Annotated in this window: 38 protein-coding genes (1 of these 38 cut by a window edge); 21 read left to right on the top strand and 17 right to left on the bottom strand. The window is 62.1% G+C overall.

The annotated features are described in order from the left end of the window. Nucleotides 1–344 (top strand): L-serine ammonia-lyase, iron-sulfur-dependent, subunit alpha (locus JHD64_RS09070; protein ID WP_199053030.1); only part of this gene is annotated, 344 nt, incomplete at its 5' end. A 108-nt stretch (nt 345–452) separates the two neighbouring features. Here the strand turns inward: JHD64_RS09070 and JHD64_RS09065 are convergent. Next, nucleotides 453–1,646 (bottom strand): GGDEF domain-containing protein, encoded by a 1,194-nt coding sequence (locus JHD64_RS09065; RefSeq protein ID WP_199053029.1) that lies wholly within the window; start codon nt 1,644–1,646, stop codon nt 453–455. Nucleotides 1,647–1,839: 193 nt separating this feature from the next. Here JHD64_RS09065 and JHD64_RS09060 point away from each other — a divergent pair, with 193 nt between their 5' ends. The 3 genes from JHD64_RS09060 to JHD64_RS09050 all read left to right on the top strand — a co-directional run bounded on the left by JHD64_RS09060 (nt 1,840) and on the right by JHD64_RS09050 (nt 3,429). Further along, entirely contained in the window at nt 1,840–2,040 is a 201-nt protein-coding gene (locus tag JHD64_RS09060; RefSeq protein ID WP_059287414.1) for a hypothetical protein, read from the top strand. Between the two features lie 253 nt (nt 2,041–2,293). Continuing rightward, nucleotides 2,294–3,001 (top strand): GTP cyclohydrolase I, encoded by a 708-nt coding sequence (folE, locus tag JHD64_RS09055; RefSeq protein ID WP_110313298.1) that lies wholly within the window; start codon nt 2,294–2,296, stop codon nt 2,999–3,001. 2 nt (nt 3,002–3,003) lie between these two features. Further along, nucleotides 3,004–3,429: a BLUF domain-containing protein gene (locus JHD64_RS09050; RefSeq protein WP_059286168.1), complete on the top strand. Its 426-nt coding sequence runs from the start codon at nt 3,004–3,006 to the stop codon at nt 3,427–3,429. Between the two features lie 7 nt (nt 3,430–3,436). Here the strand turns inward: JHD64_RS09050 and JHD64_RS09045 are convergent, their stop codons facing one another. Continuing rightward, nucleotides 3,437–4,744 carry an ATP-binding protein gene (locus tag JHD64_RS09045; RefSeq protein ID WP_199053028.1) on the bottom strand — a complete coding sequence of 436 codons (1,308 nt, stop codon included), beginning with the start codon at nt 4,742–4,744 and terminating at the stop codon, nt 3,437–3,439. A gap of 2 nt (nt 4,745–4,746) precedes the next feature. Then, complete coding sequence (locus tag JHD64_RS09040; protein ID WP_059286023.1) at nt 4,747–5,433, bottom strand: response regulator transcription factor; 687 nt, start codon at nt 5,431–5,433, stop codon at nt 4,747–4,749. A gap of 560 nt (nt 5,434–5,993) precedes the next feature. Between JHD64_RS09040 and JHD64_RS09035 the strand changes: the two genes are divergently transcribed. Then, on the top strand, nt 5,994–6,734 hold the full coding sequence (locus tag JHD64_RS09035) for a hypothetical protein (protein ID WP_199053027.1): 741 nt from the start codon (nt 5,994–5,996) through the stop codon (nt 6,732–6,734). 6 nt (nt 6,735–6,740) lie between these two features. On the opposite strand, the gene JHD64_RS09030 is transcribed toward JHD64_RS09035, so the two are convergent. The 5 genes from JHD64_RS09030 to JHD64_RS09010 form a co-directional block, all read right to left on the bottom strand. Further along, nucleotides 6,741–7,676 carry a LysR family transcriptional regulator gene (locus JHD64_RS09030; protein WP_199053026.1) on the bottom strand — a complete coding sequence of 312 codons (936 nt, stop codon included), beginning with the start codon at nt 7,674–7,676 and terminating at the stop codon, nt 6,741–6,743. 208 nt (nt 7,677–7,884) lie between these two features. Further along, the gene (locus JHD64_RS09025; protein ID WP_199053025.1) at nt 7,885–8,649 is read right to left on the bottom strand and encodes an ABC transporter substrate-binding protein; all 765 of its coding nucleotides are present in this window, start codon (nt 8,647–8,649) and stop codon (nt 7,885–7,887) included. A 52-nt stretch (nt 8,650–8,701) separates the two neighbouring features. After that, nucleotides 8,702–10,144: a metalloprotease TldD gene (gene tldD / locus JHD64_RS09020; RefSeq protein WP_059286027.1), complete on the bottom strand. Its 1,443-nt coding sequence runs from the start codon at nt 10,142–10,144 to the stop codon at nt 8,702–8,704. Between the two features lie 15 nt (nt 10,145–10,159). After that, nucleotides 10,160–10,966: a carbon-nitrogen hydrolase family protein gene (locus JHD64_RS09015; protein WP_199053024.1), complete on the bottom strand. Its 807-nt coding sequence runs from the start codon at nt 10,964–10,966 to the stop codon at nt 10,160–10,162. Then, nucleotides 10,963–14,796 (bottom strand): YhdP family protein, encoded by a 3,834-nt coding sequence (locus JHD64_RS09010; RefSeq protein WP_199053023.1) that lies wholly within the window; start codon nt 14,794–14,796, stop codon nt 10,963–10,965. The genes JHD64_RS09015 and JHD64_RS09010 overlap by 4 nt, the downstream gene beginning before the upstream one ends. 68 nt (nt 14,797–14,864) lie before the next feature. Here JHD64_RS09010 and glnE point away from each other — a divergent pair, with 68 nt between their 5' ends. The 6 genes from glnE (at nt 14,865) to JHD64_RS08980 (ending at nt 21,319) form a co-directional block, all read left to right on the top strand. Further along, on the top strand, nt 14,865–17,579 hold the full coding sequence (glnE, locus tag JHD64_RS09005) for a bifunctional [glutamate--ammonia ligase]-adenylyl-L-tyrosine phosphorylase/[glutamate--ammonia-ligase] adenylyltransferase (RefSeq protein WP_370540945.1): 2,715 nt from the start codon (nt 14,865–14,867) through the stop codon (nt 17,577–17,579). An 87-nt stretch (nt 17,580–17,666) separates the two neighbouring features. Further along, the gene (locus JHD64_RS09000; RefSeq protein WP_199053033.1) at nt 17,667–18,590 is read left to right on the top strand and encodes a branched-chain amino acid transaminase; all 924 of its coding nucleotides are present in this window, start codon (nt 17,667–17,669) and stop codon (nt 18,588–18,590) included. Between the two features lie 50 nt (nt 18,591–18,640). Next, a complete protein-coding gene (locus JHD64_RS08995) occupies nt 18,641–18,841 on the top strand; it encodes a zinc-finger domain-containing protein (protein ID WP_059286029.1) in 201 nt (66 codons plus the stop codon). Nucleotides 18,842–18,974: 133 nt separating this feature from the next. After that, complete coding sequence (gene waaF / locus JHD64_RS08990) at nt 18,975–20,027, top strand: lipopolysaccharide heptosyltransferase II (RefSeq protein ID WP_199053021.1); 1,053 nt, start codon at nt 18,975–18,977, stop codon at nt 20,025–20,027. An 8-nt stretch (nt 20,028–20,035) separates the two neighbouring features. Further along, nucleotides 20,036–20,626, top strand: coding sequence for a TetR/AcrR family transcriptional regulator (locus JHD64_RS08985; protein ID WP_059286030.1), 591 nt, complete (start codon nt 20,036–20,038; stop codon nt 20,624–20,626). 99 nt (nt 20,627–20,725) lie between these two features. Then, the gene (locus JHD64_RS08980; RefSeq protein WP_199053020.1) at nt 20,726–21,319 is read left to right on the top strand and encodes a hypothetical protein; all 594 of its coding nucleotides are present in this window, start codon (nt 20,726–20,728) and stop codon (nt 21,317–21,319) included. A gap of 69 nt (nt 21,320–21,388) precedes the next feature. Here JHD64_RS08980 and JHD64_RS08975 read toward each other — a convergent pair whose 3' ends face one another. Both JHD64_RS08975 and JHD64_RS08970 read right to left on the bottom strand, forming a co-directional pair. Beyond that, nucleotides 21,389–22,030 carry a tetratricopeptide repeat protein gene (locus JHD64_RS08975; protein ID WP_199053019.1) on the bottom strand — a complete coding sequence of 214 codons (642 nt, stop codon included), beginning with the start codon at nt 22,028–22,030 and terminating at the stop codon, nt 21,389–21,391. 89 nt (nt 22,031–22,119) lie between these two features. After that, complete coding sequence (locus JHD64_RS08970) at nt 22,120–22,314, bottom strand: hypothetical protein (protein ID WP_146215954.1); 195 nt, start codon at nt 22,312–22,314, stop codon at nt 22,120–22,122. A gap of 116 nt (nt 22,315–22,430) precedes the next feature. Here JHD64_RS08970 and trxB point away from each other — a divergent pair, with 116 nt between their 5' ends. The 5 genes from trxB to JHD64_RS08945 all read left to right on the top strand — a co-directional run bounded on the left by trxB (nt 22,431) and on the right by JHD64_RS08945 (nt 26,849). Then, nucleotides 22,431–23,384 carry a thioredoxin-disulfide reductase gene (gene trxB, locus JHD64_RS08965; protein WP_059286033.1) on the top strand — a complete coding sequence of 318 codons (954 nt, stop codon included), beginning with the start codon at nt 22,431–22,433 and terminating at the stop codon, nt 23,382–23,384. Nucleotides 23,385–23,388: 4 nt separating this feature from the next. Further along, the gene (locus JHD64_RS08960) at nt 23,389–24,027 is read left to right on the top strand and encodes a Smr/MutS family protein (protein WP_059286034.1); all 639 of its coding nucleotides are present in this window, start codon (nt 23,389–23,391) and stop codon (nt 24,025–24,027) included. A gap of 76 nt (nt 24,028–24,103) precedes the next feature. After that, entirely contained in the window at nt 24,104–24,556 is a 453-nt protein-coding gene (locus JHD64_RS08955; RefSeq protein ID WP_059286035.1) for a peroxiredoxin, read from the top strand. Nucleotides 24,557–24,607: 51 nt separating this feature from the next. Continuing rightward, entirely contained in the window at nt 24,608–26,011 is a 1,404-nt protein-coding gene (locus JHD64_RS08950; RefSeq protein WP_059286036.1) for a PhoH family protein, read from the top strand. Between the two features lie 4 nt (nt 26,012–26,015). Beyond that, the gene (locus tag JHD64_RS08945; RefSeq protein WP_199053018.1) at nt 26,016–26,849 is read left to right on the top strand and encodes an alpha/beta hydrolase; all 834 of its coding nucleotides are present in this window, start codon (nt 26,016–26,018) and stop codon (nt 26,847–26,849) included. 62 nt (nt 26,850–26,911) lie between these two features. Here JHD64_RS08945 and JHD64_RS08940 read toward each other — a convergent pair whose 3' ends face one another. Genes JHD64_RS08940 through JHD64_RS08925 form a run of 4 tightly spaced genes read right to left on the bottom strand, consistent with a single transcriptional unit; the run spans nt 26,912 to nt 31,440 of the window. Next, entirely contained in the window at nt 26,912–27,463 is a 552-nt protein-coding gene (locus JHD64_RS08940) for a cob(I)yrinic acid a,c-diamide adenosyltransferase (protein ID WP_199053017.1), read from the bottom strand. Then, nucleotides 27,463–29,463 (bottom strand): hypothetical protein, encoded by a 2,001-nt coding sequence (locus JHD64_RS08935; protein WP_199053016.1) that lies wholly within the window; start codon nt 29,461–29,463, stop codon nt 27,463–27,465. Before JHD64_RS08935 ends, JHD64_RS08940 begins: the two co-directional genes overlap by 1 nt. Nucleotides 29,464–29,465: 2 nt before the next feature. Further along, nucleotides 29,466–29,888: a DNA polymerase III subunit chi gene (locus JHD64_RS08930; RefSeq protein ID WP_059284946.1), complete on the bottom strand. Its 423-nt coding sequence runs from the start codon at nt 29,886–29,888 to the stop codon at nt 29,466–29,468. Next, a complete protein-coding gene (locus JHD64_RS08925; RefSeq protein WP_199053015.1) occupies nt 29,875–31,440 on the bottom strand; it encodes a leucyl aminopeptidase in 1,566 nt (521 codons plus the stop codon). The genes JHD64_RS08930 and JHD64_RS08925 overlap by 14 nt, the downstream gene beginning before the upstream one ends. A 203-nt stretch (nt 31,441–31,643) precedes the next feature. On the opposite strand from JHD64_RS08925, the gene lptF reads away from it, so the two are divergent. The 4 genes from lptF (at nt 31,644) to JHD64_RS08905 (ending at nt 36,943) form a co-directional block, all read left to right on the top strand. Beyond that, a complete protein-coding gene (gene lptF, locus JHD64_RS08920) occupies nt 31,644–32,744 on the top strand; it encodes an LPS export ABC transporter permease LptF (RefSeq protein ID WP_199053014.1) in 1,101 nt (366 codons plus the stop codon). A gap of 5 nt (nt 32,745–32,749) precedes the next feature. Beyond that, complete coding sequence (gene lptG, locus JHD64_RS08915) at nt 32,750–33,826, top strand: LPS export ABC transporter permease LptG (RefSeq protein ID WP_059284948.1); 1,077 nt, start codon at nt 32,750–32,752, stop codon at nt 33,824–33,826. Between the two features lies 1 nt (nt 33,827). After that, nucleotides 33,828–36,398, top strand: coding sequence for a [protein-PII] uridylyltransferase (locus tag JHD64_RS08910; protein WP_199053013.1), 2,571 nt, complete (start codon nt 33,828–33,830; stop codon nt 36,396–36,398). Between the two features lie 95 nt (nt 36,399–36,493). Next, nucleotides 36,494–36,943, top strand: coding sequence for a MaoC family dehydratase (locus JHD64_RS08905; RefSeq protein ID WP_059284949.1), 450 nt, complete (start codon nt 36,494–36,496; stop codon nt 36,941–36,943). A gap of 83 nt (nt 36,944–37,026) precedes the next feature. Here JHD64_RS08905 and JHD64_RS08900 read toward each other — a convergent pair whose 3' ends face one another. The 3 genes from JHD64_RS08900 to JHD64_RS08890 form a co-directional block, all read right to left on the bottom strand. Continuing rightward, entirely contained in the window at nt 37,027–38,634 is a 1,608-nt protein-coding gene (locus JHD64_RS08900; protein ID WP_059284950.1) for a PAS domain-containing methyl-accepting chemotaxis protein, read from the bottom strand. Between the two features lie 283 nt (nt 38,635–38,917). After that, nucleotides 38,918–39,868: a GMP reductase gene (locus JHD64_RS08895; RefSeq protein WP_199053012.1), complete on the bottom strand. Its 951-nt coding sequence runs from the start codon at nt 39,866–39,868 to the stop codon at nt 38,918–38,920. 181 nt (nt 39,869–40,049) lie between these two features. Further along, complete coding sequence (locus JHD64_RS08890; protein ID WP_239688532.1) at nt 40,050–40,691, bottom strand: AAA family ATPase; 642 nt, start codon at nt 40,689–40,691, stop codon at nt 40,050–40,052. Nucleotides 40,692–40,804: 113 nt separating this feature from the next. Between JHD64_RS08890 and JHD64_RS08885 the strand changes: the two genes are divergently transcribed. Further along, nucleotides 40,805–40,813: the 5' portion of an HAD family phosphatase gene (locus tag JHD64_RS08885; RefSeq protein WP_199053011.1), read on the top strand. The gene runs 651 nt beyond the window's last position; only the first 9 of its 660 coding nucleotides appear in the window; the start codon lies at nt 40,805–40,807; its stop codon lies beyond the right edge, outside the window.

The raw sequence follows: 40,813 nt of genomic DNA, 5'->3' as shown, positions 1-40,813 counted from the left end.
CCATGGCCGCCGGCGCGCTGGCCGAGGTGATGGGCGGCACGCCGGAACAAGTGGAAAATGCGGCGGAAATCGGCATGGAACACAATCTGGGACTGACCTGCGACCCGGTGGGCGGCCTGGTGCAAGTGCCGTGCATCGAGCGCAATGCCATGGCCTCGATCAAGGCCATCAACGCCGCGCGCATGGCGCTGCGCGGCGATGGCCAGCATTGCGTGTCGCTGGACCGCGTGATCAAGACCATGCGCGACACCGGCCGCGACATGAGCACCAAGTACAAGGAAACCGCGCGTGGCGGCCTGGCCATCAATGTGATCGAAGTACCCGTCAACGTGGTGGAATGCTGAGTCACCCCCGCCCGTAACAAAACAGGCCGTGGACTACCGTCCACGGCCTGTTTGTATTCGGCTTCCGCCATCGTCCATCACGACCCGGCCAGCACACCATGCCACCACTCAGGCAGACTGCGCCTGCAATTCCGGCGCCAGCTGACTGGTATGCACCCGGTTGCGCCCACCATTCTTGGCCTGATACAGGGCCTGATCCGCGCGCTGACACAGCTGATCGAAGTTCTCCCCGCCCTGCCAGCCGGCCACACCGATGCTGATACTGTAGCGGCACTCGCCAAAACTGCTGACCACCCGATGTTGCTGCGCCCGCAAACGCAGCCGCTCGGCCACCAGCTGCGCCGCGGCGACGCCGGCATCCGGCAGCAAGACCGCAAATTCCTCGCCACCCAGCCGCCCCAGCGCATCGCGGCCACGCAAATGCTCGCCCACCATGTCGGCAAAGGCTCGCAGCACTTCATCACCCGCCGCATGGCCATAGGTATCATTGATGGCCTTGAAGTGGTCCAGATCGATCAGCAACAGTGTCAGCGGCCGACGCGTGGCGGCCGCCTGCAGGATGAACTGCTGGCCGGTGGCAAACAGGTGCTTGCGTGACAAGGCGCCGGTCATGAAGTCGCGGTTGGCGGCTTCTTCCGCTTCGGTCTGCAGGGCCTCGTGCAGCATCAGCACCGCCGCCATGGACAGTGCCGGCATGATGGCGGCACCGATGCACAACAGCAGCACATTCCAGCCGCTGGCCAGCATGATGTTGGTGGGCGCGGGATGCAGCATGCCGAAATACAGGCTGCGTGCGATCTGCGCCACGGCAAACAGGCAGGACAGACCGGTCAGCAGCCGGTAGTGCACGCTGTTGCGGCGGCCGGTGTAATGGCGCAGCATCAGCCAGGCGGTGGCGCTGCAGACCGCCGCGCCATAGGCGGAAATCGCCATCACCCGCAAAGGCAGGCTGTCGACTCCGTAACGCCAGTAGGCCACGGCCAGCACTTGCAGCACCGCACCGCCCAGCAGATATTTCCAGCGGGACGGCTGGCCGAGAAAATGTGCGCAGCCGGCATAATAGCAAGCCGCCGACAGCGCCACGACGCCATTGGCCAGCACAATGGAAATGACATCGGGTATGATGCCGCGCAAACCCAGCAGGGGCAGGTAAACCACCACCGCCACATTGGCCAGCAGCCAGTGGCGCACACCGGGCAGCCCGCTGCTGCGCAGCGAAGCCAGCACCAGGCACAGTGCCAGACTCAGCAATTCGGTGGTGAGGAAGATGGGTGCCAGCACCAATACGGGGTTGATATTCATGATGATGTATGTCGGCTGTGTTGAACCGCCGGGGAAGCCAGGCCCACCTTCCGCCAGAGGAGTCGGGCGAAAACAGCAGGGCGCAATCCAGCTTTATATCAAAAATGACAGCCGCCATCATCATTTAAAACAAATATTCACATTCGGCGCCACTCACGGCACAATCCGCTGACACTCATCAGCAGGCCAGCCCATGCCCAATACCAGCCATACCGCTGCTGCCCGTCTGCGCTGCCAGGGCTGCCGCCACTACTACATCAGCCACGACGCCCGCTTTCCTTATGCCTGTCATGCCTTGCAGATCAAGAGCAAGCGCCAGCCCTGCCAGGATGTGCTGGAAGCCTCGGGCCAGCACTGTCTGTACCGGCAGCAGAAAACCGCCTCTTCCTCTTGAAAGCAGCGGTGGAGGCACCATCTGATGCGGCAGGGTCGGATTTTTCCTTTCCCCTGCCGGGCAAGCGCATTACCATTCAGGACAGGGTTGCCGGCTGTCGCAGCAGCGAGCGGCAGCCCGGAAAACCGGACAAGAATCAGGCACACATCACGGCTAAGAGCGGTTGGCATTCAGGCCTGGCACCACCGCTGTCGCCACTTGCAAGGCCCCTTACCCAGAACAAGCCAGCCATCCAGATAGGGTCTGCCCCACCATGAGTAAACCGGAAGACAAGGCCATGACCACGGCCAGCGTTTCATCCCGCATACGCTACCGCCTGCAACAGGCTGGCGTACGCTTCCACGCCAATGACAATATTGCCGACTTCATTCAGGACGATGAGCTGGACCTGTTGCAACAGGAAGTGGCAGAAAAAATGCAGGGCGTGCTGGAAAGCCTGGTCATCGACACGGTCAACGACCACAACACCCAGGACACGGCCCGCCGCGTGGCGAAGATGTTTGTGCGCGAGGTGTTCCGTGGCCGTTATGTGGCCAGCCCGCCCAATACCGAGTTTCCCAATATCGAACAGCTCAACGAGCTGATGATTGTCGGCCCGATCACGGTACGCAGTGCCTGCTCCCACCATCTATGCCCCATCATGGGCCGGGTCTGGGTCGGGGTGATGCCGAACGAACATTCCAGCCTGATCGGCCTGTCCAAATACGCGCGACTGATCGACTGGATCATGACCCGCCCGCAAATCCAGGAAGAAGCGGTGATGCAGATCGCCGACCTGCTGATGGACAAGCTGCAACCGGACGGGCTGGCCATCGTCATGGAGGCGGATCATTTCTGCATGCACTGGCGCGGGGTGAAGGACAATAATTCGAAAATGACCAATAGCGTGATGCGCGGTTCTTTCCTGCGCGACGCCAATCTGCGCCGGGAATTCCTGTCGCTGATGCACAGAGGAAACTGACCATGCTCGTCCGACTCATTTACGCCAGCCGCAGCTGCAGCCCGATCACCAGCGAACTGGTAAAACAGATCCTGGACGCCGCCCACCAGCACAATCCGCAAAGCGGCATTACCGGCGTGCTGTGCTATGGCGATGATGTGTTCGTGCAGGCGCTGGAAGGCGGCCGTGCCGAAGTGAATGCGCTGTACCAGCATATCTGCCGCGACAGCCGTCATCGCGACGTCACCCTGCTGGCCTACCAGGAAATCGATCAGCGCGAATTCGCCTGCTGGTCAATGGCGCAGGCGCCCATCGACAAGAAAAATGCCGCGCTGTTGCTGCGGCACTCTTCCAGCCCGGTCCTCGACCCCTTCCGTCTGAGCGGCAGCACCACCACCCGCCTGCTCTGCGAACTGGGCAGCTCGGGCGGCCTGCGCTCGCGCGGCTGAGCCCAGCTCAGGCCAGCGGCAGGGTGATGCTGACTTGCAAACCGCCCTGCGGCAGATTGGCCGCCTGTATCCGGCCATGGTGCGCCTCGACAATGCGCTGCGCCATGGCCAGTCCCAGGCCGTAACCGCCAGGCTGGGCATTCTGCTCGCTGCGGAAGAAGGGCTCGAAAATGGTTTTCAGCTCCTGCTCCGGCACCCCCGGTCCGCAATCACTCACGCTAATCGTCACCTCACCGCTGCCACGCACCACGGCCAGTGAAACCGGGCCACCCTTGCGGGTATGGTGAATGGCATTGCGCACCACGTTTTCCAAGGCGCGCGACAGCAGCTCGGGCTGCGCCATCACCTCCGCCCTATCCTCTTGCAGCAACACGATGCGGGTGCCATTGGCCTCCGCCTCGAACTGGGCATCGGTAATCAGCTCCTCCAGCAAGGCATCCACGGGCAGGCATTCGGGCGGGTGCTGTGATGCTTCGGCATCCAGCCGCGCCAACGCCAGGATTTCCCCCACCAGCGCATCCATGCGCCCGGATTCACGCTCGATGCGATCCAGCCATTCCTCCAGCTTTTCCGGTTGCTGCCGCGCCAGATCCACTGCGGCATTCAGCCTGGCCAGTGGTGAGCGCAGCTCGTGCGACACATCGTGAAACAAGCGGCGCTGGCCGGTGATCAACTGCTTGAGGCGCTGTGCCAGGCCATCGAAATCACGCCCGAGATCGGCCAGCTCATCGCGCCGGCTACCCAGATCACTGGCCAGATGCACATCCATCTCTCCCCTGGCCACCGACTGGAAGGCCTCGCTCATCAAGCGGATCGGCTTGGACAGATGACGGGCGAGGATGGCACCGAACAGCAGGCTGGCCAGCAGCGCACCCAGGATGGGCAGCATGGGAAAGGGGCTGGGTTCCCCCGGGCCGTGCTCAGGCCCGCCACCCGGCGGGCCGGGCGGCAACAGCAGCAGGCGGTAATGCGCAGTACCGCCCAGCGTCACTTCGCGCATGGGCCGCGGCCCCAGCCGCTCTGGCACGGGCAGCGCCCGGCCCAGCAGCTCGTGCTGCTGATCGTTCAGCACCAGCAGATGCCGGCGCGCACCGGGGCTCATGTCTTGCAGATGGGCCCGCAAACCGGCCACACCTTCGCGCCGCAGTACCGCCGCCGCCATATCCAGCACCACCGTATCCATAGGATGCTGCTGCTCGACGACTGCCGCACTTTCCATGCGATGCCTGAGCCAGAATACCGTGCCCACCCCGAACACCGTGCTGATCTGCGCCAGCCACAGAATGAGAAACAGCTTCCAGAACAGGCGTCCCATGCTCAGGCCTTGATGAACTGATAACCGCGGCGGACCACGGTCTGGATACAGATGCGGCCGGGAGCCACCCGTGACAGCTTCTGCCGGATACTGCTCATGTGCACATCCACGCTGCGGTCAAAGCGCGCCAGAGGCCGTCCCAATGCCTGCTTGGACAGCACATCCTTGCCCACCGGCTGGCCGGCATGGCGTACCAGCAATTCCAGCAGGCTGTATTCGGTGCTGGTCAATTCCAGCGTTTCCTCGCCCCACTGGGCACGGCGCTCGCCGGGCCACATGGTGAGCGGCCCTTCACGCAACACATCGTTTTCCTGGGCCGGCAGCACCTGGTTGCCGGTACGGCGCAGAATGGCACGGATGCGTGCCAGCAACTCGCGCGGGGTGCAGGGCTTGGGCACATAGTCATCGGCACCCAGCTCCAGGCCCAGCACACGGTCGGTATCATCTCCCCGCGCGGTCAGCATGACCACCGGCAACATGCTGTGCTCGCGCACCCGCCGCAGTACTTCCACCCCACTCAGGCCAGGCATCATCACATCCAGCACCATCAGATCAAACTGGCCGGACAAGGCCTGCACCACGGCGCTGGTGCCATCACTCACTTTCTGGACCAGGCAGGATTCCCGCTCCAGGTAGCTGCCCAGCATGTCGGCCAACTCGATATCATCATCTACCAGCAGTATTCGCATTTTCCATCCTGATTATTCTGTGCAGGCCCCGCTCTCCCGGAGACTGTCGGCAGACATGATCCACATCACGGCCGCCTGCGGGGGAAGTTTTACCGGCTTTTACACTGATTTATCGCGCTTTACCGATTGTTAACCTTACTTAACCGTCCGCTGCCGCATCATGCAAGACAAGCAGCCGCCGCCGGCTTGCCCGGGTCCCTCTCTCACTTCTGGCGGCTGCCCCCCCCCCGATGACCACGGCAATTCTTGCCGGCTGCGTGCCGGCGCCGCACAAATTGGGCAGGAGCAGGCGGCAATTCTGCTGGCTTGCGGCCTGCAGCAGCGGCAAATCTTGCCAGGCCAGACTGCCGACTTGGCCAATGGCAGGCCGAATACTAGCAAAACCGGGCTAAAATCCTGTTTTTGCTCACACTTCTTAACATTTGCTGACAAAGATTTACATCTGGCCGGGCCGCTCCTGGCCCGAAACTTGCAATGACAGGCAGGCGCAATGCCGCGTCCTGATCTCTGGAGGTGGCTTTACTGCACAAGTCACAAGCAAGCACAGGGAGAGCCTTATCATGAGTATTTCGGGCATCAGCAGTACATCGTCGATTTACAGCAGCCAGCTGACTGGCAGCACATCCACCAGCAGCACCTCCAGCACTGGCGAAACCCGTCACCATGGCAAACACCGTGGCGGCAACGACGCCTTCATGCAGAGCGTGGAGCAGGCACTCAGCCAGCTGGGGATTTCCTTGCAGCCGCCATCCGGCAGCAATAGTGCCAGCAGCAGTAATGCGGACAGCACTTCGGGCAACAACTCGCTGGCCAGCCTGCAGGCCCCGCCGCCACCGGATGATGACGGCGACAATGATGGCAGCACCAGCAGCACCGGCAGTGCGCAAAACCCGATGCAGGCCATGCATACCTTCATGCATGATCTGTTCGGCGCGCTGAAATCAGCCAACAGCAGCGCTGACAGCAGCACGGACAGTACGAGCACCAGTGCTTACGGCAATGCCGAGAGCCAACTGCAAAGCCTGATTCAGCAACTGTCCAGCTCCTCCGGCAGCAGCAGCACCAGTTCCAGCTCGAGCGCGCTCAATACACTGCAAAGCGATTTCAACAATCTGGTCAGCAGCGTGCAGCAAGCCAACGGCAGCAGTGACACCAGCTCCAGCAGCTCGGGCAGCAGTTCTGGCAGCAGCAATTCGGCCAATCTGCAATCCTTCCTGAGCGCGCTGCTGCAGAACCTGCAGAACAGCCAGAGCAACAGCTACTCGTCTTCGGTCGGCAATCTGCTCAGCACCCAGGGCTGAGTCCGCTCAGCGCAAGCCCGCCTGCGGCAGGCTTGCGCCCTCTGCAGCCACATATTGCTGCAGCCGCTGCTGCAGGAACTCACGCAGACGCATCAGCAAGGGCGACAGCATCAGCCGGTGCGGACACACCAGATACAAAGGTGCCGGCTCGGCCTGGTAATCGGTCAGCAAGGCTTGCAGCCGGCCGGCGCGCACATCATCCAGCACATCCAGCTGCGACTTGTAGGCAATGCCCTCGCCAGCCACGGCCCAGCGGCGCACGATTTCGCCATCGTCGCTATTGCGCCGCCCGCCCACCGTCACCACCGACCACTCGCCATGCAGGGCAAAACGCCAGCGTTCATGCAGGGTATCCCCCAGCACAAATCGCAGGCACTCATGCGCGGCCAGATCGGCCGGCCGCTGCGGCCAGCCATGCCGCTGCAGATAGGTCGGCGCCGCACACAATAGCCGCCGGTTATCGGCCAGCAACGGCAGGGCGACCAGGCTGGAATCTTCCGGCACGCCATAGCGCAGGGCAACGTCCACCGGCATGCGGTAGAGATCGGCCAGCCGGTCGCTGATGTGCAGTTGCAGACGCACCGCCGGATGCTCGGCCAGGAAATCATCCAGCCATGGCCGCAACAGCTGGCGGCCAATATCCGAAGGCATGGACAGGCTGAGCTGGCCATGCAGGGCCTGCTGTCCCGCTGCCAGCGCCTGCTCACCGGCCTGCAATGCCTCGATGGCGGCCCGGGCATGAGCCAGATAGCGCTCACCATCGGCAGTCAGACGCAGGCTGCGGGTAGAGCGCACCAGCAGCCGGACATGCAGTTCGGCCTCCAGCCGCTTCAGCCCGGCACTGGCCACTGCCGGACTGATGTCTAGCAGGCGAGCCGCAGCGGACAGGCTGCCCAGCTGCGCGGTATGCAGCAATATCTGCAAGTCTTCCAGTCGGACCATCCCCCCCTCCCTGGCAGCAGCCGCCACCGTTAGCGATCATTCATTGGAAATAGCCGGAACAGGTGGCTCCGGCATAGCGGCAGTTTGCGCCATGGCCAGGCCAGGCCAGGCAGTCAGGACGATAGCCGGCCAACACACCCCGATGCTGACAACAACAGCCAGCGCGCCGCAGCTGTATGCTGCCGCAAGCGACTGGCGCATGCCGCACTCAGGGCAGGAATTCCTTCATATTGTATTTGCGTACCAGCCGCTGGTAGTCGCTGCTCTGGCGATACTGCTGCTGCGCCTGCAGATAGCTGGCAATACGCTGGGCCGACATCGCCTTGCGGGAAAAGCCGAGGTAGAAATCACCGATCAGCCAGCGCGGCTGGCGCAAGGCCACCACTTGCGACGCCAGCTCCGGCATGCCGGCTTCCAGCGACTGCAAGGAGGTGCCATACGCCACCGCGATATCGATGCGGCCAGCCAGCAGCTTGGAGAACACTTCTTCCTTGGAACTGGCCGTCATCTCGACCTGCCAGCAGGAATGCATGGCTTTTTGCACCACCTCGCCATAAAAGTAATTGCTGGCGGCCGCCATGCGATAGCCAGCATACGTGCAGGGCTGGCTGCTTTCGGGAAAATGCCGGCGCTGACTGCGCCGCACGAACAGACCGGCATACTGCCTGTGCTGGATGGCCGCCGGCATGAATACGGCATAGGCTTCACGCTCGGGGGTGCGCGCCAGGTAACTGAGCGCATCCACCCGCCCCAGTTGCAGGCTGCGCAGGGCGCGCTGCCAGGGCATGGGCTTGTACACCACATGCCAGCCCAGGCGTGAACTCACCTGGTCGATTTCCTCCAGATGGAAACCACCATGCTCCGCCCCATCTCCCCTGGCGTATTCGAAGGGGTGGTTATCCGACTCCTCCACGGCCACGACAAAGTCCTGGGCGGTGGCAGCGGCCGCCAGCAGCAGACTGGCCAGCCACAATCCCTGCCCTGTCCGCATTGCCCTGCGCAGGCAGGTCAGCATGCCATACCGCTTAGCCGGCCGTGCCGCCAACAGTGAGGCCGCCATCAATGCGCAAGGTGGGTTGACCCACGCCAACAGGCACGCTCTGGCCTTCCTTGCCGCAGACACCCACGCCCTGATCCAGCGCCATGTCGTTACCGATCATGGAAACATGTCCCAGCACATCCGGGCCGTTGCCGATCAGGGTTGCGCCCTTGACCGGGTAGGTCAGCTTGCCATTCTCGATGCGCCAGGCTTCCGAGGCCGAGAACACGAACTTGCCGCTGGTGATGTCCACCTGGCCACCGCCAAAGTTGGCGGCATACAGGCCATCCTTGACCGAGGCGATGATTTCCTGGGGATCGTGCTGACCGCCCAACATATAGGTATTGGTCATGCGCGGCATCGGGATATGTGCATAGGACTCGCGCCGTCCATTCCCGGTAGGCGCCACCTGCATCAGGCGCGCATTCATCGCATCCTGCATATAGCCCTTGAGAATGCCGTCCTCGATCAGCACGGTACGGTTGGTCTGATTACCCTCGTCATCAATGGCCAGCGAACCGCGCCGGCCATCCAGCGTACCGTCATCCACCACCGTCACCCCGGCGGCGGCCACACGCTGGCCCAGTTTGCCGGAGAAGGCCGAGGTGCCCTTGCGGTTGAAATCGCCCTCCAGGCCATGGCCAATGGCCTCATGCAGCAACACGCCAGGCCAGCCGGAGCCCAGCACCACCGTCATCTGGCCGGCCGGTGCCGGGCGTGCTTCCAGGTTGATCAGCGCCTGGTTCACCGCCTGGCGCACATATAGCTCCACCAGTTCATCGTCGAAACGGGTCAGGTCAAAGCGGCCGCCACCGCCGCCGGAACCCTGTTCGCGGCGGCCATTCTGTTCGGCAATCACATGCACCGACAGCCGCACCAGCGGGCGCACATCGGCCGCACGCACGCCATCATGCCGTGCCACATACACCACATCGTATTCGGAAGCGACGCCCGCCATCACCTGGATCACCCGCGGGTCCATGGCGCGCGCCAGTTTCTCCACCTTTTCCAGCAGCGCCACTTTGGCGGCGGCTTCCAGGCTGTAACAGGGGTCGATGGCCGGGTACAGATCACGCGCCCCTTGCGGCGACTGGCGCCCGGCCGAGCCATCGCCACCGGCCGCACCGATGGCCCGTACCGCATCGGCGGCACGGCCAATGGCTTCGGCACCGATATCGTCGGAATAGGCAAAGGCGGTCTTGTCGCCGGAAACGGCACGGACACCCACGCCCTGATCGATGCTGAAGCTGCCGGACTTGACGATGCCCTCCTCCAGGCTCCAGCCCTCACTGCGGGTGTACTGGAAGTAGAGATCGGCGTAGTCGACGGCATGCTGGCGCATGCGCGAGAAGGTGGTTTCGATCACGGACTCATCCACGCCATAAGGCGCAAGCAGGAGTTGATCGGCAATGCGGAATGCGTCTTGCATGGTGGGGTCTTTCTGTCAGAGCACGCGATGCGCCAGGGCCGGCAGGCCACTGCGCACCGCATGCAGCAATGCGGGGTCGATTTCAGCCAGTACCACACCTTCGCCCAGGGCCTGTTGCGCCAGAATGCGCCCCCAGGGGTCGATGATCATGGACTGGCCATGGGTCTTGCGGCCGTTTTCATGGGTGCCGCCCTGGCCGGAGGCAATCACATAACACTGGTTTTCAATGGCGCGGGCGCGCAACAGCACCTCCCAGTGCGCTTCGCCGGTGGTCGCGGTAAATGCCGCCGGCAGAATCATCACATCAAACGGGGCCAGCTGGCGAAACAGCTCGGGAAAGCGCAGATCATAGCAAATGCCGCAGGCCACTTCGGCCAGGCCGATGTCCACCCTGACTGGCGTGCTGCCGGCCTGAATGCTGTCGGATTCGCAATAGCGTTCGCCATTGCCGGTATAGCCGAACAGGTGAATCTTGTCATAACGGGCGGCCTGCTGCCCTGCCGGGTCAAACACCAGCGTGCTGTTGAATACCTTGCCCGGCGCCGGGCAGCGCAGCGGAATGGTGCCGGCAGCCAGCCATACCTTGTTGTCGCGCGCCATGGCGGCCAAGGCAGTTTGCAGCGGCCCGTGGCCGGGCTCTTCACTGATGGCCACCTTGTCGCCATCCTGCCGGCCCATCAGGCAAAAATACTCCGGCAGCACCACAAAAGCGGCTCCCGCCGCCGCAGCCTCGGCCACCAGCCGCGCCGCCGTGGCCAGATTGGCGGCAACATCCGTACCGGAGACCATTTGCACGGCTGCGGCAATAAATTTCTGTTTCATGGCGAGGGTATCCGCTTGTTGTTTTTCAAAGGTTCCGCTGCCAGCTTGTCAATCTTGGGGTTGGCAAAGGAACCGGTAATGGCATAGTCGACCGACAATATCTTGCCGAACGGGTCTTGCAATACTTTCTGCGCGGCCAGCGCAGCCACGCCCACCACCGGGTTGAGCAGTGCGGCGCCGGCGGCCAGCGCCACGCTCTCGGCCAGGTGCGGCTGTACCCGGATGCGCACATCCTGGGTTTCACTGGCCAGATTCACCTGCCCCTTGAGCGCGACATCGGCAGCCGGGCCTTTCATGTGCACATTATCAGAAACAAACACACCCTTGCTCACCGTGGCATTGCCGCTGATGGTATCGAAGGCGAAGCCGTCACTGAACACATCGGTAAAGTCCAGTTTCACCCGGCGGCTGAGCGATTGCAGGCTGAGTACACCAAGCAGGCGTGCCACACCGGGATCGACCTTGGCAAAACGGCCGTTTTTCAGCGCCAGCGTCATGTCGCCGGACAAACGGCTGGCGCTGACATCAAACAAGCCGCCCGGCCAGCTCATATTGCCGGACAGACTGCCCTCACCCTTGCGGAAGGTATCCTGCAGGCCGATGCGCGCCAGCAGCTTGCCGACATCGCTGCTGTCCAGCTGGTAGCGGGCCTGCACCTCCTTGCCGGCGTCACCACGCCGTACGCGGGCACTGCCTTGCAGACTGCCTTCCGCCGCCTGCAGCCGTAGCGGATTGAGCACCCAGTCGCGCCCTTCGCGGCGCGCGCGCAGTTCCAGCTTGCCCACGGTCTTGTTCTGGTAAATGAGGTCGCCAACCCGGATATCCAGCTCCGGCCAGTCGCCCTTGTCCACCATGGTCGTATCCGCCTCGTCCGCAGCGCCTGCGGCCGGCGGCCGCAGAATGGCATAGGCCAGATTGGCACGCAGCAGGCCACTGCCGGCCGGCAGGTAATCAACACTGCCGTTCAACTCGCGCGCCCGCACATCCAGCGACCAGGCATTGCGCAGACGCCGATTGCTTAGACTGGCGCTGACCTGATGCAGGCTGCCGCCCCATCCTTCCACTTGCGGGCTGTCCAGCTCGATCAGCAGCGGCAAATCGATCTGCCTGACCGTCGACACCCCGCCCTGGCTGCCACCTGGGCTGGCAATGGCGGCCACCCAGCGCTGCAGATCGACCTGTGGTGCGGCCAGCCGCAGCGCCAGCCCTTCGTCGGGTTGTTTGCCAATGGGGCGCCCGGCGGCGACCACCCCGCTTTTCAGATTACCGTGGACATCCAGCAACAGGCTGCCGCTGGCGACGCTGCCCGCATCAAAATCCAGCCGGTATGGCTGCTGTGCGGTTTTGCCCGGAGCAAAACGCAAGGACAGCGGCAAGCTGTCCGCCGCGGGCTTGCCAAGCGGGGCCGGCGCCACGATGGCCGTACCGAGCAAGCCGGATTGCACCGTCAGGTTTTCCAGCCCCTTGTGCACGACAAACTGTACGGAAAATGGCGAATGTCCGTTGACATAGGGCGCCAGCAAGGGCAAATAGAGGCCCAGCGCCTGATGGCTGTCGGCGTCGCCGTGAATATCAAAATTCATGCGTCCGGCCGGGGTACTGTTGGCCTTGAGCTGGAACTGGCCGCCCAGCGCGGCAAACTGCACGCCTTTGGATTCCACGCCATACTCGGTGAAGCTCAGCGTGCCATGGGCATTGCTGGCTGGCGGAATCGGCAGGCCCTTGAATGCCAGCTGATTGCCGGCCAACAAGATATCACCATGCACCTTCACCGGCTGCTTGCCGGACAGGGGGATGCCCAGCTGCAGGTCCAGCGCGGCATTGCCGCCGGCCTGAATGCCACCGGTGAAACCATCCAGCCAGCCATCGACCGGACTGCTGGTGGTGAATTTCAGCATGCTGGCCAGCGGGCCTTGTGCCCGCCCCTGCACACTGAGGATGGAGTTGGCCGCTCCCAGGTCATCAATCCCGACCCGCACCCCGCTCAACGGCACCCCCAGCGTGCTGCCACTGCGTGCGCTGATCAGCATCTTCTCATTGTGAAAACCCAGATCAGCCTGGATGTTGTCGATGGTGGGCCAGCCTTTTTCATATAGCAGACGGCCCTGATCCACCTTGGCATCCACGCTGAACTGCCCGCCCTTGCCACCGGCAAAGGGGAAGTTGGCCAGATCACCCTTCAGCACCATGCGTACATTGCTGGCGGTACCACCCAGCAGTGCGGCATTCAGCCAGCGCAAGGTATCCTGCCCCACCGCATGCGGCAGATAAGCCGGCACGCGCACGGCGGCCACCTTGGGCACATCGGCGGTGAAGTCGACCACACCCGGCCCCTTGCCGTCGTGCTGGTAGTGGCCAGCGAAATGACCGCTGAGATCGGCATTGGCAAAGGTCACATCGTGAAACTCGACCTCGGTCTGCGGGCCGTGGTTGCGCCAGTCCACGCGGCCATCCAGCTGGTCGAAATTGAGCAACTGCGGAAATACCGTCGGGTAATTGAGCGCGGCATGCCGGCTGTTGAGCTGCAACTGACCGCCCTGCTCGCCAAAGCTCAGCTCGCCGCTGACACCACTCACCCCGGGCACCGAGGAAAAAGCCTGCCAGGCCAGCTGCTCGAACCGGGTGGCCACCGCATATTGCCGTGGCGACTGCAAGGAACCCTGCCAGCTCAGCGACAGGTTTTTCAGCTGCCCGCTGGGTGCAAAGCGGGAAAACAAGGAATTGCCGTCCCCACCCAAGGCATGGATGAAGGGGGTGAGATGGGCCACATTGACATTATCCAGCGTCAGCTTGCCCTGCCCTTGTTCGCCGGGGGTCCAGTCACCGCGAATGCTGGAGTTGTCGAAAGCCAGTCCGCTGGCACTGGCCAGGGTCAGGTTGGAGGCATTGATGGCATAGCTGCCACGCGCAGAGCGCTCCAGCTGCAATTTGCCACTGATGGCCGGCAGTACCAGGGTGCGCGCATCCTTGGGAGTGTAAGCCGCGTTGTGGATGCTGACATCGGCACTCAGGCTGTTGATGTGGCCATCGGCAAAATCCGCTTCCAGCGTGCCACTGCCTTCACCACTATTGATCAGGCCGATCTTTTCCATATAGCGCGACACCACGCCGGCCTGTGCGCCATTCAGACGGATGCGCATATTGCCGGCCCAGTTGCGCCACTGGCGAAAATCATTGCCGCGCCAGGCCAGTTCCATGTCAAAGCCTTTACCCAGCGTGGCCACCGGCTGGCCGGACAGGCTCAGCCGATGACCGAGCAGGGTCTGGCTCAGCGTCAGCTGCCCCTGCTGCAGATCCAGCCGCGGCAGGCCCAATGCCTGGTCTTCCCAGCTGATGCGTGCCTGGCGGATGTCGATGCGGCTGTGTTTGAGCAACCAGTTGGCCGACGGCTCGCTGCCGGCCGGCTGTGGCTGACTGGCGGGCGCACTCATGTCGAAGCCGTTCAGCAGCACATGACCATCGGCCCGCCGCAGCAGCGCCACACTTGGCCCGTCAATGGTGATGCTGGAAAACAGCGGCTCCCATGACAGCAGCGACCACCACGACGGCACCACCGCCACCCGCTCCAGGGTCAGCGCATCGGCAGTCACCGGATTGGCGATGCGCAAGCCACGCAGCTGCAGCTGCGGTGCCAGCCCCTGCCACTGGCCGGACAGGGAGGCCACCGACACCTGACGGCCGGTCGCCTGCGACAGGCTTTGCTCCAGCTGTGGCCTGAACTGCTCCAGCCGCGGCAAGAACCACCCGTTGAACACGGCAAAGCCGCCACCCACCACCAGCAGCGCCAGCAACAGCAACAAGCCGAGGGCTTGCAGCGATTTGCGCAGCAAACTGATGACGTGGACTCTGGCTAACAGATGCGGGGGCTTTTCCAAATGAGCTAAACCGATACAATGAAGTGTTACAGGACCTAAACGAGCGCCTCGTCATTATGCCAGCAAACCCGGATCATGCCATTGCCCAGAGCCGTGCCTTTTCACTTTATCTGGACCGCCTGCTGAGCGCGCGACCGGAGCAGCAAAGCCTGTTGCACGACAAGCTGGCACAGCCATTTGACCGCACCGAAATGGCCGGCTTTGCCGACTGGGATAGCCTTGACACGCCGGAAGCCATGACGCCGCCACTGCGCAGCCTGCGTCAGGCGGTGATGGCGCGGCTGATCTGCCGTGACTGTAACGGACTGGCCGACCTGGACGAGGTGGTGAGCACCATCAGCCTGCTGGCCGAATTTGCCGTGCAACAAGCGCTGGCCTGCGCCTGCCGCTCGCTGCCGCAATACGGCCAGCCTATCGGCGAAGACAGCGGCGAAGTCCAGCAACTCATCGTCATCGGCATGGGCAAGCTGGGCGGCGGCGAGCTGAATGTCTCCTCCGACATCGACCTGATCTTCATCTACCCCGAAGGCGGCGAAACCAGCGGCCCACGCAAGATCAGCAATCACGAATACTTCAGCCAGGTTGGCAAGCGCATCATCAGCCTGATCAACGACGTGACGCTGGATGGGCAGGTATTCCGTGTCGACATGCGGCTACGCCCCTACGGCGACTCCGGCCCACTGGTGATGAGCTTTGCCGCACTGGAAAACTACCTGCTGACCCAGGGCCGGGAATGGGAGCGCTATGCCTGGATCAAGGCCAAGGCACTCACCGGCGATATCGCCGGGCTGGCCGACATGGTGCGCCCCTTCGTCTATCGCAAATATCTCGACTACAACGCCTATGGCGCCATGCGCGAACTGCATGCACAAATCCGCCGCGAAGTGGCGCGGCGCGACATGGTCGACAATATCAAGCTGGGTCCGGGCGGCATTCGCGAAGTGGAATTCATCGCCCAGGTGTTCCAGCTGATTCGCGGTGGCCGTGACAAAAGCCTGCAACTGCGCGGCACCCGCGCCACCCTGAACCGCCTGGCCGAGCTGCGCCTGCTGGAGCCAGCCGCCGTGCAGGAACTGCAGGAAGCCTATGCCTTCCTGCGCAATCTGGAACACCGCCTGCAATACCTGGACGACCAGCAAACCCAGACCCTGCCCACCAGCGAGGAAAATCAGGGCAAGATCGCCCACAGCATGGGCTTTGCCAGCTGGCAGGATTTCCTCGACGCCCTCAATAGCGAGCGGCGCAAGGTCACCCGCCACTTCGAGCAGGTATTCATCCTGCCAACCGAAACCGCGCCGGACCACCCGCTGTCCTGCCTGTGGCGCGACATCTGCGAACAGGACCCCACCGAACAACTCTCCAGCCTGGGCTTTGATGACGTCAGCAGCGTCACCGGGCAGCTGCGCGCCCTGGCACAAAGCCAGCGTTACCAGCAGATTCCACTGGCCGGCCGCAAGAAATTCGACGCATTGATCCCGCCCTTGATCGAAGTGTCCACCCACTTCCCCAATCCGGCGGCCACCCTGTCGCGCATCATCAGCCTGATGGAAGCCATCAGCCGGCGCGCCTCTTATCTGGCCTTGCTGACCGAATACCCGCAGACCCTGCAACGACTGGCCACCCTGTGCTCGGCCAGCGCCTGGGTGTCCAACTATCTGACCCGCCACCCCATCCTGCTGGATGAACTGCTGGATGCCCGCGTGCTGTACGCCACGCCGGACTGGCCGGCCCTGGCCAGCCAGTTGCAGGAACAAATGCAGCAATGCGAGGGCGATGTGGAGGCCAAGATGGATACCCTGCGCCACTTCCAGCACGCCCAGGCCTTCCGTCTGGTTGCCCAGGACATCGCCGGCATGTGGACGGTGGAAGCGCTGTCCGACCAGCTCTCCCTGCTGGCTGACACCGTGCTGGGCGCCACCCTGCGCCATGCCTGGCTGGACATTCCCAGCCGCCACACCGACACCCCGCGCTTCGCCATCATCGGTTACGGCAAACTGGGCGGCAAAGAACTGGGCTATGCCTCGGACCTGGACATCATCTTCCTGTATGACGACGACCACCCCGACGCCACCGACCTGTACTCGCGCCTGGCCCGCAAGATGTCCACCTGGCTGACCAGCGCCACCAGCGCCGGCATCCTGTACGACATCGACCTGCGCCTGCGTCCCAATGGTGCCAGCGGCCTCCTGGTCAGCTCACTGCAAGCCTTTCGCAGCTACCAGGAAAAACAGGCCTGGGTATGGGAACACCAGGCACTGACCCGCGCCCGCTATGTCGCCGGCGCAGCCGATATCGGCGAAGGATTCGAAGCCATCCGCCACGATGTGCTGACCCAGCAGCGCGATCCCGCCGCCCTGCGCAGCGAAGTGCTGGCCATGCGCCAGCGCATGCTGGAAAGCCATCCGGCACAGGAAAACGACGTCAAGCATGCCCGCGGCGGCATCATCGATGTCGAATTCATCGTGCAATACCTGATTCTGGCGCATGCCAGGCAGCTACCGGCACTCACCCGCAACACCGGCAACATCGCCCTGCTGGCCGTGGCAGCCGAAGCCGGGCTGATCAGTCACGAGCAGGCCGAACAAGGCCGCGCCGCCTACCGCGACTACCGCAAGCTGCAACATGCTGCCCGCCTCAATGAAAACGGCAAGGTGGAAGTCAACGACAAGCTACTTGCCCACTACCAGCAGGCACAGCAACTGTGGCGGCAGGTTTTCGGCGCGGACAGCCTGGGCTGATGCCGTTTTTCGCAGCGGACGGTTCACAAGACGGCGGCGGACGGTATAATCGGCAGGATACAAAACACAATGACGGAGAGCTCCAAGATGTCGATGGCAGATCGTGACGGATTCATCTGGTATGACGGCAAACTGGTTGACTGGCGCGACGCCACCACCCATGTGCTGACCCACACCCTCCACTACGGCATGGGCGTGTTCGAAGGCGTACGTGCCTATGAAACCCCCAAGGGCCCGGCGATTTTCCGTCTGCAGGATCACACCGACCGTCTGTTCCGCTCCGCCAAGATCCTGGGCATGAACCTGCCCTTCAGCAAGGACGACATCAACCAGGCCCACCTGGACGTGGTGAAAGCCAACAAGCTGCAGTCCTGCTATTTCCGCCCCATGGCCTTTTACGGCTCGGGCAAACTGGGCGTGGCGCCGAAAAAGGATGACGTGCAGGTAATCGTGGCAGCCTGGCCGTGGGGTGCCTACCTGGGCGAAGACGGCCTGGAGAAAGGCATCCGCGTCAAGACATCGTCCTTCACCCGCCACCACGTCAACATCACCATGTGCAAGGCCAAGGCCAATGGCAACTACATGAACTCCATCCTCGCCAATAACGAGGCCACGGCAGACGGCTACGACGAAGCCCTGCTGCTGGACGTGGACGGCTTTGTGGCCGAAGGCTCGGGCGAGAACATCTTCATCGTGCGCAAGGGCAAGCTGTACACCCCGGACCTGACCTCGGCACTGGAAGGCATCACCCGCGATACCGTGGTGCAGATTGCGCAGGAACAGGGCCTGGAAATCATCGAAAAACGCATTACCCGTGACGAAGTCTACAGTGCCGACGAAGCCTTCTTCACCGGCACCGCCGCCGAAGTCACCCCGATTCGCGAACTGGACCGCCGCGCCATCGGCGAAGGCACGCGCGGCCCGATCACCGCTGCCATCCAGCAGAAGTACTTCAATATCGTGAAGGGCCTGGATGCCGAACACGAACACTGGCTGACCTACGTCAAGTAAACACACCCCAGCAGCAAGGGCCGGCGCCGCCGGCCCGACAAGGAAAGACAATGGCTGAACTGAAAGAAAACACCCAACGCCTCATCGAAGTCACCGCCAAGGACCTGCCCCTGCACTGTCCGATGCCGGACATGGTGTCCTGGAACTCGCACCCACGCGTTTTCCTGCCGGTACACAAAACCGGCGAAGCACTGTGCCCCTACTGCGGCACCCACTACAAGCTGATTGGCCCGGTCGGACACCACCATTAAGCCACTGCCTGGCAATCGCCAAGTGCAAAGGTGCGGGCTTCCGCACCTTTTTCACTTGATCCCTCACCAAATCAACGCCAGCTTGAAACGGCGGGCCGGACAGGCTGGCGCTGATTTGGAAGCGGAAAACTTCATGAAGAAAAAGATACTGGTCATTGGCCCCTCCTGGGTGGGCGACAGCGTCATGGCCCAGCCGCTGTATCAGCGCCTGCACGAACGCCATCCCGGCCTGGAGCTGCACGTCTTTGCTCCGGCCTGGACCCTGCCCCTGCTGGAACGCATGCCGGAAGTCGCCAAGGCCCACCTCAATCCCTTCGGCCACGGCACCCTGCGCCTGCGCGAACGCTGGCAGACCGCACGCCGCCTGAAGGCCGAAGGTTTCGACCAGGCCATCATCCTGCCCAATTCACTGAAATCCGCCCTGATTCCGCTGTTTGCCGGCATTCCACTGCGAACCGGCTTCATTGGCGAATCGCGTTACTGGATTCTCAACGACAGTCGCGAGCTGGACGAGCAGGAATTGCCGATGATGGTTGAGCGCTTCTGCGCCCTGGCCGAAGACCGCAACAAGCCGCTGCCCCGCCCCATTGCCCACCCGACGCTGGTGACCAATGCGCAAAGCCGGCAACAAACCGCCAGCCGCCTGCAGCTGGACACCAGCCGCCCGGTGATCGCCTTCTGCCCCGGCGCGGAATACGGCCCGGCCAAGCGCTGGCCGGCACGCCATTTTGCCGAACTGGCCAAACGCTTTGCCGCCGCCGGCTTCGCGGTCTGGCTGTTCGGCTCGGGCAAGGATAAGGAAATCAGCGAGCAGATCGCCAGCCAGGCTGCGGGCACAGCCATCAATCTGTGCGGCAAGACCGGACTGGAAGAAGCCATCGACCTGATGGGTCTGGCCCGACTGGCCGTGTGCAACGACTCCGGCCTGATGCACGTTGCCGCCGCGCTGGGCAAGCCGCTGGTTGCGCTGTATGGCTCATCCAGCCCGGACTTCACCCCGCCGCTGTCGGATCAGGCGGCCGTGGTCAGCCTCAACCTGGACTGCAGCCCCTGCTTTGAACGCAACTGCCCTTACCAGCACACCAACTGCCTGGAACAGCTGGAACCAGACCTCGCCTGGCAGGCCGCACTGCGTTTTCTGCCCGAACTGGGCAATCCCCTCATTCAACACACTCGCAGCACATAGGCTGGACCATGAGCGTACAAGACAAAAACAATCAGCCCGAAGAAAACAGCCGCCGCATGGAGCTGGTGCGCGCCGCCGCCAAACTGTTCCGCGACCAGGGCTACGAGCGCACCACGGTGCGTGATCTGGGCAATGCCGTCGGCTTGCAATCCGGCAGCCTGTTCTATCACTTCCGCACCAAGGAAGAAATCCTGGTCGCCGTGATGGCCCTGGGTATCAGCGCCACCACCGAGCAACTGAGCGCAGCGATTGCCCGGGCGCGCAATCCGCGCGACAAGCTGTCGGCGCTGTTTCATGTCCACCTCAGCTCGCTGCTGGGCGACAACCAGGCCGCACTGGAAGTCATGCTGTACGAATGGCGCAGCGTTTCCGCCGCAGCCAAACCGGGCCTGATCGTACTGCGTGACCGCTACGAGGCACTGTGGCAGGAAGTGCTGGACGAAGCCGCCGCCGCCGGACTGGTCAAGCAGGACACCCGCCTGCTACGCCGCACCTTGCTGGGCAGCCTGCACTGGTCGGTGCAATGGTACAAATCCGAAGGCGAACTGAGCGTGGATGAGCTGGCCGAGCGCATGCTGGCCCTGGTTTTGTTGAAGTAAATCCACACCCGTCAGGATTTTCGCTTATTTTTTCAGCAAACCAGGGGCAAAGTGTTCTAAAATCACAGGGTTAGCACCAACACCCCAGGAGTTGCGATCATGGACGGTATCCATCGTTTGCAAAGCAGTAGCGCCAGCACCGCCGCCAGCCTGCTACAACAGGGCCGCAACTCCCGCGCCGTCAGCAACAGTCAGAGCAGCACGGAAACCGCCAGCACGGCGCAGTCCACCCGCACCCAGAGCACCACCGAGCAGCTGCAGGCACAAGCAGCCAGCCAGCCAGCGCCGAGCAGCAGGCCCTCGCAACAAAGCCAGAACCGCCTGCAGGTGGAACAGGAACTGGGCCGGCAACTGGCTGCCAGCCAAAGCGCCAGCAGCAGCAGCACCGCTACGGTGAATGCCAGCCAAGCCAGCAGTGACACTCGCAGCAACGATGACAGCAACAGTACCGCAGCGAATCGCAGCGAGCGCACAGCTGCCGTGTCCAATGGCAGCCCCAGCCGCACGAGCAGACAAGACCGCACGGAAAACGCGGCCAGCACATCGGCCGCCCCTCCAGCAAACCAGACCCAGACCACACTCGAAAATCAGAAGAGCAGCGGCCAGATTGCCGTGGCGCAATACCAGAACAACCAGTCCCTGCTGGAAACATCCACCCAGTCCAGCAGCCGCCGCATCAGCGAAAGCGCCTGAGTCCGGCATCAAAACAAAACAGCAGTGCGGGCCACCCCGCACTGCTGTTTTGTTTTTGTCCCATCGTCATTATCCGGCGTGGGCAGCCGCCAGCGCCTTGGCTTTCAGCTGGGCAGCACGATCGCCCTGCGCGGCAGCACGGGTGTACCAACGCACCGCCTCACGCCAGTCTTCCTGCACCCCCAGCCCATGTTCATACTGGCTGGCCAGCAGATATTGCGCCCCCACATCACCCTGTTTGGCCGCCGCCCGATACCAGCGCGCCGCACTGGCATAATCCTGCGGCGCACCACGGCCCAGGTAATACTGGGTCGCCACACTCACCTGCGCATCACGATGCCCTTGTCTGGCCGCAGCCTCGAACAAGCGCGTCGCCTGCTGCATGTCGCGTGGCAGGCCATCGCCACTCTCATACACCTGTGCCAGTACGAACTGCGCTGATGACAAGCGCGCAGCCGCCGCCTGCTGCAGCCACTTCAGGGCCTGCACCCGATCACGCGGCACACCCTCGCCCCGCCAATACAGCATGGCCAGATCATATTGCGCCACGCGGTCGCCACGCTCGGCACCTGCCTTGAACATGAGAAACGCTTGCGCATAATCGCCAGCCTGATAACTCGCCCAGCCCGGCAGTGATGGCTTTTCCGCAGCGGCGGCCGACAAGGCCATGCCAAGCAGAAGCAGCCAGACAACTCCGTTTTTGCGATGCATGTGGCACCTCCTGCTGATTGGTCGGGCCGACTGGGCATTTCTTACAAACGTAAAAAAAGCGGCTTGCGCCGCTGTTGACTGCTGCCGACTCAAGCCCTGACGTCGACGCTTTGTCCCAGATGTGCCGGATTGGAGGCAGCCTGGTTGATCTGGTTGCCGGCATCACTGGCACCTTGCACCAGTGACAGTACCGACTGACCTTCGGCCTGCAGCGACTTTTTCAGGGCGAACACCTGAGTGGCCGATGAAACATTCTGTCCGCTTACTTGACTTATTCCGTCCATGCCCTCACCTCCCACATCAACAAATGCTTACCTGATCAGTTTAGACGGCCCACGCCATTCTGTCATGGCAAAGCTGCTAAAATGACAACCCAACGACCTAAAACAGGAATACCACGATGAGCGACACCCGTCACAGCCCCCTCCTGATCCTTGGTTCCGGCCCCGCCGGCTATACCGCAGCCGTATATGCCGCCCGTGCCAATCTGAAACCGGTGCTGATCACCGGCCTTGCTCAAGGCGGTCAGCTGATGACCACCACCGAAGTGGACAACTGGCCTGCCGATGCCAGCGGCGTGATGGGTCCTGAACTGATGCAGCGCTTCCAGCAGCATGCCGAGCGTTTCGGTACGGAAATGATCTTCGATCACATCCACACCACCCATCTGCATGAAAAGCCGATCCGTCTGGTAGGTGATGCCGGCGAATACACTTGCGATGCGCTCATCATCGCCACCGGTGCCTCTGCCAAATACCTGGGCCTGCCTTCCGAAGAAGCTTTTGCCGGCAAGGGTGTATCGGCCTGCGCCACCTGCGATGGTTTCTTCTACCGCAACCAGGACGTGGCCGTGGTCGGTGGCGGCAACACCGCCGTGGAAGAAGCACTGTATCTGGCCAATATCGCCAAACATGTCACCCTGATCCACCGTCGCGACAGCTTCCGCGCCGAAAAGATCATGATCGACAAGCTGATGTCGCGCGTGGCCGAAGGCAAGATCACCCTCAAGCTGAACGCCAGCCTGGATGAAGTGCTGGGCGACGATAGCGGCGTGACCGGTGCCCGCCTGAAGTTTACCGACGGCAGCGTGGAAGAGATCAAGCTGATGGGTGTGTTCATTGCCATCGGCCACCAGCCCAACACCGACATCTTCAAGGGCCAGCTGGAAATGGATGCCACCGGCTACCTGATCACCCGTGGCGGCCGCGAAGGCAATGCCACCCTGACCAGCGTGGAAGGCGTCTTTGCCGCTGGCGATGTGCAGGATCACATCTACCGCCAGGCAGTGACCAGCGCCGCCTCGGGCTGCCAGGCCGCCCTGGATGCCGAGCGCTATCTGGACAGCCTGAAGTAATATCTTGAAGGCCTTCAAGGACACATTGAAGGAAATCCGCCGGCAGACGCGTCAACGCGACACGTCTGCCGCGCCCGCATCCCCGCCTGCAGCACCACCCGAACCCGACTTCAAGCAGCTGTTCAGCGATGTCATTCCACTGAAAAGCCCGCCCCGTCACATTCACCAGCCCAAGAAGCCCAGCCCGCACCCCAGGCAGCGGCATGCCCAGCATGGACTTTCCAGCCAGACGGAAATGGAAGTACTGCGCCACATGGTTGGCCTGTTCGAGCCAGCCGAGCAGCTGGGGCAGTTCTGCCGCAGTGGCCTGCCCAACCAGACATTGAAACGTCTGCGCAATGGCCACTGGCCGGTTGCCTGCCAGCTGGATCTGCATGGCATGGACCGCTACCAGGCACAGGACGCCCTGGCGCTGTTCTTGCACCGCGCCCGCCGTCGCGGCCCCTGCCTGCGCATCATCCACGGCAAGGGTTTCGGCTCCAATGGCCAGCCGGTATTGAAAAAGCTGGTGCGCGCCTGGCTCAGTCACCATCCGGAGGTACTGGCGTTTTGTCAGGCCAGCGAGGAAATGGGAGGCGACGGTGCACTGCTGGTATTGGTCCGCCGTGGTCCGCACGAGGCATACGACTCAGAATCCGGATGACAATAGTAAGAAATTTCCGCTAAGCTCAAAGCGAGGCGGTTGCATTCCCATCAACCACCACCTTCAGGAGTCTTGCATGTCAGGTACCGCCTGCCCCGACTTCAGCCTGCCCGGCACCGCCGGCACCACGTTTACCCTGTCTGCCGCCCCCAAGCCACTGGTGATTTACTTCTACCCCAAGGACAACACCCCCGGCTGCACCAATGAAACCATGGATTTTCGTGAGCTGCACAGCCAGTTTGCCGCTGCTGGCGCCACTATTGTCGGCATCTCGCGCGACAGCATCAAATCGCATGAAAACTTCAAAACCAAGCTGGAACTGCCGTTTGAATTGCTGTCCGACAGCGAGGAAACGGTTTGCAGCCTGTTCGATGTCATCAAAATGAAAAACATGTACGGCAAACAGGTAAGGGGAATCGAGCGCAGCACTTTCGTGATCGATGCCGCCGGCATGATTGTTCGTGAATGGCGCAAGGTCAAAGTACCCGGCCACGCCGCTGAAGTTCTTGCCTTTGTAAACACTCTCTAAACGCAGTGCCCCGGTCTGCCGACCGGGCCCTGCATCGCCAAGGGGTCCATCATGGTAAGCCGTAAGAAAAGCAAAACCGCCAAGCTGTTCGTTCTGGACACCAATGTATTGCTGCACGACCCTACCAGCTTGTACCGCTTTGAAGAGCACGATGTTTTCATTCCCATCATCACCCTGGAAGAACTGGACGCCCACAAGAGCGGCATGTCGGAAGTGGCGCGCAATGCCCGCCAGACCAGCCGCTTTCTCGACGATATCGTCAGCGGCTGCGAAACCAAGATCGAAGCCGGCATCACCCTGAAAAATGCCAGCCGCGAAGCGGCCACCGGCAAGCTCATCCTGCAGACCCAGGCCATTCACAGCGTGCTGCCGGCCTCGCTGCCGGTGGGCAAGGCCGACAACCAGATCCTTGGCATCGTGATGGCGCTGAAGGAGCTGCACCCGGAGCGCTCGGTCATCCTGGTGTCCAAGGACATCAATATGCGCATCAAGGCCCGCGCACTGGGGCTGGATGCCGAAGACTACTTCAACGACAAGGTGCTGCAGGACTCCGACCTGCTGTACACCGGCACCCGCGAAGTCGACCAGACTTTCTGGGAGCGCAATGGCAAGGACATGAAGTCCTGGCAGGAACAGGGCCGCAGCTATTACCAGCTCAAAGGCCCGGATGTGCCCAATCTGCACATCAACCAGATGCTGTGGCAGGACGGCCCGCAGCCACTGCAAGCGCGTGTCAGCAAGGTAGAAGGCAAAGTCGCCGTGCTGCAGACGCTGAAAGACTACAGCCACCACAAGAACAATGTCTGGGGCATTACCGCGCGCAACCGCGAACAGAATTTCGCCCTGAATCTGCTGATGGACCCGGAAGTGGACTTCATCACCCTGCTCGGTCAGGCCGGCACCGGCAAGACCCTGCTCACCCTGGCGGCCGGGCTGGCGATGACGCTGGAGCAGAAGCTGTATTCGGAAATCATCATGACCCGGGTGACCGTGCCGGTAGGCGAAGACATCGGCTTCCTGCCGGGGACGGAAGAGGAAAAGATGGCCCCGTGGATGGGCGCGCTGGAAGACAACCTGGACGTGCTCAACAAGAGCGATGACGATGGCGGCGACTGGGGCCGTGCCGCCACCCGTGATCTGGTGCGCTCGCGCATCAAGGTCAAGTCACTCAACTTCATGCGCGGCCGCACCTTCCTCAACAAATACCTGATCATCGACGAGGCGCAGAACCTGACGCCCAAGCAGATGAAGACACTGATCACTCGTGCAGGTCCGGGAACCAAGGTAGTCTGTCTGGGCAATATTTCACAAATCGACACCCCCTACCTGACAGAGGGCAGTTCCGGTCTGACCTATGTGGTCGACCGCTTCAAGGGCTGGGAACATTCCGGCCATATCACCCTGCAACGCGGGGAACGTTCACGTCTGGCAGACCATGCTGGTGAGGTACTTTGACTAAATGCATCCACGCCTCGAATTGATCCATGAGGCAGCTCAAGGGACGGAGCGCGATGCTCCGCCCCTTTTGTTTGTCCACGGCGCGTTTTGCGCCGCCTGGTGCTGGCAGCGCACTTTCCTGCCCTGGTTTGCCCGGCAGGGTTTCGACTGCTGGGCCATCAGCCTGGAAGGCCATGGCGACAGCGATGGCCACCAATACCTGTCTGCCATCAGCATCGATGACTACGTGCGCAACCTGAGTGCGGCAGTCAAGCGCATCAAACGCACGCCCATCATGATCGGCCACTCCATGGGGGGCTTCGTGCTGCAGCAATACCTCACCAGCCACACCCTGCCGGCGGCCGCCTTTCTGGCCTCGGTTCCGCCCACGGGGCTGGCATCGTCCAGCCTGCGCCTGCTGACCCAGGCGCCGGGGCTGCTGCTCAACCTGAACCTGTACCAGCAAGGCAGCTACAACCCGGTGGAGAGCGAGCTGCGCGACCTGCTGCTGTCGCACGATGCACCGGCGGCCACCACGGCCTTGCTGACGCAGTGCTGCCAGCAGGAAAGCCAGCGTGCAGTCATGGACATGACACTGGTCAATCCGCTGGCCATCCGCCCCATCCAGCCGCTGCCGGCACTGGTGCTGGGGGCGGCGGAAGACATGCTGATCTCGCCGGAAGATGTGGTGGCCACTGCCGAGCGGCTGGATGTGAACGCCGAAATCCTGCCGCACATGGGGCATATGATGATGCTGGACACCCGCTGGGAGCGTACCGCCGAACGGCTGCTGCAATGGCTGGACACGCTGCATCAGCCGGTGGCGGCAGAACGCAGCTGCCATGTGCCGGCCTGAGCGCCGTCTGCATGAAAAAAGCCGCGAGACCCCTCGCGGCTTTTTTTCTGCCCATGACCGTCTCAGTCGCGCCGATGCGGCTGCCACAGCACATCAGGCCGGCCCAGCGCCTTGTTCAGGTGGCGTGCCAGCACAAACAGCGCATCAGACAAACGGTTGAGATACTGGCGCGCCGCCACCGACACCTCGCTATCCTGCGCCGCAGTCACCACGGCACGTTCGGCACGACGGCAAACCGAGCGGGCCTGATGCGCCAGCGCGGCCTGGCGCGAACCGCCGGGCAGGATGAACTCCTTCAGCATGGGCAGCTCGGCATTCATGCCCTCCACCCACTCCTCCAGCATCAGCACATGCTCAGGCTTGAGCGCGGCATAACCCGGCACCGCCAGTTCGGAACCCAGATCGAACAGATCATGCTGCACGGCCAGCAGGCGCTGGGCGACCTCTTCCGGCAGATCCTCCGCCAGCAGTACGCCGATCACCGAATTCAGCTCATCCACATCACCCAGCGCCTGCACGCGCGGGCTATCCTTGCCCACGCGACTGCCATCGCCCAGCCCGGTACTACCATCATCCCCGGTTCGGGTGACAATGCGTGACAGTCTATGCCCCATCAGTCCTGCTCCCCTCGCGGGGCGTCATGCCGCCCCTGCTGTTCGCGCCCCAGCGCCAGAATGGCCTGGCGCAGGCTTTCTTTCAATGTTTCACCAAACAACATGTCGTAGTCTTCTTTCAATTGCTGCATCACGCCGGACAGCATGTTCTTGGCCTGCAGCTCCAGTGCATCCTGCAACCACAAGGACAGCTCCACCTTCATCCTTGGCAGCAGCTTTTCATACATCGCCTCCACCAGCGCCCGCTCATCCACCACCGCCACGGTTGCATCAGGCTTGCCAACCGGATTCATCAGCGCAGAAGCGGCTGTGGCCGTGGTCACTGCGGCGACATTGAGCACTTCCACCGCCTTGCCGGCCTCCGCAGCAGGCTGGGCATGGGCTTGCGGCATGGCAGCGGCAAAACTGGCACCGGCCAGCTCTTCCAGCAAAGGCGGTTCGATGACTTGCTCAGCTGCAGACTGCAATACTGGCTGGGCGACAGGCACAGGCTGAGTTGCCACTGCCTGCGGCTCGGCCTGCACTTCGTCTGGCAAGGCGGGAATAGCCGGCGCGTCCGGAGCTACGGCCGCCTGCCGCTCGCTGGCAAAGGGCGACTCGGCAAACAAGCCCTGCACAGTAGATGCAGCAGCCTTGACTACCGGCACCTCCGGCTCGCCATCCACCTCGGTTTCGCTCTCCTTGTCCACCTCGCCCACCGTGGGCCAGCCTTCTTCCTGCTCCAGCACCGGCAAGGCAGCAGCACTATCCGCCACGGCAGGCGCTGCCAGCTCATCCTGCCACTCCGCTTGCAGCAGTGGCGCGGCGGCGATCACGGCTGCTTCGTCCGGCATTTCCACTTCGGTTTCGTTGAGGCGGTCGACATCACCCAGGCTGGGCCAGTCTTCTTCCTGCTCCAGCACCGGCACAGCCAGTGCGCTGTCCGGCACGGCGTGCTCAGGCGGCTCGTCTTGCCACTCGGCTTGCAGCAGCGGCGCAGCGGCCTGCACTGCCGCGTCGTCCGGCAGCTCGCGCTCGGTTTCGTTCAGGCGGTCGACATCGCCCAGACTGGGCCAGTCTTCTTCCTGACTCTCTGCAGCGACAGCGCCCGGCAGATCGGCCATGGCGGCCCGCAACTCGGCCTCGCCCAGCGAGGCGAAGGTTTGCTGGGCTGCCGCCGGCGCAGCCGGTGCGGCATGAAAGCGTTGCAGGCTTTCTTCCTGCGCCAGCGTCAGTTCGGCCGCGTGCAACACCTCATCCAGCGAACTGGGCGTCGCCGCCACCAGTGCTTGCGCGCGCGCCAGCAATTCGGCGGCAGAGGGGCGGGCCTCTTCCACCTTGCCCACACCGCCACCCAGCACACCATCGGGCAGGCTATCCAGCGAAATGGACAAACCACCCGGCAAGGCCGGGGGCGGCGGCTCGGCAGGAGCAGATGGCATCGCTTCAGCCACAGCGGCAGATGGCGCGACCGGTGCTTGCCATATTGCGGCCGGCCGCTCGGCCGCTGGCTGTGGCGCCGTGGCAGGCGATGACGGTTCGGGCTGACTGCCCGCTGCCGACGCTGGCGGCACATGGCCATCCAGCATGAATTCAAAGCCATCAACCGCCATCACCGGCGCCTCCGGCCGCAACACCGGCGGCACCGGCGCCGCCGGCACAGGCTCTGGCCGCGCCTCGGGCAAGACCTGCTCCAGCGACAGCTCATCGGCCAGGGGCTCATCCAGATCGAGCGAGGGCAAGGCGGTCAGGTCGAGCGCGGTAGCAGCCGGCACCTCTGCCGGACTGACCACGTCCAGATCCTCCAGCGTCAGCTCCGGTATTTCCAGCTCGGCCATGGCGTGATCTGGCGGGGCCAGGGTTTGCTGCATCACGTCCAGCTCGCTGGAGAAGTCAAAGTCCGGGACATCCAGCACTTCCTCGGCCAGCACCGGCACGGCGGACTCATCCACCACTTCATCCAGTACCGGCAGGTCCAGCTCGTCCCAAGAGGGCAGATCAGGCATTGGCGACTCGTTCATGGTCACTTGTGGCTCATGTCGTGATGTTGGATTTCACAGCCCAGCGTTCGATAGGCCTTGAAGCGGTGACGCGCTGTGGCCAGTGCAGCCTCATCGCTTCCCACTATCTCCAGAATACGGGAAAAATGCTGCGGTGCGGGCGGTAATTCTGCCCCCAGGTTGAGCAGGACCGGATGCTGTAGCGCAGGCGGCAGTTCGGCCGTCAGCCAGATGGGCGTCTGCGCTGCCTCGGCCGCATCCAGCCGGCAATGGGCAATGAACTGGGTATCGCCCAGACACCACAGCCGGTTGCTGAAGGTGTCGAGCGCCCGCTCGTCTTCCAGCCACACCAGCAGGCGCTCTTGCTTGCGGAATACCGTTGCGGCCAGCTTGCAGGCGAACTCCTGCGGCTGGGCCACATTGGTATAAAAATCAATCCGCGTCATCTTCAACGATTTCAGGGGATTCACGGCGCGGACGGCCACGGCGCACCACATTGCCCAGGGCGATGTCGGCACGATCCTGCAGGAACTGCACCAGCAGCGGCACCGGACGGCCGGTGGCCCCCTTGTCCTTGCCGCTCTTCCAGGCGGTGCCGGCGATGTCCAGATGCGCCCAGTCGTAGGATTTGGCAAAGCGCGACAGGAAGCAGGCGGCGGTGATGCTGCCACCCGGACGGCCGCCGATATTGGCCATGTCGGCAAACGGGCTCTTGAGCAATTCCTGATACTCGTCCCACAGCGGCATGTGCCAGGCGCGGTCGGCCACTTCTTCGCCGGCCGCCAGCAGCTCACGCGCCAGGCTGTCCTGGTTGCTGTACAGGCCGGTGGCGACATGGCCGAGGGCGATGACGCAGGCTCCGGTGAGCGTGGCCACATCGATCACGGTGTCCGGATTGAAACGCTCGGCGAAGGTCAGCGCATCACACAGGATCAAGCGGCCTTCCGCATCGGTATTCAGTACTTCGATGGTCTGGCCGGACAGGCTGGTGATGATGTCGCCAGGCTTGACCGCATTGCCGGCCGGCATGTTTTCGCAGGCCGGGACGATGGCCACCAGATTGATCGGCAGCTTCATTTCCACGGCAGCGCGGAAAGCGCCCAGCACCGAGGCGGCGCCGCACATATCGTACTTCATCTCGTCCATGCCCTCGCCGGGCTTGAGCGAAATGCCGCCGGAATCAAAGGTGATGCCCTTGCCCACCAGCGTCAGCGGACGGTCGTTCTTGTCCTTGGCGCCCTGGTATTGCAGCACGATCAGCTTGGGTTCCTGCACACTGCCACGCGCCACGGACAGGAAGGACGCCAGACCAAGCTCTTCCAGCTGTGCCTGGCCATAGATTTGCACGCCACAGCCAAAGTCGGCCGCAATACGCTCGGCCTCGCCTGCCAGATAGCTCGGGGTGCAGACATTGGGCGGCAGATTGCCCAGATCCTTGGCCAGCTTCATGCCGTTGCCAATGGCCAGGCCGCGCTGCAAGCCCTTCTCGCCATCGGCCAGATCACTGCGACGCGGCACCGCCAGCGTCAGCTTGCGCGGCTCACGCACGCTTTCGTCCTGCTTGCTCTTGAAGCGGTCGAAGCGATAGAGCATGTCCAGTGTGACCACGGTGGCCTGTTCGATCATCCACTCGACATCGTGTTTCTTCACGGTGAGTTCGGTCAGATAGCTGACGGCTTCGGTGGCCGAAGTCTGGGTCAGGCTGCGGATGGAGCTGCGTACCGCTTCGCGGTATTCCTTGGCACGGAAATCGCGCTCCTTGCCCAGCCCCACCAGCATGACACGGTCACACAGGGTATGCGGCACCGAATGCAGCAACAGTGTGCTGCCCAGCTTGCCTTCCATGTCGCCGCGGCGGATCACATCGCTGATGAAGCCATTGGAGATGCGATCCAGCAAATCGGCTGCGAAGGTCAGCTTGCGCGATTCATAGACACCTACTATCACGCAGGCAACGCGCTGTTTTTCCGGGCTGCCGCTTTTTATGTTAAATTCCATCTTGTACTCCCGTGTAATGCGAGTGTCAGTTGTTCCACTTCTTGACAGGCTGTCTGCACCAGATTTTGTGCCGGAAAGCCCTGCCTGTAGCAGGCGAAGACAGAAGCTGCGTCCATCCCGAAATTTGCCGAAAACGGCGTTTCAGAGTTATCAAATCAAATTATCACTACGCTAGTCACAAAAAGTCAAAAAGGCACTGATAAATGGTTTTTCGTAAAAGCCTGACCCGAGAATTGACTTTTACCGCCCTGGGCGTATTTGTCGTCCTGCTGGCCATCATTCTCTCCACCCAGGCGATCAATTTGCTCGGCCGCGCCGCCGAAGGACAAATCGCCAATGAGGCGGTCACTGCACTGATCGGCTTCTGGGCGCTCGGCCTGTTTCCACTGCTGATGATCCTCACCGTTTTCGTCACCGTGCTGGTGGTGCTGACCCGTATCTGGCGCGACCACGAAATGGCCGTCTGGCTGTCGTCCGGCCTGTCGCTGCGCGACTGGGTGTGGCCGGTGATGCGTTTCACCATTCCGCTGGCCCTGCTGGTGGGCATCGTGTCGCTGTATATTGCCCCCTGGGCCGAAGAACGCAGCCAGGTCTATGCCGAAATCCTCAAGCGGCGCGAAGAGATCAGTGCCATTGCCCCGGGCGTGTTCAAGGAAACCGGTTCGGGCAGCAAGGTGTATTTCATCGAAAGCTATGGCGGCGAGCATGGTGCCGCCACCAATATCTTCATGCAGGACATGAGCGAGGGCAAGGTGTCCAGCATCTTTGCCAAGCGTGGCTACATTACCGTCAACGACGACAACGAGCGGGTACTGGTGCTGGAAGATGGCCGGCGCTATGTGGGTGAGCCGGGCCAGTCCAACTACGAAGTCGGCAGCTTCAAGCGTTATAGCGTGGTAGTGGGAAATAACCAGAAGCTGGTCGCGCGCCCGAACAATCGCCAGGCGCAAAGCACCAGCGCGCTGCTTGGCAGCAGTGATCCGGGCTATCGTTCGGAACTGGTATGGCGCCTGTCGATGCCGCTGAGCTGCCTGGTGCTGGCCTTCCTGGCCATCCCCCTGTCCTATTACAATCCGCGCAGCGGCCATGCCCACAACCTGGTCGTCGCCCTGCTCGCCTTCTTCCTGTACCAGAACAGCCTGACGCTGGTGCGCAACTGGATTACCCAGGGCAAGGTCGGCATGGCCAGCATTCTGCTGGTGCATGTCATCGTGCTGATCATTGCCGTTTTGCTGCTGAAATACCGTGACCGCCCGGCCAATACCGTGCGCCAGACCCTGAAATACTTCCTGCACAAGCACTGAGCCCGATGAAACTGATTTATCGCTACATCATCAGCGCGCTGACCCAGTCCACGCTGTTTACCCTGGCAGCCCTGCTGGGCCTTTATGGATTCTTCGACATCATCCATGAAGTGCCGGACCTGAACCAGGGCGGCTACCACATCGGCAAGATGCTGGCCTATATCGCCATGCAGGCTCCCGGCCATGCCTACGAACTGATGCCGCTGGCGGTGCTGATCGGCGGCATGGTGGCCATGACCCAGCTGGCCAGCTCCAGTGAATACACGGTGATCCGCACCTGCGGCATCACCCTGGCCCAGATTGCCCGCACCCTGCTGCTGTTCGGCCTGGGCTTCGCCATCCTCACCACCGCCCTGGGCGAATTCATCAGCCCCTACTCGCTGCAACAGGCCGAGCGCATGAAACTGTCGGCCATGCGCTCGATGGTGGCGCAGGAGTTCCGCTCCGGTATCTGGGTGAAAGACAACAACAACTTCATCAATGTCCATGAAATGCTGCCGGACACCACCCTGCTTGGCGTGCGCATCTATACCTATGATGATAATTATCAACTGGTGACCACCCGTTATGCCGAGCGCGGCAATTTCCTGCGCGGCACCCATATCTGGCAGCTGAGCAATGTGGTGGAAACCCATCTGTATGCCGATCACACCGAAAGCAAATCGGTGCCGCTGGCACAGTGGAGCTCCATCATCGAGCCGGACATCCTCAATGTGCTGCTGGTGGTGCCGGAACAGATGTCGGCCCTGAGCCTGATGAAATACATCGAACACCTGAGCGCCAACAAACAGCAAACCCAGCGCTACGACATTGCCCTGTGGGGCAAGCTGTTCTATCCGCTGGCCTGTGTGTCGATGGCGCTGGTGGCGCTGGCATTCACGCCGCAGCAGCGCCGCCACGGCCAGCTTGGCCTCAAGCTGTTTGCCGGCATTTGCCTGGGGGTGGGCTTTCACTTCATCAACCGCCTGTTCGGCCACCTGGGCTTGCTGTACAACTGGAACCCGGTGATCTCGGCCACGGTACCCACCCTGCTGTTTCTGTTCGCCGGCATCGCCCTCATCCTGAAACAGGAAAGACGCTGACATGGAAGAATCCACCACCGAGCTGACCCAGGACCTGCGCAAACAGCTGACCAGCACCCGCCAGCGGCTGGTCGAACACTATCTGGGCGAACGTGATCCGCAGCGCTATCTGGCGCAGCACAGTCTGGCGGTGGACCAGGTCCTGCAACAGCTATGGCAGCAGGCGGGGCTGGATGCCGATGCCTCGCTGATTGCCGTTGGCGGTTATGGTCGCGGCCAGCTATTCCCCTGCTCCGACATCGACGTGCTGGTCTTGCTGCCCAACCCCACCCCGGCCGAACTGCCGGAGCGGGTGGCGGCACTGATCAGCCGCATGTGGGATATCGGACTGGAAGTCGGCCACAGCGTACGCACCATTGAAGAATGCCTGCAGGAAGCGGCAGCAGACATCACCATCGAAACCAATCTGCTGGAAAACCGCCTGATCGCCGGGGTGGCCGCGCCCTACCAGCAGCTGATTTCCCGCCTCGACTGCCAGCGCGACCCGCTGGCCTTCTTCGAAGGCAAGACGCTGGAGCAGCAACAACGCCACAACCGCCACTTTGGCGTCACCAACAATCTTGAACCGAATATCAAGGAAAGCCCCGGCGGCTTGCGTGATCTGCACACCATCCTGTGGATCAGCAAGGCCATCGGGCTGGGTGAAAACTGGAGCGATCTGGTACAGCGCGGCATCCTCACCCAGGCCGAAGCCCGGCTGATCCACCACAGCGACCGCCAGCTGCAGCGCTTGCGCATCGACCTGCACATCCTGGCGCGCCGGCGCGAAGATCGGCTGATTTTCGACCTGCAGCAAAGCATGGGCCTGGCCTGGGGCTTGCAGGACACGCCGGCCAAACGCGCCAGCGAGCAGGTGATGCAGCTTTACTTCCGCGCCGCCAAGACGGTGAGCCAGCTCAATGGCATCCTGCTGCCCAATCTGCGCGCCCGGCTGTATTCGCAGGTGCCGCGCATCACCCAGAACCTGAACGAGCGCTTTTATTCGGTGAACGGCATGCTGGGCATCCGCCGCCCCGATGTCTTCGAAAAAGAGCCGTCCGCCATTCTGGAAGCCTTCCTCATGCTGCAGCGCAATCCGGAACTCACCGGCTTTGCGCCGCGCATGCTGCGCGCCTTGTGGCATGGTCGCAGCCATATCAACGACCGTTTCCGCAAGAACCCGGAAAACCGTCGCCTGTTCATGCAGATGCTGCGCGAGCCGGGCCTTACCCGCTGCCTGCGCCGCATGAATCTGTACGGCGTGCTGGGGCGTTATCTGCCGGGCTTTGGCCGCATCGTCGGCCAGATGCAGCACGACCTGTTCCATGTTTACACCGTGGATGAACACATCCTGATGGTGGTGCGCAATCTGCGCCGCTTTGCCATCAGCGCCTTCAACCACGAATACCCCTTCCTGTCACGGCTGATCAACGACTTCGAGCGCCCGGAAGTGCTCTATGTAGCCGGCCTGTTCCACGACATTGCCAAGGGTCGTGGCGGCGACCACTCCACCCTGGGCATGGTGGATGCGCGTGAATTCTGCGAACAGCACGAACTGTCGGCCGAGGACACCGAACTGGTGGTGTGGCTGGTGGGGCAGCACCTGACCATGTCCAGCATCGCGCAGAAACAGGACATCTACGACCCGGACATCATCCAGCGCTTTGCTGAGCTGACTCGCACGCCGCGCCGGCTGGCAGCGCTGTATCTGCTGTCAGTAGCCGATATCCGCGGCACCAGCCCCAAGGTATGGAACGCCTGGAAAGCCAAGCTGCTGGAAGACCTGTATAACGCCACCCTGCGCGTACTGCTGCGCGGCGGCGAAGTGGACCTGAATTCGGAGCTGGAAGAACGCAAGACGCAGGCGCTCAGCCTGCTGCGCCTGTATGCGGTGCCGGCCGGTGTGGAGCAAAAACTGTGGTCGCAGCTGGACATGGTGTACTTCCTGCGCCACGAAGCACGCGAAATCGCCTGGCATGCGCGCATCCTCAACCGCTTCGTCAATATCGATACGCCGATGGTGCGGGCGCGACTGTCGGATGACCATGAAGGCATCCAGGTGCTGGTCTACACCCCGGACAAGCCGGAGCTGTTTGCCCGCACCTGCGCCTTCTTTGGCCGCACCAACTACAGCATTGCCGATGCCAAGGTCTACACCACGCGCCACGGCTATGCGCTGGATACCTTTCATGTCTTCATCCCCGAGCACCACGACGGCGATTATCGTGACATGATCAACTTCATCGAATTCGAACTGGCCGAATGCCTGCGCCTGGAAACACCGCCACCGCCGCCAGCCAATGGCCGTATCAGCCGCCATCTGAAGCACTTCCCCATTGCGCCGCAAGTGCTGATCCGCCCGGACGACAAGGACAATTACTATGTACTGTCCATTGTTGCCGGCGACCGCCCCGGCCTGCTGGCGCGCATTGCCAAGGTGCTGGCGGACTACCGCCTGAGTGTGCAGTCCGCCAAGATCATGACCCTGGGCAGCCGTGCGGAAGACTCCTTCCTGATCAGTGGTCCCGGCCTCAAGGACGACAAGACGGTATTGGCCCTGGAAAGCGCGCTGATCACCGCCCTGCGCATCTGAATGCGCTCAGGCCGCCAGCGGCGGCCTGACACAGGCTTTGACCACAGGCGGCTGGCGCCGTATGCTGCAGTATCAACTTACGCAAACGTAATGCCATGCTCTATTTCGAAGACCTGACACCCGGCCGCTTGTTTCACACGGCCAGCCACACCCTTACCCAGGACGAAATCATCCAGTTCGCCCGCCAGTTCGACCCGCAACCCTTTCACACCGACCCCGTGGCTGCCAAAGCCAGCGTGTTCGATGGCCTGGCCGCATCGGGCTGGCACACCAGCAGCCTGACCATGCGCCTGATCACCGCCAGCGAGCTGAAAGAAGTCGCCAACGGGCTGATCGGCATGGGCATCAAGGACATGCGCTGGCCGCAGCCCACCCGCGCAGGCGATACCCTGCGTGCGGAAATCGAAGTACTGACAGGCAAACGCTCGACCAGCCAGCCGGGTTTTGGTGTGGTGCAACTGCGCTGGACCACCCGCAACCAGCGCGACGAAATCGCCATGCAACTGGAAACCGCAATCTGGGTCGCCTGCCGCCCGGCAGCCTGAGCCACCGCAGGCGGTCACCATGAAAAAACCTGCCGTCCGCAAGGATGGGCAGGTTTTTCTGTCATACCGCCGTCAACAATCGCTCAGCGCTGCTGCCATTTACTGAAGGTGTCGGTCAGCTGCGCCAGATCGACCGAAGTCTCGGCCAGATGGCTGGCACTGTCACCAATCGACTGCGTGGTGTGCAGATCCTGCTCGGACAGCGCATTCAATTGCTCCAGCGCCGCCGCCATCACATTGATGGAGTCGGACTTGCTGCTCATCTCCCGCGCCAGTTGCTGCGCCTGCTGGCTGGACTGTTCCGCCGCCTCGATCAGGCCCTGCAGATTGCCGGACGACAGACGGATCTGGCCATTGACCTCGTCCACCTCCTCCACGGTGGCATCCATGCTGCTGACCGCCGAATGGGTGATCTTGCCGATTTCCTCGACGATGCCACCAATGGAGTCCGTGGTCTTGGTGGTGCGCTCCGCCAGCTTTCTGACCTCATCCGCCACCACGGCAAAGCCGCGGCCCATTTCGCCGGCACGTGCGGCCTCGATGGCTGCATTCAGCGCCAGCAGATTGGTCTGATCGGCGATCTCGCGGATCAGCGTGGTCATGCTGCGGATGCGGATCATGGCTTCGTCCAGCTCCACCATGGCACCGCGCGACTGCGACACCACGCTGACCGCACGCTGTGCCGCCGTGGTGGCCGCATCCATGGTCTGCCGCCCCTCGCGCGCCACCTGCTGGGTGTGTTGCGAGTCCTGTTGATTATGCTCGGCCAGCCGCACCACATCCTGCACCGCCAGGCTGAGTGACTCCATATTGTGGCTGATCTGGTTCAGACCCTGGCGCTGCTCCACTGAGCGCTCCTGCAAAGCATGCATGTCATCCAGCAGCCCATGCGCCTGCTGCTTGGTGTAATGGCTGGCACGCATCACGTCGGCAATGGTGGCGCGATAGTGGATGCGCAATGCTTCCAGCGAAGCCAGCACCTTGCCCAGCAAGCCGCCTTCATGCGCCTGGATGGCATGATCCAGCCGGCCTTCCTGCAAATCCTGGAAACGGCCATCCAGCACGGCCAGCGCGGAACGGATGCGCAACCAGCCCCAGGCGCCACTGCCCAGCGCCAGCAGGCTGCCACCCACCCCGACGGTTTCCCGCAGCAGCTGCATGGAGTCGGGCAGGAAAAACGAAACCACGGCCACTGCCGAGCCAAACAAGGCCAGCGCAGGCGCCACTTTCAGCACATCGCGTTGTCTGGCATAGCGCTGCAGGGTGGAAGGCAGGGTGGCCTGCTTGTCCATTACCTGCCGGTACAGCGCGGCCGCCGCATCCACATCCTGACGGCTGGGGCGGGAGCGCACCGACATATAACCCACGATGCGGCCATGCTCGGTAATCGGCGTCACATAGGCTTCCACCCAGTAGAAATCGCCATTCTTGGCACGGTTTTTCACAATGCCGCGCCAGGGCTTGCCTGTCTTTACCGTATCCCACAAATCAGCGAAGGCTGCCGGCGGCATATCCGGATGCCGCACCATATTGTGGTTCTTGCCCAGCAACTCGGCTTCGCTGAAGCCGCTGATTTCAATGAAGGCACGATTGGCATAGGTGATGCTGCCTTTCACATCGGTCTTGGTCACGATGGGATTGACAGGATCAACACTCAGCTCCGTGGTGGTGACAGGCAGATTGATCTTCATTTGATGTGTTTTCTTGCGTTAATTTTAATTATTTAAAACAAATGATTTAATCTCACCATTCTAACAACAAGCGCTAGGCTTAGCATATGAAACCTGCGACCAATTACCAGTCGCAGCCGCAAATAAAAACCCGCTCAAGGCGGGTGGGGTAAGCGCCGCCAACCACCGCGCGCTAAAGGTGGTACGGCAAGGAGGGGCGGCGCCGGAGCGGGAGCCTGCCGGTGGACCCAATGGCCGCCAGCAGTGCCAGCGCGGGCAGTGGCCAGCCCGGCAAGCGGTGGCGTCAGCGAGAAACCTGGATCATGGCGGCATCCTTCAAGGCAGACAGGTCACGGCCGCCGGCATAGCTCACCGATGACTGCAGGTCTTCCTTCAGCTCGCGCAGCAGCTTGCCGATGCTGCCCTTGTACTCCACCAGGATTTTCTTGCCCTCGACATTGACATAAGCCCCCTTGTTGAACTGCGAGGCGCTGCCAAAGTATTCCTTGTAATGCTTGCCGTTGATCTCGACGATTTCACCGGCCGACTCGTCATAACCGGCAAACAGCGAGCCGGCCATGATCATGCTGGCACCGCAGGCCAGCGCCTTGGCCATGTCGCCATGCTCGACAATGCCACCATCGGCAATCACCGGCACTTGCACTGCGGCGGCACAGTCCTTGACCGTGCTCACCATCGGGCGGTGAAAGCCGGTCTTGTTCTTGGTGATGCAGACACGGCCACCGGCAATCCCGGCCTTGATGGCATCGCAGCCCCAGCTTTCCAGGTCACGGGCGGCTTCGGCGGTAGCGATATTGCCGCCAATCAGGAAGCTGCCGGGGAATTGCTGCTTGATATGCTTGATCATGCGTTCGGCCTTGACGCACCAGGCATTGGCCACGTCCAGGGTGATGTATTCCGGGGTCAGGCCAGCGGCTTTCAGCTCGGCCAGTTGCTGCATGGTATCTTCGTTGACACCGACACTGATGGAGGCAAACAGACCTTTTTCCTGCATGGCGGCGGTAAAGCGGCAGGCATCCACATTGAAGCGGTGCATGGTGTAGAACCAGCCCAGGCGGGCAAATGCTTCGCAGGTTTCCTCATCGACCACCGATTTCATATTGGAAGGGTAGATCGGCATGTCAAAACGGCGCGGCCCGAATTGCACCGAGGTGTCGCACTCCTTGCGGCTGTCGACCACGGTTTTCTTGGGGACGAGGTAGACGTCGCCATAGTTCAGTTCGGTAGTAATCATGCAAGTATTCCCTTCAGGCTGTAGTCGATAAAAATGCAGGGGCCCCAATAAAAAACGGGAGCCTCATGGGCTCCCGTTTACGGATTCTCCTGCGCCGCCTCAGCTGGGCTCGCACGCAATGTCGAAGTAAATCTACGCCGGCAATTTCTTCACGTCAAGCAATAATTTCTTCATGTGAAGATTATTTATCAAACCAGCAACCATCCTGCGGTTCGCCCAGCCACTGCAAAATCGGCTTCCAGGCATCACGATCCTTCTGGGTACGCGAGGGCGGCAGGTCAAACAGGGTCATGCCGGTGGCGGCTGCCTGCACATACAGCTGGGTATCACGCAGCCAGCTGAGCACCGGTACATCATGCTCGGCCAGGAAACGCTCCAGCTCCTTGGCCGAACGGGTGCGCGGATCAACCCGCATGCCGACCACGGCCATGAACACCTTGCTCTTGCGCACCGCTTTTTCCGCCAGCAGCTGTTCAAAAAACTCGCCACTGGCCCACATATCGAAAGGGGAAGGCTGAATCGGGATGATGATGCGCTCGACCCGTGCGATCAGTGAGGCCATTTTTTTGCCATGCAAGCCAGCGCCGCTGTCCAGCACAATCACTTCGGTGCCCTTGGGCGGCTTGGCCGGCGCACCGGCCGATACTTCCCAGCCCTGAATCGCCGGCAATGCCGACGACCGTTCCTGCAACCAGCGCAATGAAGATTGCTGCCGATCCACGTCGCCCAGCATGACATTACGACCGGAACAGGCAAAGTAACCTGCCAGATTGGTGGCTAAAGTCGACTTGCCACTACCACCCTTGGGATTCGCTACCAGCACAGACTGCACAATGGACCTCGCTCACTTGGTGATCGAGCCACTATACCAGAGTCATCATGCTTGCAGGCAGGGGCTTGCCACATTAGGCTGACGCGCTGGAGGAAAACAAAGCAATGAATGCA

Origin of the sequence: Aquitalea sp. ASV15, from assembly GCF_016429115.1 — a bacterium.
Taxonomy (GTDB): Bacteria; Pseudomonadota; Gammaproteobacteria; order Burkholderiales; family Chromobacteriaceae; genus Aquitalea; species Aquitalea magnusonii.
The sequence above is the reverse complement of the archived record's forward strand: the minus strand, read 5'-3'. Positions and strand labels throughout refer to the sequence as shown.

What these genes read in the sequence shown, in the direction of transcription:
- JHD64_RS09065 (WP_199053029.1), bottom strand. Translation starts at nt 1,646, where the DNA reads ATGAATATCAACCCCGTATTGGTGCTGGCACCCATCTTCCTCACCACC.
- JHD64_RS09060 (WP_059287414.1), top strand. Translation starts at nt 1,840, where the DNA reads ATGCCCAATACCAGCCATACCGCTGCTGCCCGTCTGCGCTGCCAGGGC.
- folE (WP_110313298.1), top strand. Translation starts at nt 2,294, where the DNA reads ATGAGTAAACCGGAAGACAAGGCCATGACCACGGCCAGCGTTTCATCC.
- JHD64_RS09050 (WP_059286168.1), top strand. Translation starts at nt 3,004, where the DNA reads ATGCTCGTCCGACTCATTTACGCCAGCCGCAGCTGCAGCCCGATCACC.
- JHD64_RS09045 (WP_199053028.1), bottom strand. Translation starts at nt 4,744, where the DNA reads ATGGGACGCCTGTTCTGGAAGCTGTTTCTCATTCTGTGGCTGGCGCAG.
- JHD64_RS09040 (WP_059286023.1), bottom strand. Translation starts at nt 5,433, where the DNA reads ATGCGAATACTGCTGGTAGATGATGATATCGAGTTGGCCGACATGCTG.
- JHD64_RS09035 (WP_199053027.1), top strand. Translation starts at nt 5,994, where the DNA reads ATGAGTATTTCGGGCATCAGCAGTACATCGTCGATTTACAGCAGCCAG.
- JHD64_RS09030 (WP_199053026.1), bottom strand. Translation starts at nt 7,676, where the DNA reads ATGGTCCGACTGGAAGACTTGCAGATATTGCTGCATACCGCGCAGCTG.
- tldD (WP_059286027.1), bottom strand. Translation starts at nt 10,144, where the DNA reads ATGCAAGACGCATTCCGCATTGCCGATCAACTCCTGCTTGCGCCTTAT.
- JHD64_RS09015 (WP_199053024.1), bottom strand. Translation starts at nt 10,966, where the DNA reads ATGAAACAGAAATTTATTGCCGCAGCCGTGCAAATGGTCTCCGGTACG.
- JHD64_RS09000 (WP_199053033.1), top strand. Translation starts at nt 17,667, where the DNA reads ATGTCGATGGCAGATCGTGACGGATTCATCTGGTATGACGGCAAACTG.
- JHD64_RS08995 (WP_059286029.1), top strand. Translation starts at nt 18,641, where the DNA reads ATGGCTGAACTGAAAGAAAACACCCAACGCCTCATCGAAGTCACCGCC.
- waaF (WP_199053021.1), top strand. Translation starts at nt 18,975, where the DNA reads ATGAAGAAAAAGATACTGGTCATTGGCCCCTCCTGGGTGGGCGACAGC.
- JHD64_RS08985 (WP_059286030.1), top strand. Translation starts at nt 20,036, where the DNA reads ATGAGCGTACAAGACAAAAACAATCAGCCCGAAGAAAACAGCCGCCGC.
- JHD64_RS08980 (WP_199053020.1), top strand. Translation starts at nt 20,726, where the DNA reads ATGGACGGTATCCATCGTTTGCAAAGCAGTAGCGCCAGCACCGCCGCC.
- JHD64_RS08975 (WP_199053019.1), bottom strand. Translation starts at nt 22,030, where the DNA reads ATGCATCGCAAAAACGGAGTTGTCTGGCTGCTTCTGCTTGGCATGGCC.
- JHD64_RS08970 (WP_146215954.1), bottom strand. Translation starts at nt 22,314, where the DNA reads ATGGACGGAATAAGTCAAGTAAGCGGACAGAATGTTTCATCGGCCACT.
- trxB (WP_059286033.1), top strand. Translation starts at nt 22,431, where the DNA reads ATGAGCGACACCCGTCACAGCCCCCTCCTGATCCTTGGTTCCGGCCCC.
- JHD64_RS08955 (WP_059286035.1), top strand. Translation starts at nt 24,104, where the DNA reads ATGTCAGGTACCGCCTGCCCCGACTTCAGCCTGCCCGGCACCGCCGGC.
- JHD64_RS08950 (WP_059286036.1), top strand. Translation starts at nt 24,608, where the DNA reads ATGGTAAGCCGTAAGAAAAGCAAAACCGCCAAGCTGTTCGTTCTGGAC.
- JHD64_RS08945 (WP_199053018.1), top strand. Translation starts at nt 26,016, where the DNA reads ATGCATCCACGCCTCGAATTGATCCATGAGGCAGCTCAAGGGACGGAG.
- JHD64_RS08940 (WP_199053017.1), bottom strand. Translation starts at nt 27,463, where the DNA reads ATGGGGCATAGACTGTCACGCATTGTCACCCGAACCGGGGATGATGGT.
- JHD64_RS08935 (WP_199053016.1), bottom strand. Translation starts at nt 29,463, where the DNA reads ATGAACGAGTCGCCAATGCCTGATCTGCCCTCTTGGGACGAGCTGGAC.
- JHD64_RS08930 (WP_059284946.1), bottom strand. Translation starts at nt 29,888, where the DNA reads ATGACGCGGATTGATTTTTATACCAATGTGGCCCAGCCGCAGGAGTTC.
- JHD64_RS08925 (WP_199053015.1), bottom strand. Translation starts at nt 31,440, where the DNA reads ATGGAATTTAACATAAAAAGCGGCAGCCCGGAAAAACAGCGCGTTGCC.
- lptF (WP_199053014.1), top strand. Translation starts at nt 31,644, where the DNA reads ATGGTTTTTCGTAAAAGCCTGACCCGAGAATTGACTTTTACCGCCCTG.
- lptG (WP_059284948.1), top strand. Translation starts at nt 32,750, where the DNA reads ATGAAACTGATTTATCGCTACATCATCAGCGCGCTGACCCAGTCCACG.
- JHD64_RS08910 (WP_199053013.1), top strand. Translation starts at nt 33,828, where the DNA reads ATGGAAGAATCCACCACCGAGCTGACCCAGGACCTGCGCAAACAGCTG.
- JHD64_RS08905 (WP_059284949.1), top strand. Translation starts at nt 36,494, where the DNA reads ATGCTCTATTTCGAAGACCTGACACCCGGCCGCTTGTTTCACACGGCC.
- JHD64_RS08900 (WP_059284950.1), bottom strand. Translation starts at nt 38,634, where the DNA reads ATGAAGATCAATCTGCCTGTCACCACCACGGAGCTGAGTGTTGATCCT.
- JHD64_RS08895 (WP_199053012.1), bottom strand. Translation starts at nt 39,868, where the DNA reads ATGATTACTACCGAACTGAACTATGGCGACGTCTACCTCGTCCCCAAG.